Origin of the sequence: Streptomyces sp. NBC_01669, from assembly GCF_026339735.1 — a bacterium.
GTDB lineage: Bacteria > Actinomycetota > Actinomycetes > Streptomycetales > Streptomycetaceae > Streptomyces > Streptomyces yanii.
The window spans coordinates 8,023,668-8,079,012 of record NZ_JAPEQG010000001.1; the positions used below are offsets into that span (position 1 = coordinate 8,023,668).

The window sequence follows — 55,345 nt, forward strand, 5'->3', positions numbered from 1 at the left end:
CGCGCAACAACACGCTGGCGTCCGACGGCCTCACGTATGCCGTCTCCTTCGACGACGACGTGCCGCAGAGCGTGAACGTCACGGCGGTGACGGGATCGGACGACGGCACGATGAACGTCCAGTGGGCGCGCAACACCTCCGACAACGTCAACCGCACCCGTACGGTGCACCACATCGGCCGGGCCGGTGTGCATGTGCTGAAATTCTGGATGGTCGACCCGACGGTGGTGCTGCAGAACCTGGTGGTCGACACCGGCGGCCTCAAGCCCAGCTACCTGGGCCCGCCGGAGAGCCTCCGGCTGAAGTGAGCCGTGGGACGGGCAAGGGGAGAGCAGAGCGATGAAGAGTGAGATCGAGGACACCGACGGACAGGGTGCGATCCTGGGCGTGACCCCCGTTGGGGCGGGGGTCGAGGTCCGGGTAGCCGGTCCGTCGGGGGCGTTCTCACTGATCTGTACCCCTGCCCGGGCCCGGGAGCTGGCTGCGGCTCTCGCTCGTGCGGCGGACGAGACGGAGAGCGCGCAGTCGGCTGAGCCCGTGACGGTCAAGGCGGGGGAGCTGCGTCGCGGCGATGTGCGGGACGGCGACCGGGTCATGACCGTGGAGGCGGTCAGGGTCGACGGGGCCACGGCTCACATCACCTGGAAGTCCGGCGCCGGACGCAGTTGGACGCAGGGCTACGACGTCGATGCGGAGATCACGCTTCGACGCCGCGCCTGAATCCTGAAGGACTGACCCACGCGTGCATGAGGCCCCTCCCGAAGCCGGGAGGGGCCTCATGCACGCGTGTTTCGTTGTACGAGAGCCTTCGTAATTTGACGAATCTCGTACTACGAGATGTATCGTACTAGCGATCCTGCCGTTCCCGGCGAAACGGAGTCTGCCGTGAGTGTCCTTTTCCAGCCCCGCACCCTGCGATCGCTTGTCATACCCAACCGGGTATGGATGGCGCCCATGTGCCAGTACAGCGCGGAACCCGTGGGGCCGGAGACCGGCGTCGCGACCGACTGGCACTTCGCCCACCTCGCTGCGCGCGCGATCGGCGGTACCGGTCTCATCCTCACCGAGGCGACGGCCGTCAGCCCCGAAGGGCGGATCAGCCCCGCCGACCTCGGGATCTGGAACGACACCCAGGTGGCCGCCCTCCGGCGGATCACCGCGTTCATCAAGAGCCAGGGTTCCGTCGCCGGCATTCAGCTCGCCCACGCCGGCCGCAAGGCATCGACGGCTGCCCCCTGGCTGGGCGGAGGGCCCGTGGGCCCGGACGAGCACGGCTGGCAGCCCGTCGCCCCCAGCCCGCTCCCGTTCGACGAGGGCCACCCCGTACCGCACGAGCTGACCGTGGACGAGATCCACGGCGTCGTCGAGCAGTTCCGCGAGGCCGCCCGCCGCGCCCGCGAGGCCGGCTTCGACGTCGCCGAGGTGCACGGAGCCCACGGATATCTCATCGGGCAGTTCCTGTCCCCGCACAGCAACAGGCGCTCGGACGAGTACGGCGGCAGCTTCGAGAACCGCGTACGGTTCGCTCTCCAGGTCGTCGACGCCGTCCGCGACGTATGGCCCGAGGACCTGCCCGTCTTCTTCCGGATCTCGGCGACCGACTGGCTCACGGAGAACGACGAGGACGACCGTGAGGGCTGGACCGTCGACGAGACGGTACAGCTGGCCAAGGAGTTGCAGGCGCACGGCGTCGATCTGCTGGACGTCTCCAGCGGCGGCAACGCTGCGAATGCCCGTATCACGACGGGACCCGGATACCAGGTCCCCTTCGCCGCCCGGGTGCGCGAGGAGACCTCGCTGCCCGTCGCCGCCGTCGGTCTGATCACCGAGCCGCAGCAGGCGGAGAAGATCGTGGCCGACGGGCAGGCGGACGCCGTGCTCCTCGGACGGGAGCTGCTGCGGAACCCGTCATGGGCGCAGCATGCGGCGCGCGAACTGAGTGGTGAGGTCCACAGGCCCGCCCAGTACCTTCGCGCCGTCTGACACGACGAGCCCCTGCCGGACATCCGGCGGGGGCTCGTTGCGTTGCGGCCGGGTCGCCGCGCTGGGTTCCGCGTCAGCCCCGCCGCCGACGCACGCGGCACGCCCTTCGACCTCACCGCTCCGTGCACCGTCGAAAACAGGAGCGTCCTGGTGGCGAGCGGACGTGCGTCCCCAGGTCGGACACACCCTGTGCCACGGCGGTGGCGTGTGTGAGCCGGCACAGAGGTGACGGGCGTGCTGCGCGCCCGTCCGTCACCCCGCCCGGTGGCGTGGCTACTGCAGATAGGGCCCGTCGGAGCCGATCCTGCCCGGCGCGGCGTTCTTGCCGCCGAGGTCGAGTACGTACACCCGAAGGTTGCCCTTGCCCGGCGCCGGGACGGTGAGGGTGCCGCCCGTCACGACCTCGGTGTCCCCGGTGACGGCGTCCTTGTAGGTGCCGTTCGGGATTCCGGTGTACGTGGCCGCTCCCGTGACGGTCACCAGTGCGAAGCTGTCGACACCGCTCGACGCATCGGTGTAGCGACGCTTGTACGCCATCGAGCCGGAGATGCCGTCGGTGGAGTACTGGCCCATCTGCAGGGCAGGCACCGCCCGCCGGATCTCGTTGAGCCGCTGCAGATGCTTGACCAGTGGCTTTCCGAGCGTGGTGGCGACCTCGCCGGTGGCCGAGGAGACCTTGCTGAAGGCGGACGCCTCGACGGTGCCCGCGAGATGGTCGCCGTAGTACGCGCGGCCGGTGGTCGCCAGCGGGCAGGTGGGCCCGCAGTCGATCTTCTTGCCTGCCTGGAACTCGATCTCGGATCCGTAGTAGAGGGTGGGGATGCCGCGGAACGTCCACATCAGCGACATGTTCTCGGCCCAGGCGTCGGTGCCGCCCGCGTACCGTTCGCTGCTCTTGTTGGGGCCGTAGTCATGGCTGTCGACGTACACGACGTTGTACGTGGCGTCGTTGTAACTGTCGTCGGAGTCCTTGCCGTTGTTGTATGCGTTGTTGGCGTCACCGAAGTTCATGTGCATCCGCATGTCGATGACGTTCATGCCGGAGAACTGGCTGTGGTCCGGTGTGTGGTAGGCGTTTCCGTTCAGGAAGGCGTTGGTGGAGGTCGGCTGGGATCCGGTGCCCTGCTGCTGCTCGTAGTCGTACATCTCCAGGGCGGCCTTCGTATCGTCGGCGTCGTACTCCTTGCGCTCCTTCCAGGTGTAGAACTGCGCGGAGTGGTTGACCGAGCCGCGGTTCCACTTGTCGTTGACAAACGCGGCGACCTCACCGAAGACGAAGAAGTTCTTTGCGGCCTCCGCACCGAACTGCGAGGTGACGCGCTCCTGGATCGCGGGCAGGAAGCGACGATTCCAGGTGGTGCGGGGGATGTGGACGGCGGTGTCGACGCGGAAGCCGTCGACCCCCATGTCGATGTACTTGTCGTAGGCGCCGATCAGGTAGTTCTGGACGGGCGCGCTCTCGGTGTTGAAATCCGCGAGATCCTGGTGCAGCCAACAGCTGCGGGAGTCCTCGCCCTCCCAGTTCCCGATCCAGCAGTTGTGGTAGTACGCCTTCGGCAACATGCCGGAAGTCGGGCTCGGCCACTGGCAGTTGTATATCCTGTAGCCCTCTGCAGAGGTGCCCCCGGTGGGCTTGCCCCAGTTGACACAGGTGTTTCCGGACGGCTCCGCGGTGGACCAGAGATCGCCGTTGTAGTACGACTTCCCGGACTTGGACTCGACGCTCAGACCGTCGTACTCGAAGCCCTCGTTCTTCTCGTCGTAGTACCAACTCCACTGGTCGTCCCGGACCCCGTAGACCGTCGGCGTGAAGAGGCCCTTGGCGCCCCAGCGCGAGGAGTGGTTGTAGACGACGTCCTGGTAGATTTTCATGCCCTTGGCATGGGCGGCGTTGATCAGATCCTGATAGGAGGCGCCGGCGGACTCCAGGCGGGCGTCGACCTTGTAGAAGTCGTAGCCGTGGTAGCCGTGGTAGTCGTAGTCGGACCGGTTCAGGACCACCGGAGTGATCCAGACGGCGGAGAAGCCCATCCCCTTGATGTAGTCGAGCTTGTTGACCAGGCCCTTGAAGTCACCGCGGAACATGGGGTCGTTGTTGGCCGCGTTGCCGGATTTCACATGCTGGCTGCCGCCCCGGTTGTTGGAGCTGTCGCCGTCGTTGAACCGGGCCGTGAGGACGAAGTAGATCGGGTCCTTGCGCGGGTCCGTGCCGAGCGGTGTGCCGGCCGCCGGTGCGGCCGGCTTCTCCCCGGTCGTGGCGGTGGCGGCGGTCGACGCCGCCGATACGTTGCCCGCCGCGTCCACGGCCTTGACGGTATACCTGTACGCCGTCCTTTCCTCCAGGTTCGCATCGGAGAAGACGGTGGAGCCGACATCGGTCACCATCGTGCCCTTGGTGCCGCCGGTGCGTGTCACCTGGTACTTCGTGACTCCTCGGTCGTCGGTGGACGGGTCCCACGACAGCACGACCGAGACGCCGTCGGCGTCGGCGGTCACTTTCGTCGGCGGGGTCGGGGCCTCGGTGTCCGCGGGTTCGGCGGCGCACGGGTCCTGGGCGTCGGCGGTGACCTGCTTGTTCTCGACCGTGGAAACGCCTGCGGGGATCGTGTAGTTGCTGCCGTTGTTGTTGTCCCAGATGCCGTTGCCGTTGTTGAACGCGGCCTGCATCTTGCCGGCGCTGCCCAGATCGACGGACCGCTTCATCCACCCCGTACAGGCCGCTTCCATGCCCACGCCGGGTACGGCGGTCCACGACCCGCCCTCGGGCTGGTAGTGCAGATTGGTGGTGGTCCAGCCGACCGTCGCGGTGGAGTAGTAGACGGAGGCGGTGTGGGTGTCGCCCGGGGTGGGCGTGGGCGTCGGCTCGGTGCCGGTGTCTGCGCACGGGTCGCTGTGCGCCACGACCCCGTCCTTGACGGTGATGGTGCCGGTGCCCAGCGCGTAGTTGTTCCCGGCGTTGTTGTCCCAGACGCCGGAACCGTTGTTGAACGTGGCGGCCAGCCCGGACGCACTGCCCAGACTCACCGTCTTCTTCATCCAGTCCGTGCACGCGGCCTCCATCTGCACACCGGGCACGGTGGTCCAGGAGCCGCCGTCCGGGGCGTAATGAAGGTTGTACGTGGACCAGTTCCGGGTCTTTGTGTAGTAGAAGACCGTCGCTGTGTTCTCCGAGGCCGCGACAGGTACGGCGGTGGCAGGGGAAGCGGTGCGTGGTACGGCGGTGACGAGTCCCAGAAGCCCGACGGCTGCCACGGCTGCCGCCAGGGGGCGTCTCAGCAGCCGGTGGGGGGTGCGTTTCATGCGTATCTCCAGGGGGAGGGCGCAGGCCGTTCGGCCGCGCCGGCCAAGAGCGCCGCTGCTCATCGAGCAACTGCGGTCCCGCCGGAGAACCCTGACGCGCCTCGGGGTTCGGGCGAGCAGTACATCCGTCAGCAAGAGCTGTCAGAATTTTGCTGCAATGTTTTGCGGTGCGGAAGTTACCCGTGCATGACGGATACGTAAAGAGCTGTGGCGACGCCGCTCGTGTACATGCGGCGTGTGCGCGGGAGTTGGCGTGAAAGTGCGCCGGGTGGGGAATGGCGGATTGCGTGGCGATGTTGCGGCGACCATGACCTTCTTCGTTGACGTGACCGTGCGCGGCTATGAGCTCGACACACAGGGGCATCTGAACCAGGCCGTCTATCTGCAGTACGCCGAGCACGCCCGGTGGGAGCTGCTGCGAGCTGCCGGGCTGCCGCAGGAGAAGCTGCTGGCCGGCGGGGTGGGACCAGTCGCGCTGGAAGTCACGGTGAAGTTCCGGCGGGAGCTGCGCGGCGGCGAGCGCGTCCGGGTGACGTGCCGGTTCGTGTACGGCGCGGGGAAGACCTTCGAGGTCGTGCAGAGGATCCTCAAGGAGGACGGCACGGTCGCGGCGGAGGTGACGGGCGTGGCAGGCATGCTCGACCTGACGGCCCGCAAACTGATCGCCGATCCGGCCGGGCATCTCGCCTCGCTGGCCGAGAGGCCGGACCTGCTCAGCGGCTGACCGGCTTCCGGAACGGAACCGCGTTCGCGCCGTCGTGGATCTCGTGTCAGGGGGGACGGTCACACCGGGCGTCGTACAGGGTGGAAGCTGTCGTGGTGCGTCAGCCATACGGCAAAGTACGATGGGTCTCGTACCATAAGGTACCCGTCCGAAACGACGTAAGGGGAGTCACCGTGACCGCCACCAGCGCCGCCGCCGTTCGTGTCACCGCCGCCCCGGGCGTCGGGGCCCGATTGCTCGCCCACCCCGCACGCGAGGAGATCCGTATCGAGGCGGTGCTCCACGCGCTCTCCGATCCGATGCGGCTGCAGGTCGTCCGTGAGCTGGCCGCCGCCGAGGACGAGCTCACGTGCTCCCGTATCGAACTGCCGGTGTCCAAGTCCACGACCACGCACCACTTCCGGGTGCTGCGCGAGAGCGGCATCGTCAGTCAGACCTACCGGGGCACCGCCAAGATGAACGGGCTCCGCCGCGACGATCTGGACACGCTCTTCCCGGGGCTGCTCGACGCGATTCTCGCCGCCGCGAACCAGCAGGCGGACCGGCTCGGCGAAGACTGACGGCACCCGGAGCGGTTCAGCGGCGGTCGCCGTGTGCGGCCTGCAGGAGCCCCGTCCAGTCCGGGATCTTCACCGGCCCTCGGCCGAGCGACTGCCCGAGGGCTGCCTCGGCCCGCTCGATCGACAGCCAGCCGTCCCATTCCACCGGCCGCAGCCCCCACGCCCGCAGCGCGGCCACCGGATCGGGGGCCGACGGCCGCGCCTCGAGCAGCGGCGCATCGTCCAGCAGGGACGCGACCGTCTCCTTCGCGCACGGCCGGTTCGAGCCGATCACTCCGGTCGGCCCCCGCTTGATCCATCCCGCGACATACTCCCCGGGTGACGGCACGCCGTCCCGTAGCACCCGCCCCGCCAGGTGGGGCACGGTACCGCGGGCCGGATCGAAGGGCAGACCGGGCAGCGGCAGCCCGCGATAGCCGACGGCCCGCAGGACGAGCTGGGCGCCGATCTCCTCGTACGCACCGGTGTCCTGTATGCCTCCGCTGCCGTCCGGCGCGGTACGTGCGAACCGGACCCCGGCGACCCGCCCGTCCCGTTCGAGGAGCTCGACGGGCCGCAGAAAGAACCGCAGGTGGATGGTGCGCATCGGGTCGGGCCCGGTGGCAGGGGCATCGGCCCACCCGCGCAGCACCTCGATATTGCGCCGCACCACCGCCGGCAGCGGCACCGGTGAATCCGCCGGCGCCCCGACGGGGGCGTACGCCGGATCGCGGGCAAGCTCCGCCCCGTCCACCACGACCCGCGCCCCGGGCAGCCCACCCAGCTCGCGCAGCTCCTTGGTGGTGAACCTGGCCTGCGACGGTCCCCGCCTGCCCGCCATGTGCACCTCGCGCACCCGGCTGCCGGCCAGCGTGCCGAGCGCCGGATGGGGTACATCGGTGGGCCGCAGTTCCTCGGCGCCGCGCGAGAGGATCCGCGCCACGTCGACCGCCACATTGCCGACCCCGATCACCACGGCTGAACGGGCCTGCAACGCAAAGCTGTTGGCAGCCGCATCGGGGTGTGCGCTGTACCAGGAGACGAACTCGGTCGCCGAGTGGCTGCCGGGCAGATCCTCGCCGGGAATGCCGAGCCCGCGGTCGGTCGCCGCCCCGACGCAGTAGACCACCGCATGGTAGAGCTCGCTCAGCCGCTCGGGTGGCAGCCCGTCCCCGCCCACCTGGACATGGCCGAGGAAGGTGATCCGCTCGTGCTCCAGGACGGTCCGCAGACTGTTCTGCAGCGACTTGATCTTCTCGTGGTCGGGGGCGACGCCGTACCGCACGAGGCCGTACGGGCAGGGCAGCCGGTCCAGCACGTCCACCCGGACATCGGGCACCCGGGACTGCTCGACCAGAGACTGAGCGGTGTAGACCCCGCTGGGGCCGGAGCCGACGACGGCGACATGGAGCACGGTGCACCTCTTCCCGGAGGGTGACTCCAGCATCCCACCGGTCGGCGGGGCAGGGGAGAGGTGCGGCCGCGCGGCGCGTCAGGAGGACAGTGCGCGCATCCGGTCGATCTCGACCGTCTGCTGGGCGATCACATCGCCCGCCATCTCCTCGACCTGAACGTTGTTCCCCTCCGAGAGGGCCTCGGTCGCCATCGTGATCGCTCCCTGGTGGTGGGTGATCATCAGCTGCAGGAACAGCTTGTCGAAGGCCTTGCCCTCTGCCGCCCGCAGCTGCTTCAGCTGCGTCTCCGTCGCCATGCCGGGCATCCCGGCGTGGTCGTGGCCGCCCGCGTGCTTCTCGCCGCCGTTGTGCGTGAGCCATCCCTCCATGGCACCGATCTCCGGCTTCTGCGCCGCGGAGATGCGCTCGGCAATTCGCTTGACCGAGGCGGACGAGGAACGGGACGGCGCCAAGGCGGTCAACTCCAGTGCCTGGGCGTGGTGCTGGATCATCATCTGCACGTAGCGGAAATCGGCCGAGTTGGGGGTGTCGGTCCCGGCGGCCTTCGCGGCCTCCTCGACGGACAGGGTCTGCGCGGGCTCTCCCGGCTTCCCCGGTGCCACAACCGAAGGGCCCCCTCCTGCACGCGCGTTGGCGTCATGGCCGCCTCCGCCCGCATCGCACGCGGCGAGGGAGAGTACGGCGGTCGCCATGGCAGCGACGACTACGAATCTGTGCACATGCGCGACCTGACGGAATATCAACAAGGCTGCCTCCAATGCCACATGGGGTCGTATTGGATCATTTGGCGCACATCCGCGACCTCAGGGGTCGATAACTTTCATTACGTTCCTGTTGCCATCTGTTGGGATGCCCATGGGAAGGACGATACTGCCGGGGTCAGTCAACCGTTCAACCACGCTTTGGTACAGAGGAGGACGCAGTGACTTCGTTGCACACCACCCAAGTGCGGCGCAGACGTCTGGGTGTGGCGGCAGCCGCCGCCGGACTCTTCGCCACTCTGCTGACGGCCGGACCAGCGGCCGCAACGCCCGACCCCGGTGATTCACCCGCGGCCCGCACCGGTCTCTCCGCAAGCCAGGAGGCCGCCGCCACGGCCGCCATCGAGGACGGCGAGATACCCGGCGTGGACGAGATCGTCCACAGCGACAACATCACCCCGCTGGCCAACGTCCCGAAGGACGCACTCAAGGGTCTCAACACGGACCTGGCCTTCCAGGGGAAGTACGCATTCGCCGGTAATTACGACGGCTTCCGGATCTACGACATCAGCAACCCGAGTTCCCCGCAGACCGTCGCCCAGGTGCTCTGCCCCGGATCCCAGAACGACGTCTCGGTCTCCGGGAACCTGCTGTTCCTGTCCACCGACTCCTCGCGCAACGACAACTCGTGCGCCAGCACCACCCAGCCCGCCACGGAGAAGTCCTCCTGGGAGGGCATGAAGATCTTCGACATCAGCGACAAGCGCAACCCGAAGTACGTCGCCGCCGTCGAGACCGCCTGCGGCTCGCACACCCACACGCTGGTTCCGAAGGGCAGCAGCGTATACATATACGTCTCCTCGTACTCGCCGAACGAGGCGTTCCCGGACTGCCAGCCGCCGCACGACGGGATCTCCGTCATCAAGGTGCCACGCAAGGCGCCCGAGAAGGCCGCGGTCGTGAACTTCCCGGTGCTCTTCCCGGACGGCGGCAACCCGGGCGCGCCCACCAACCCCGGGGTCTCGAAGACGACCGGCTGCCACGACATCACGGTGCTGCCGTCGAAGGACCTGGCCGCCGGTGCCTGCATGGGGGACGGCCTGCTGTTCTCCATCGAGGACCCGGAGAACCCGAAGATCATCGACCGGGTTCAGGACAATGTGAACTTCGCGTTCTGGCACTCGGCGACGTTCAACCAGAAGGCGGACAAGGTCGTCTTCACCGATGAGCTCGGCGGCGGCGGCGCGGCCACCTGCAACAAGGAGATCGGGCCGAAGCGCGGCGCCGACGGCATCTACGACATCGTCGGCAAGGGCGACCACCGCAAGCTGGTCTTCCGCAGCTACTTCAAGATCGACCGCCCGCAGGCCGCCACCGAGGTCTGCGTCGCCCACAACGGTTCGATCATCCCGGTCAAGGGCCGCGACCTGATGGTCCAGGCCTGGTACCAGGGCGGAGTCTCGGTATGGGACTTCACCGACTCCTCGGCGCCCAAGGAGATCGCGTTCTTCGAGCGCGGTCCCGTGAACCTGAACGCCGTCACCACGGCCGGCCCCTGGTCGGCGTACTACTACAACGGATACATCTACTCCAACGACATCGCCAAGGGCTTCGACGTCCTGAAGCTCGACGACCGGCGGACCGACCCGGCGAAGCGCGTACGGATGCCGGAGCTCAATGTGCAGACGCAGCCGGATTACTTCGACAACTGATCCGGCTGTGCGGGTCTCGCCGGACCCGTGCGCTCACGGCGCGTTCCCGCCGGGCGGATCCTCGCCCGGCGGGGCGCGGCGAGCAGCGGGGCGTGGTGCAGGGCCTCATGGACCGCTGCGCCGCGCGGGCACATGCTGAACCGCTGCGTTGACCGGTTCATGCTGCCCGTCATCAGCGCAACCCCCGACCGATGTCCGACGGGCCAGGTCGTGCGGGGTGGCCGCCTGGTTCCGGCGACGCGGGGGATCGCCGGAATCGGCCGTTCCTACGCGGCTTCGTACCGGTGGGCCCGGCCACCCCGCCACTCGACCCAGTCGGGGCTGTCGAGAATCTGCTCGGGATCGTCGAGCCCGGCAGCCTCCAGGAACACGATCACGTCGTGATCCGAGTGGGCGAGCCCCAGTATCTGGACCCGCCCGTCACGCTGCACGGTGACACGTCGCCCGCCGGAGGGGGACGGCCGGAAAATCACGATCGGGGCAGAAGTCATGCCTCCAGGGTGCGACGCGCCGGAGGGCGCCGCACAGGGAATGGCCGATTCGGACGGGGAGCGGCATGCCGCCCCGTACCGCTTACGCCGCAGACCTCGCGCTCCCGCCGGTCACTGCGGCCCACTCCACCAGGAGTCGCTGGTACTCCTCCTCGTCGTCCGGGGACAGGCATCCGCCGGAACGCTGCCACAGGTCGCGAATCTCTTCATTCACCACTGCGGCGGAACGCACGGAATCGGCTGAGCGCGGATAACGGGACATGCCTCCAGGCTAAGGCCCTGGTGTGACAATCGGACCCATTGGGCGTCAGGGACATCTCTCACATGTCCCTCCGCGGAATCACGGAATGAGCCCGAGTGCCCGTAGCCCGCCCGGCCGTTCCTCCACCGGCAGATGCTCGACGAAGCGCACGTCACACCCCAGTGCGGCCGCTCCGCCATCCGCGTGTCGATCGTCACCCACCATCACCACATCTTTCGGATCCTGGCCGATAAGTGTGCAGGCGGTGTGAAAAAGATGTGGGTCCGGCTTCTGGATCCCGTGCTCGTACGACAGGACATAGGCGTCGACCAGGGCGTCGAGACCATGGGCGCGGAAGATCGGCCGCAGGTCCCAGCCGACGTTGCTGACCACGCCGACCCGGATCCCGCCCGCACGCAGCGCCCCCAGCACCTCCGCCGCGTCCGGGTACGGCCGCCACGCCGTCGGCGACATGTGCCGGTCGTAGAGCGCCTCGTACAGCTCCGGATCCGGCAGGGCGACCTGGCGGGCCAGCCCCGTGTACACCTCACGGTGCCGTTCCGCGCTCTCGTCGCGCGTGGCCCACGCCGCGGCAAGCCGGTCGGGAACGCGCTGCGGCACCGGGCCGCCCGGCAGCGCCCCGGCGGCCGTCAGGTCCGCCACGTACCGCTCGAAGTCGGCATCGGTCACGGTCATGTCCCGCTCGGCGAGGACCGCCGAAAGCCAGGACCGGACGGGTTCGATACAGAAGAGGGTCCCGGAGAAGTCGAAGAGCACACCCTTGATCACCATGGGTCCGATCCTCGCCGGTTCAGGAGCGTTGCGGCAAGGTCGCCCGTTGCCGTCCCTCGTACCGGGCGAACACGGCGATCGAGAACGCGACCACCGATGCACCCAGCAGCCAGCCCCCCAGCACATCGGTCATCCAGTGCACCCCCAGATAGAGCCGGGTCACGCCCACGCCGATCACCGAGACCCACGCCACCGCGAGTGCGACGTGCCACACCCGACGCCGCACGCCGTGCCGGTGCAGCAGCCACAGCAGCAGACCACAGCTCACCACCGCCGTCATGGCGTGACCGGACGGGAACGCCGCGTAGTGGGCGGAGTCCACCGGGTTCGGCCACTGGGGGCGCTCCCGGCCGATCGCGGACTTCAGCCCCTGCTGCAGCAGGGTGGCGAACAGACTCGTCGCCGCCACCCACCCCGCGAGCATCCGGGCCCCGCGCCACCACAGCATCACCACGGCGACCGCGATCAGGACGCGCATCGTCCAGGGGTCCCACACCCAGTCGGTCAGGATCCGGTTGATGTGCACGAGGCCAGGCTCCGCCACCGCCCGCCGGTGCAGCGCGTCGGCGACCGTACGGTCCAGCGACATCAGCGGGGACCAGCGCAGGGCGACCAGGACCAGCAGCACCAGGGCGAGGGATCCGCACACGATGCCGGCTCCGAGAGCAGGCGAGCGGCTCGGCGGGGAGAGGGGCGGGGGCGGGGCTGGAGAGTGCATGGGGTGATCCTTGCGGACGGACCACGACACCGGCTATCCCAGCGCGCTGAGTCCCGGCACGAAGGCCACCAGAAGCGGCACCACCGGCACCAGGGCAGCCGCCGCGGTCAGCCGCAGCCGACGCCCCGCGGTGAGCCGCTCGACGGGGGACAGCAGCCGGTTCACGCGCAACGGCAGCTCCGCGTCCGGCGTCGGACAGGGGCCGAACACGCCCCGGTCCTCGTTCAGTTCGACCAGGGCGAGAGCGATCGTCAGCCGCCCGAAGCGCCGTGACGCCACATCGTCCGCTGCCAGTTCGACGAGCCGGTGCATCTCGTCGCGGAAAGCGGCGAACACCGGCACCTGGGGGAACCCGTTCGCCAGCGCTGCGGAGCAGTGCAGCAGCCAGTCGTGCCGCGCCTGTGCGTGCCCCTGCTCATGGGCCAGCACCGCATCCAGCTGACGGCCCTTCAGCCGTCCAAGTGCCGCAGTGGTGATGACCAGTTGAGGTGCTGCTCCGGGCAGCCACCAGGCGTCGGGGCGCTCACCCTCCAGCACCACGAGCCGGCCGGCCCCGGGCTGCTCGCCGGGCATCAACGGGGAACGGACCAGCAGTTCGGCCCGACGCCGCCTGCGCCGCACCTGCGCCCGGCGGATCTCCCGCGTCAGCATCGCCGCGCTCCAGATACCACCCAGCGCCAGCAGAACGGCCATGACGGCGGACCACGGCCCGTACGCGGCCAGCGCGTATGACTCCACCACGGCGTGCGGTGCGGGCGCGAACACCTGCCCGCGCACCGCCTGCCAGGCGGCGGCCGCGCTGAACGTCATGGAGAGTCCGAAGGACAGCAGTACCCCGGCCACCACGCACTGCCACACCCACAGCGCCACCACGGGCTCGCGCTCGGGCCACTCGGCCCGCGCCATCAGCCGCGGGGTCACGACGGCGGCCAGTGCACCGAGCAGCAGCAGCACGAGGGAGACCAACATGACGTCAGCCTATGAGTGGCGCGGTACCCGCGGGTATGGCTGCGCTCGGCAAGTGATGTACGCCACGGTTGACCGCACTCCCTGTCTCACAGCGTGAGCAGCATCGCGAACATGGCGATCCCCATCGTCAGCCGGCAGGCCAGTGTCAGCTCCGGCCGTGCGCCCCAGCCGCTTCCGATCGGCCGCTCGGCCGGACCCGCGGCGGCGACCGGAATCAGCCGCGTCCCGGACCGCAGCACGTAGGCCGCGTAATAGACGAGCAGCATCCCCGTCAGCAGCGGCACGCCACCGGCGACCTGCGTCATCTGATGTCCACCGTGCGCACCCTGCGCACCGCCCGCACCGTGCGTTGCCGCGCCACTGCCCGGCGCCATCACCAACGCCATGTAGACCATGGCCAGTGAGCCGACCAGATGGTGCAGATGGTGCCCCCTGCGGCGGGCGAACCAGAGACCGCGCAACGCGGCCGCGCCGAAGAGCACCACGTACACAGCCCATCCCCACACGGGCGGCGGGAAGACCGCGGCGGGCGCCGCCATCGCGGCCATGCCGAAGCCCATGACCGCCTCGGCGCGCGCTGTTCTGCGCTCCTCCTCCGCCCCGCTGCGCATCCGCAGCAGGCAGTACGCGCCCGTGACCCCGCACAGCGCCATCAGCAGCCAGCCGGACATCGCCGGTCCGTGCACAGCGCACCTCCCCAGGACGTACGACGTCGGTGTCGACTAGTCGATGCCCCGGCCCGGCAGGTCGTACGCGGCGCACTGATGTACGAGGGGAGCGCGTGGAGGAAACCCGCAGAAGGGTGTGGCCACTTGCGCGCCGTCGCGGGTCGCTGCCCTCAGGGCCGGAATCGCAGCGGATGGTCCTCCGGCACTTCGACGACCGCGATCCGCACGCCGTCCGGATCGGAGATCCACATCTCCACGAGCCCCCACGGCTCGCGCACCGGTGGCCGTTCCACCTCGACGCCCCGGGCCGACAGTTCCTCGTACGCCGCCCGGACGTCCGCGACCTGCAGCCACAGCCGCAGCCCGGGCGAGGGCGGCGCGACGGAGCGCCCGGAGACCTCCAGGAAGCCACCGCCCAGGAAGTACACCGTCCCGCGCTCGGGGCCGGTACCGAACTCCCGGTACACCGGCAGCCCGAGGGATTCTCCGTAGAACATCCGTGACCGCTCGGGGTCGGTAGGGCTCAACAGGACCCGACTGCTCAGCACATGCACCATGGTCGAGACACTAGGCGCGGACCAGCGGGTTACTCTGCTGCGGCACGGCCCAGCAGAGAAACGGAGAGCCTCACCATGGACACTGCCCCGCCCCGCGACTCGGGACAGCTGACCTTCCGCGACGCGGCGGACGCCGATGTGCCCGCGCTCGTGACGCTGATCGAGTCGGCGTACCGGGGCGACTCCAGCCGCGCGGGGTGGACCACCGAGGCGGACATCCTGCAGGGGCAGCGGACCGACCCCGACGGGGTCCGCGCGGTGGTCGAGGCACCTGGCAGCCGACTGCTCGTGGTGGAGCGGGACAGCGAACTGATCGCTTGCTGTCAGCTCGAACACCGCGGAGAAGCCGCCTACTTCGGGATGTTCGCGGTCCGCCCCGAGTTGCAGGGCGGCGGCCTCGGCAAGCTGATCATCGCCGAGGCCGAACGCACTGTCCGGGAGAGCTGGGGCGCCACCGAGATGCACATGACCGTGATCTCGGTGCGTGAGGAACTGATCGCCTGGTACGAGCGCCGCGGCTACCGGCGTACGGGAGAACTGAGCCCGTTCCCGTACGGCGACGAGCGCTTCGGCGTCCCGCAGCGCGACGATCTCGCCTTCGAACTGCTGATCAAGGACCTGAAGGCGGGCTAGCTGGACCCTGTCTCTCAGAAGTGGCCGCAGGCAGGCGCGTGGAACCTGGTCGCACGCACTGGGCAACGAGTCGATTGACGCAGGACAATTCGCAGGTGATTGACCGAGTCGGCTTGGCTGTATCGGCGTTGGGTGTTCTGGTCTGCCTCATGCTCGTCACCGGTGCGTTGCAGGCGTATCCGGCCGGAGATGAGTCGGTATGGTTTGTCGTTTTTGCATGCCTGCTGCAGGTCGCCAATGTGTTGCGGCTGGTGCGTGACATCCGACGACGCCGCACGATGCGAAGCGAGGCGGGCTGACCTCTCACGACTGGTCACCGGCGAGCCCATATGAGGATGGCGGCGAGGTGGAGCGCGGCCTGGTAGGCGATGGCGAGCTTGTCCGTTCGCATAGCCAGGCCGCGCCCTTGCTTCAGGCGGTCGATGCACCGTTCGACAGTGTTCCGCTGCTTGTATGCCTCGGCGTCGACACCGGGCGGTCGACCTCCGGCGCGGCCTCGCCGCCTGCACCTATGCGGTGAAGCGGCCGGCGCGGCGGATCTCCGGGAAGTCGGTGGTCGCGCCGTCCAGCTCCAGAGCGCGCACCAGACGCAGATGATCCTGGGTGTTCACCACCCAGCCGATGACCTTCACTCCCTCGGCGTGGGCCTGCTCGACGACCTCCAGCGTGAGGCGGCGGATGTTCAGCGCGAGCGTCGCCGCGCCCACCGCCTTCGCCCGGTCCACCACATCGCTCTTCCACCGGCTGGCGATGAGCACGGTCCGTACTCCCGGCACCAGTTGAGCGATCTCGGCGACCGCCTCGTCGTGGAACGACGACACCTCGACCCGGTCGACGAGATCGCGCCGCCGCATCACCTCGGCCAGCGCCCGGGCTGCGGCCGCATCCTTGATCTCCGCCTGCAAGGGGGAGCGCACGGCATCGAGCACCTGCTCGAAGACGGGCACCCGTTCGCCCTGCCCGGCATCGAGTTCCCGCAGCTCGGCAAGGGTCTTCTCGGCGATCGGGCCCGTGCCGTCGGTCGTCCGGTCCACCTCGGCGTCGTGCATGACGGCGAGTGCGCCGTCCTTGCTCAGATGAAGGTCCAGTTCGATGACGTCCATGCCGGCCTGCTCGGCATGGACGAACGACCGCAGGGTGTTCTCCGGCTCGACACCCATCACCCCGCGATGACCGATGGTGAGAAAAGTCAAGGCACTCTCGCTTCCGTCGACGGCGTCTCCCCGCGTGCTGCTCCTGCCCACGCGGCACTTCGGCACTCGGCTTACGGCAACTCGGCAGCCTAGTGGTCCGGACCCGGGAGAGAGCCGGTAACGCGAGGGTGAATGGCGCCGTGTCCCGGGACGTCGGCCGCACCGAGCAGGAATCCGGTGACGACGGCTGCGACAAGGACGGCACGGATACTCACGCGGCGGTCTCCGGAGGGGTAGGAGGGAGGCGGATGGCACCCGTCCTACCGGTAGCGCCGGTGTCCGGCGAGCTGTGTCACCCGTACGTGGGCGCGCCCTGCACGGCCTGAACGCCCGGATGCGCGACCGTCGGCGGTCCGAGGTCCCCCGGAACCGACGGAAGGAGTCGCGCAAGCGGAATGTGACAGGAAGAATCGCGGTGACCATGGGGGGTCGGCAGGATAATTTTCTGAGGCTCACTTGTCTCGAAGAACCACACATGGATACGGTTGCTTGACGCGAGGTTCTCCCGTGGAGGAAGTGTGATGACGGAAATTCTTGTGCACGACGCCGAGGTCGGCGCGATAGCTACTGCCCAGCGGGTGGTCGAGCAGCCTGCCTGGCCCGCGCTCAGGGATGCCGTGGAGGAGATCCGGCTCTGGCAGGCGAAGGACGGTTCGATCGACTTCGACGCCGACGGCGCCCCCTCGCCTGCCACCGTCCTGGTGACGCTGGAACGCGTGATCGCCGCGATCGAAGAGCTTTCCCCGCTGCTCCCGCACGATGCCGCGTACCACCGCGCCCTCGTCGTGGACCTGCGCCGCTGGGCGGCGGACGGCTTCGGTGTGCCGGACTTCCTGGACTCGCTGCTCGCCTTCCAGCCCGCCAAGAACCGCGCCGACGGTCTGCAGCACCTGGTCGTCTTCGCGATGTACACGCAGAACGGCAACCCGGACCGCAATCTCGAAGCGGTCGTCCTGCGGATGGTCTGGCCCGAATGGCTCGCCGAGCTCGAAGCCACGCGCTACGACAACCCGCTCTTCTGCGGCATCACCTTCGAGGGCTTCACCTCCGGTTACGACACCAACTCCGCGGTGCTCTTCCCGGAGACGATCGCCGTGCGCGAGGCCCCCGAGCGCTTCAGCTGGGGCGGCATCTTCTGCGACCGTGAGGCCGCCCGCTTCCGCCGCGTCACCGAGGCCTCCGTCGAGCTCCTCGGCGTGGAGCTGCCCGAGGACATCCGCGAGATGGTCGGCGACCAGCAGCGCTGCGAGCAGGCATTCGTGCTCTGGGACATGGTCCACGACCGCACCCACAGCCACGGCGACCTGCCGTTCGACCCGTTCATGATCAAGCAGCGCCAGCCGTTCTGGATGTACGGACTTGAGGAGCTGCGCTGCGACCTCACCGCCTTCAAGGAGGCCGTGAAGCTGGAGGCCGACGGCTTCCCGCAGGGCCGTGACGTGCAGTACGCCGTGCTGTTCGACCGGATGTTCCGCTTCCCGGTCACCGGCGAGCGGGTCCGCAACTACGACGGTCTCGGCGGCCAGCTGCTCTTCGCGTACCTCCACAAGCACGATGTGATCCGCTGGACCGACAACACCCTGAAGATCGACTGGGACAGGGCTCCGCAGGTCACCAACCAGCTCTGCGGCGAGATCGAGAAGCTCTACCGCGACGGCATCGACCGCCCCAAGCTGGTCCACTGGTTCGCCGCGTACGACCTGGTCTCGGCCTACCTGGCCCCGCACCCCGGCTCCCGCTGGGCCAAGGGTCCGGATGCCCTGGACCTCTCGCAGCCGCCTCGCAAGCTCGTGGACGACGTGCTTCCGGACGAGTTTCCGCTGAGCATGTTCTATGAGGCGCTCTCCAAGAAGCTGAAGAATGTGATTGCCTCCACCAGGGGGATCACTGCGGCGGACGCCGGGCAGGCAGCCGCGTGAGCGCTCGTTCCAAGGAGGCGGTGACCATGAACGCAAACGGCACGGGCAATGGGAACGGCGCGCTGGAAGGCGCGGTGATCGCCGTTGCCGGAGCCGCCGGACCGGCCGGCCGGGCGACGCTACTCAGGCTCGCCGAGGCCGGTGCGATCGTCGTCGCCTCGGACGCGGACGCCACCCGCCTGGCGGAGGCCGTCGACGCCGCACGGTACGCCCACGGCGGTGCCACCGTCACCGGCGACACCGTCGATCTGCTCGACCTCGCCGCCGCCCGGGAATGGGCGTACAAGACCGAGAAGGAGTTCGGCCGGATCGACGGCCTGGTCCACCTCGTCGGCGGCTGGCGCGGCAGCGCCACCTTCGCCGAGACCGACCTTGCCGACTGGGATCTGCTGGAGAAGCTGCTGATCCGCACGGTTCAGCACACCTCGCTGGCTTTCCAGGCCGGGCTCGGGCGCAGTGACCGCGGCCGGTATCTGCTGATCAGCGCGGCCGGTGCGAGCAAGCCCACCGAGGGCAACGCCGCCTACGCCGCGTCGAAGGCGGCCGCCGAGGCCTGGACCCTCGCGCTCGCCGACGCCTTCCGCAAGGCGGGGGGCGACGAAGGGCCGAAGACAGCAGCTGCGATCCTGATCGTCAAGGCACTGGTGCACGACGCGATGCGCGCCGAGCGCCCGAATGCGAAGTTCGCGGGCTTCACCGACGTCAAGGAACTGGCCGAGGCCATCGCCGGCGTCTGGTCCAAGCCCGCCTCCGAAGTGAACGGAAAGCGTCTGTGGCTGACCCCGCAACCATAAGGACCGACGCGCAACGTCACCACGATCCGCAGATACGCGGATTCGCCAGTGACAACTACGCGGGCGCCCACCCGGAGATCCTCGCGGCCATCGCCCTCGCCAACGGCGGTCACCAGATCGCCTACGGTGAGGACGACTACACCGAGAACCTCCAGCAGATCGTCAAGGGGCACTTCGGCCCCACCGCCGAGGCGTTCCCGGTCTTCAACGGCACCGGGGCGAATGTCGTCTCGCTGCAGGCGATGACCGATCGCTGGGGCGCGGTCATCTGCGCCGAGTCCGCGCACATCAACGTGGACGAGGGCGGCGCCCCGGAGCGCGTGGGCGGCCTCAAGCTGCTCACCGTGCCGACCCCGGACGGCAAGCTCACCCCCGAGCTCATCGACCGGCAGGCGTACGGCTGGGACGACGAGCACCGCGCCATGCCCCAGGTTGTGTCGATCACTCAGAACACCGAGCTCGGCACCGTCTACACGCCCGATGAGATCCGTGCCATCTGTGAGCACTCCCACGAGCGCGGCATGAAGGTTCACCTCGACGGGGCGCGGATCGCCAACGCCGCGGCGTCGCTGGGCGTCCCTGTGCGTACCTTCACCAGCGAGGTCGGCGTCGACGTCCTCTCGTTCGGCGGCACCAAGAACGGGGCGCTCTTCGGCGAGGCCGTCGTCGTCCTGAACCCCGATGCCGTACGGGCCATGAAGCATCTGCGGAAGCTGTCGATGCAGCTGGCATCGAAGATGCGGTTCGTGTCGGTGCAGCTGGAGGCGCTGCTCGCCGGTGACCTGTGGCTGCGCAACGCCCGGCACGCCAACGCCATGGCTCAGCGGCTCGCGGAGGGTGTCCGGGCGGTGGACGGCGTGGAGATCCTCTACCCGGTCCAGGCCAACGCCGTCTTCGCGCGTCTGCCGCACGACGTGAGCGAGCGGCTCCAGAAGCGCTTCCGTTTCTACTTCTGGGACGAGACCGCCGGCGATGTGCGCTGGATGTGCTCCTTCGACACCACGGAGGACGACGTGGACGCGTTCGTCCTCGCGTTGAAGGAAGAGATCGCCAAGTAGCATCACACTGCGCATGAATATGCGGCCGACCGGAAAGTCATTGCTTTCCGGTCGGTCGCTTCCGTACGCTCTGCATGCATGGAGCTGACGCAGCAAACCCCAGACATGGCCGCCTATCTCGCCGCAGATGTGGCCATCGACCATGAGCATCCGCTCGTGCGGCAGACCGTCGATCGCCTTCGCGTCGATGGCGCCGACGCATATTCATACGCGCTCGCGGCCTATGAGTTCGTCCGCGACACCATTCCGCACTCCGTCGACTCGGGTGATCCCAGGGTCAGCTGGCGCGCCTCGGACGTCCTCGCCACCCGTAACGGCATCTGTCATTCCAAGTCCCACGCGCTGACGGCCCTGCTGCGGGCGGCAGGCATCCCGACGGCCCTCTGCTACCAAGGCTTCGACGACGAGAACGGGGATCCGGGCGTCCTGCACGGGCTGATCGCCGTGCGCCTGCCGGGCCGGGACCGCTGGGACCGCCAGGACCCGCGCGGCAACAAGCGCGGTGTCGACGCCCAGTTCTCGCTCGACGAGGAACGGCTGGCCTGGCCCATCGGGTCGGGGTCCAATGGAGTGGACTATCCAGTACTCTATGCGGCACCGCATCCGGCGGTTCTGCGCGCCCTGCAGACCGCCGAGGACCGCACGCACCTGTGGCGCACGCTTCCGACCGCGCTCTGACCCGTCCCGAGGCGACGAGGGCGTCACCTGCCGCCGCTGGAACTGGCGGCAGGGCGTACGCACCCGGCTCACCGAGGAGTCGGTCAACGCCGTGTTCCTCCTGGAGAGCCTCACCCCGACGACGATCCGCGAGCTCGAAGCCGCAGGCGCCGAACTCGCGGAGAAGCTGAGCCCCGGAGCGCGGATCACCGTGCGCACCCCGGAGTGACGTTTCAGCCGTGGTGGTGAACGGGCCCGGTCAGCTGGCCTCGCGCACCTCGGCGGGCGTCGGAGCCGTACCGCCGAGGTGCGCGGGCACCCACCAGGTGTCGCTCGCGTCCCTCGGTCGCACCGGGTAGGCGCGCTGCGCCGCTTCGAGGAGCTCCTGCACCCCTTCCCGCAGCCGTCGGGTGATCGCACCCGCGTACTGGTCGGTGGGGGCCTCCACCGGCGCACCCACCCGGATCGTCACCGGAGTGTGGCTGCGCTTGAAGTTGCGCGGCCGCCCCTTGGTCCAGATCCGCTGCGTGCCCCACAGGGCCATCGGGATCAGCGGTACGCCCGCCTCCTGGGCCAGCCGGGCCGCGCCGGACTTGAAGCTCTTCAGCGTGAACGACTGCGAAATGGTCGCCTCGGGGAAGACGCCGATGATCTCGCCGGAGCGCAGTGAGGCGAGCGCGTGGGCATACGCGTCCTCGCCCTGCTTCCGGTCGACCGGGATGTGCTTCATGCCGCGCATCAGCGGACCGGAGACCTTGTGCCGGAAGACCGATTCCTTCGCCATGAAGCGGACCAGCCGCTTCTGCGGCAGCGCCGCGAGCCCGGTGAAGATGAAGTCGAGGTAGCTGATGTGGTTGCTGACCAGTACCGCACCGCCGGTCTTCGGGATGTGCTCCGAACCCTGTGTGTCGATCTTCAGGTCCAGCGCCTTGAACATGGTGCGAGCGGCGCCGATGACCGGCCGATAGACGAGTTCTGCCATCTGGAGAAGACCCTTCTTCAGCGCCTGGGGAGGGTTCTCCCGGCGGAAGTTACGCAGCCGTAGGTTTTCGGCATTGCGCCGATCGTGCCCCATGTCCGTCGCGGTGGCCAGTCTCGGCGGGCGCGGGGCGCGAGATTCTCGTCACGTGGAGTCGGCGGGAATGACTCCGCGCCCGACGGTGCTGACCCCTTGCGAGGGGCTCTGACAGGAGGCGGACGGTGGACGGGCAGGCACGCGCGAACAGGCTGGATGCGGCCCAACTCGGCGCGGAATTGGGGGAACGGGCCACCCTCGTGCAGTTCTCCAGCGCCTTCTGTCAGCCCTGCCGGGCCACCCGCCGCACCCTCGGCGAGGTGGCCGGAATGGTCGACGGCGTCGCCCACGTCGAAATCGACGCCGAGGCGCATCTCACTCTCGTACGCGAGCTCGACATCAGCCGCACGCCGACGGTGCTGGTTCTCGACGCGACCGGCCGGATCGTCCGCCGAGCGGTCGGGCAGCCCCGCACCGTCGATGTTGTCGCCGCGCTGGGGCACGCGATGTGACGGACCGTGATGCATCTCCCACATTGCGGAACCCCCTTGACTGCACCCACCACGCATCGTCAGTCTGACGCTATGCCGCCGGAACTCCTTCTCTACGGCCGGGTCCACGTGGACCTCGCCCGCAACGCGAGTGCGCGCTGTCCGGGTGCCTGAGCACCCATGGCCCCGTACGCCTCCCTCGCAGAAGGACATCTCCATGCCGGCTTCGCCCGAGCTCTTCAGCGCCCGCACGGCTTCCCCCGATCTCCTGCGCTCCGTCTTCCGGCAGCATGCCGCCGGTGTCGCGGTGATCACCGCCGCCGGTGACCGGCCGGTCGGCTTCACCGCGACCTCCCTGAACTCCGTCGCCGCCGAGCCGCCGCTCATCTCCTTCGGCGTGGGGACCTCGTCCTCCAGCTGGCCGGTCGTGGCGGAGGCCGAGCACATCGGCGTTCACATACTGGGCGAGCACCAGCAGGAGCTGGCCGCCACATTCGCGCGCAGCGGCGCCGACCGGTTCGGTCCGTCCACCTATTGGCGCAGTGGGCCGGAAGGTGTCCCGGTGCTCGACGGGGTGCTTGCGTGGCTGGTCTGCCGCGTGGTGGCGCGCATCCCGGCGGGGGACCACCGGATCGTGATTGCGGAGGCCGTCGTCGGCGATCCGGCCGGGGGCGGCCGCCCGCTTCTCTACCACCAGGGTCGTTTCACGGCGTTGCGGGACTGAGAGTTCCCAGGTGGCGCATGGGCACCGGGCGTCGGCTAGGTCACAGTGCAAAGCGCTTGCTCATGGGTAACGTACTGGGTGTACTGACGAGTAATATTTCGCTCGGAGCATCGGTCGCCCCGACCGGAATCCGTCCCATCAGGCGCCTATGCTGCGTGCATCAAGGCAGCCCAGAAATGACGATGCAGTAGGAGAGCCGGCGTGAGCTTGAGGATCGTTGTCTGTGTGAAGTATGTGCCCGACGCCACGGGTGACCGGCACTTCGCCGATGACCTGACGCTGGACCGTGAGGATGTGGACGGTCTGTTGTCGGAGCTCGACGAGTACGCGGTGGAGCAGGCGCTGCAGATCGCCGATGAGGCGGACGACGCGGAGATCACTGTGGTGACGGTGGGTCCGGAGGATGCCAAGGACGCGTTGCGCAAGGCGCTGTCGATGGGTGCGGACAAGGCCGTTCATGTCGAGGACGACGGTCTGCACGGTACGGATGTGATCGGTACGTCGCTGGTGCTGGCGAAGGCGGTCGAGAAGACGGGTTACGACCTGGTGATCTGCGGTATGGCGTCGACGGACGCCGCGATGGGTGTGCTGCCGGCGGTGCTGGCGGAGCGTCTGGGTGTTCCGCAGGTCACGCTGCTGTCCGAGGTGAAGGTCGAGGGCGGCACGGTGACCGGGCGTCGGGACGGTGACAGTGCCAGTGAGCAGCTGCAGGCGTCGCTGCCGGCGGTGGTGTCGGTGACGGACCAGTCCGGTGAGGCCCGGTATCCGTCGTTCAAGGGGATCATGGCGGCGAAGAAGAAGCCGGTTCAGTCCCTGGATCTGGAGGACCTGGAGATCGACGCGGACGAGGTCGGTCTGGCGGGTGCGTGGACCGCGGTCGATTCCGCGGCGCAGCGTCCGGCCCGCACGGCGGGCACGATTGTCAAGGACGAGGGCGAGGGCGGCAAGCAGCTGGCCGAGTTCCTCGCGGGCCAGAAGTTCATCTGACCTGTCGGCCTGTTCGGCCCCGTACGTTCCTCTCACCCTCGTTTGCGCAGGAGATTGAAGTCCCATGGCTGAAGTTCTCGTCTATGTCGACCACGTGGACGGTGCCGTCCGCAAGCCCACCCTGGAGCTGTTGACGCTGGCCCGCCGGATCGGTGAGCCGGTCGCGGTCGCGCTGGGCAGTGGTGCGGCCGGTACCGCCGGGGTGCTCGCCGAGCACGGTGCGGTCAGGGTCCTGACCGCCGAGGCGCCGGAGTTCGCCGATTACCTGGTCGTGCCGAAGGTCGACGCGCTGCAGGCCGCGTTCGATGCGGTGTCCCCGGCCGCGGTGCTGGTGCCGTCGTCCGCGGAGGGCAAGGAGATCGCGGCCCGGCTCGCGGTCCGGATCGGGTCCGGGATCATCACGGACGCGGTGGACCTGGAGGCCGGTGAGCTGGGTCCGGTCGCCACCCAGTCCGCGTTCGCGGCGTCGTTCACCACCAAGTCGCGTGTCTCGCGCGGCATCCCGGTCATCACGGTCAAGCCGAACTCGGCGCCGGTCGAGCCGGCCCCGGCCGCGGGTGCGGTCGAGACCCTGGCGGTCTCGTTCTCCGCGCAGGCCACCGGCACGAAGGTCCTCTCCCGCACCCCGCGCGAGTCGACCGGGCGCCCGGAGCTGACCGAGGCCGCGATCGTGGTCTCCGGCGGCCGCGGGGTCAACGGTGCGGAGAACTTCGGACTCATCGAGGCGCTCGCCGACTCCCTCGGCGCGGCCGTGGGTGCCTCGCGCGCCGCGGTCGACGCGGGCTGGTACCCGCACTCCAACCAGGTCGGCCAGACCGGCAAGTCCGTCTCCCCGCAGCTCTACATCGCCTCCGGTATCTCCGGCGCGATCCAGCACCGGGCCGGCATGCAGACCTCCAAGACCATCGTCGCGATCAACAAGGACGCCGAGGCCCCGATCTTCGACCTCGTCGACTACGGCATCGTCGGCGACCTCTTCCAGGTCGTCCCCCAGCTCACCGAAGAGGTCAACTCCCGCAAGGGCTGACCTGTCGGGGGCTGTACCTCTTCTCGATGGTCCGGGGCCGCGTGGTGTTCTCACCGCGCGGCCCCGGGCCGTTTCTGATCACCATTGACGCAGGTCCGGCGGCCTTATAACTTCACTATACGGATTGTTGATTCCGGGAAGCGGAAACAGCGGCACTGTGGAGGGTGTGGACATGGGTCAGCAGGAGAAGGTGGCAACGAGCCTCGCCGGCGCGGTCAGCGCGGAGATCAGTGCCTCCCTCACCGCGGTGGACGCCGAACTCGCCCGCCGCTACCCGGGAGACCCCGGCACCCGCCAGCCCGTCCACACGGTCTACGTGCCCGGCGACACCTTTGCCGCAGAGACCATCCGCTCCTGGGGCGACCAGGCGCTCCGCGCCCTCGACGAGCATGCCCCCGATGCGGCCTCGTTCGCCGCCGTCCTCGGCATCCCGGAGGAGCTCGCCGCGCCCGTTCACGACCGCGTCCGCGCCAAGCTGGAGCGCGAGCCCGTCGAAGACCTGCGCATCGACTTCGAGGACGGATACGGCCCCCGCCCCGACGCCGAGGAGGACGAGGCTGCCGCCCGCGCCGCGCGGCTGGTCTCGGAGGCGTACGAGAACGGCACGGCGGCCCCGTACATGGGCATCCGGATGAAGTGCATGGAGGCCGCCGTACGCGACCGGGGCATCCGCACCACGGACATATTCCTCACCGGTCTGATGCAGGCGGGCGGGCTCCCCGAGGGCCTGGTGCTCACCCTTCCCAAGGTGACGTACCCCGAACAGGTCACCGCCTTCGTCCGGCTCCTCGACGCCTTCGAGCAGGCCCACGGTCTGCCGTCGGGCCGGCTCGGCTTCGAGATCCAGATCGAGACCAGCCAGTCCATCCTCGCCGCCGACGGCACCGCCGCCGTGGCCCGCATGATCGATGCCGCCGGGGGCCGCGCGACCGGCCTGCACTACGGCACCTTCGACTACAGCGCCTGCGTGGGCGTCAGCGCCGCTTACCAGGCCAGCGACCATCCGGCCGCCGACCACGCCAAGGCGGTCATGCAGGTGGCCGCCGCGGGTACCGGCGTACGTGTCTCCGACGGCTCGACCAACGTCCTCCCGGTCGGCCCCACCCACCAGGTCCACGAGGCGTGGCGGCTCCACTACGGGCTCACCCGCCGTGCGCTGGCCCGCGCCTACTACCAGGGCTGGGACATGCACCCCGGCCACCTGCCGACCCGTTACGCGGCCGTCTACACCTTCTATCGCGAGGGCCTGGAACAGGCCGCCGCCCGGCTCGCCGCGTATGTCGCCAAGGCCGGCGGCGACGTCATGGACGAGCCCGCCACCGCCAAGGCCCTCAGTGGATACCTGCTGCGCGGCATCGACTGCGGCGCACTCGACACCGCCGAGGTCGCCCGCCTGACGGGGCTGACGCGGGCGGACCTCGACGCGTTCGCCTCGCCCCGGCGCGGAGGACTGACGGTGACGGCGCCGTAGGCCCCGGCCCGTACCGTCAGCCCCGCAGGAAGGTCTCGACGGTCCCGCTGAAGCGGACGGGATCGTCGAGCCACGGGAAGTGACCTGCGCCCGGCTGGACGGCCAGTTCGGCCTTGGGGAACAACCCTGCGACGCTGGCCGCGACGCGAGGAAGCGGACCGCTGTCCAGCTCGCCCGCGAGGACCAGGACCCGGGCGTCCAGCGCGGCAACGGCCTCGCGGGCCGCGGCAGGGGCGAAGGCATCGAGGGACGCGTAGACGTCCGCGGCCTCGTGGTTGCTCTGCTCGACGTCGGCTGCGGCGTGCGCCTGAGCGGCGGTGTCCCAACGGCCGTAGAAGAACGGGGCAATGGCATCCCAGTCGGCGTCGGTGGCGGAGCCCGCCCAGACGGCCTCGTACGCGTCGTGCGCGGCCTCGAACCACGGCTCGGCCCTGCGCAGCGCGGCGGCCTCGCGGCGATGCTCCTCGGTGAAATCGACACCGAGGGCACGCGCACGGGCGGTGATCAGCGTGAGGGTCCGGATGCGCCGGGGGTGCCGGGCCGCGTGGAGGATCGCGAGATCGCCGCCCGCGGAGTGCGCCAGAACGTCCACGCGGTCCAGATCGAGGTGATCGCGGAACGCCTCCACATCGGCCACCTGCCGGTCGACGCGGTAGGTGGCCGGGTCGGCGAGGATGCCTGAGCCGCCGGTGCCCCGCAGATCGAGCATGACCAGTTGGCGCCGGTTCGCCAGGCCGCCCAGATCGCCGAGGTAGGCGGAGGCGCGCATGGGTCCACCGGGCAGGACGAGCACCGGTTCGCCCTCACCCACGAGGTGATAGGCGAGTTCGGTTCCGTCAGGAGCGGTGAAAGCAGGCATGGGGTCATCCTGGTGACCGTACGACAGACGCAACAAGCGGTTTACGCGGAACTCCTCGTCCGTACCCCGATTGCCGCCGGGAGGACCGGGGATGGCGCGGGAGCCGAAAACGGTGAGGATGGCGGGACCGACTCGCGAGGAGACGCCATGACCGATGCCGCTCGCCGCCACGCAGACCTCCGTGGATCCGCTGCCGCGCTCCTGCCCGAACTGGTCGGGCTGCGCCGCGCGCTGCACCAGGAGCCGGAAATCGGCCTGGAACTGCCGCTGAGCCGGGCGAAGGTGCTGGCAGCGCTGGAGGGGCTGCCCCTCGAGATCACCCTCGGCAAGCAGCTCACCTCGGTCACGGCCGTGCTCCGCGGCGCGCTGCCCGGACCGGTGGTGCTGCTGCGCGGCGACATGGACGCGCTGCCGGTGCAGGAGACCAGCGGACTGCCGTACGCCTCCGCCGTCCCCGGCGTGATGCACGCCTGCGGTCACGACCTCCACACCGCGGGACTGGTCGGCGCCACGCGACTGCTCTGCGAGCGGCGCGACACTCTGGCCGGAACCGTGGTGTTCATGTTCCAGCCCGGTGAGGAAGGCGACGCCGGGGCCCGGGTGATGATCGACGAAGGTGTGCTCGATGCCGCGGGGACCAGGCCGGTGGCCGCGTACGCCCTCCATGTTGCGTCCGCCCTGCTGCCGCACGGTTTCGTCAGCACCCGCCCCGGACCGATCCTGGCCGCCGCCGACAACCTCGACGTGACCGTGCGCGGGCGCGGCGGGCACGGGTCCAGTCCGCACAGCGCCCTGGACCCCATCCCGGCCGCCTGCGAAGCCGTCACGGGGCTGCAGACCATGGTGACGCGCCGCTTCGACGCCTTCGACCCGGTCGTCGTGACCGTCGGCAGCTTTCACGCGGGCACCGCCCACAACGTCATTCCGGACGAGGCCGTGTTCTCCGCGAGCATCCGGTCCTTCTCGGCCGGGGCGCGGGCCCGGGTGCTCCAGGAAGCGCCCCGGGTCGTACGCGGCATCGGGGAGGCCCACGGGCTGACCGTGGAAGCAGTCGTCGACGAGGGCTACCCCGTCACCGTCAACGACCCCGTCGAGGCGGCGTACGCAGCCGAGACGGCGGCCCAACTGTTCGGGGCGGACCGCTGCTTCGAGCTGCCGAACCCGATCGCCGGGGCCGAGGACTTCGCCTTCATCGGTGAACACGTCCCCTCCGCCTATCTGATGCTCGGTGCCTGCCCGGCCGATCTCGACCCCGCCACAGCTCCCTACAACCACTCCCCGGCAGCCGTCTTCGACGACTCCGTACTGGGTGACGCTGCGGCGCTGCTCGCCGGTCTTGCGCTCGGACGGCTCAACAGAGGCTGAGCCAGGGCTCTTTGGTGCCTCAGGCCACCAGCTCGTGGTTCATGCGACCTGTGATGCGGCCCGCGAGGGCGAGCGGCGCGACCGAGCAGAGGACACCGCCCAGCAGTGCCGACCACCAGAGGACCGCCGGACCGAGAGCCGTATAGACAGTGACTCCCAGGGTCAGGGCCGCGAACCGGGAGACCCCCCAGGTCCACTGGAACGCCCCCTGGTAGCGGCCCCGTGCGTGGGCCGGGGCGAGGTTGGCGACGATCGCGGAGGCGATCCCGGACACGCATGCCTCGCCCACGGACCAGACCACCACCGACAGCGTGTAACCCGCGACGCTGTCCGCGACACCTGTGAGCGCCACACCCACGGCGATGAGAACGCTGCCGGCGGCGTGCACCGGAATCTGCGGCAGCCGCGCGAGGCGAGCTGTGGCGAACGGCTGCAGGACCACCACCAGCACCGCGTTGACCGCCGCCATGGCTCCGTAGACCGCAGGGGAAAGCGCACTGTCGTGGACGGCCAGCGGCAGGGCGACCTCGGTCAGTGAATAGACGAAGAGCTGCACCCCGAACAGGGGGAGCAGCGCGAGCAGCAGCCGGTCGCGGAGGACGACGCCGTATCCGATGCCGTCGCGCGCCTCGGCCCGGTCCTTCGGCGTCCGTGTCTCGGCCACCCGGGTGGCGACGACGACGGCGTACAGCAGCATGGTCCCGGCGTCGACCGCGAAGAGCAGCCAGTAGCCGTGGGCGGCGAGGAAACCACCGAGGACGCCTGCCGCCGCCGTACCGATGTTGATGCCCCAGCCGAACAGTGCGTACGCCCGCCGCCGGCGCTCCGCGTCCACGGAGTCGGCCATCAGCGCGTACACCGCAGGGCTGATCATCGCGCCTGCCGCACTGAGCAGCAGCGCGGCGCCGGCCATCGTCAGCACGCCCGGTGCGAGGAAGAGCGCACCCTGCGCCCCGGAGGCGCCGAGGAGACCGATGAGCATCGTCGGGCGGCGGCCGATCCGGTCGGCGAGCAGTCCTCCGACGGCGGGGCCGAGCAGGTTGCCCGCGCCCAGGGCGCCGAGGACGTACGAGGTCTGGGTGCCGGTGACGCCACGTGCGGCAAGGAAGAACACGAGGAACGGAGTGACCAGGTAGCCGAGCCGGTTGATGATCGTGCCGGCGAAAAGGGTCCAGACCGTGGGCGGAAGGCCGCGAAAGGTGGAGAGCATGCGAGGAGCGTGCAGCCCGACCGCGATACCGGGCCATTGATTAAGGTGGGACCGAATGCAACGGGCGATCGGCCCGAGGGACCGGGACGGCGGGGGCACATGGAGTCGGAACTGAGCTTCTCCACCGCAGACTTGGCGCAGACCCGCTTCGCCATCTCCCCGATGTGGGAGGTCGTCACCAGCTTCCGGCTGCTGCGCGCCGAGAGCGAACCCCCGCTGCACCGGCGCTGGGCCGCGCAGGTACGGCCCCGGCTGGCGGAAGCGGGGCTCGACCGCGGGTGGCTCGCCGAGCTGATCCCGGCCGGCGGATATCTCGCGGACTTCCTCAACCCGACACCGCCCGCCCCGTTCCCGGAACTCGCGGCCGAACTGGAGGCGATCCGGCAGACCCCGCCCGAGCGGGTACGGACCGATCTCGACAGGCTCGGCGTCGAGCGGGACCTCGGGCGGTCCGCGCGGCTCGGACTGCTGCGCGAGGCTCCGGAAGCGGCGCTGGAGAAGGTCGCCGCCGAGATCGAGACCTACTGGGAGCTGGCGCTCGCGCCGTACTGGGCCCGGATCCACCAGCTGCTCGAAGCCGATGTGTTCCGTCGGGCGCGGCAGGTTGCCGAGCTCGGGGCCGCGCAGGTCCTCAATGAACTGCACGACTCGGTGCGGTGGGACGAGAGCAGCCTGCGCCTGGTACGCCGCCACTGCGCCCTGACCCGCGCCGACTCGGGCGCGGGGATGCTGCTGGTGCCCTCCGTGTTCGCCTGGCCGCGGGTGCTCACCCGCTCGGTGGCGCCGGACCCTCCTCAACTCGCCTATCCGGCACGGGGTATCGGCACCCTCTGGGAGCCGCGCAGCACCGCAGCCGCCGATGCGGTCGCCGCTGTCCTGGGCCGCTCCCGCACTCTGCTTCTGACCGAGCTCGACACCCCCGCGTCGACCACCGCGCTCGCCCGGCGTTCCGGACTGTCCGCGGCCGGCGTCTCCCAGCACCTCACGGCCCTGCGCGACGCGGGCCTGGTGACCGCCCACCGCGCCGGACGCTCGGTCCTCTACGCACGTACGTCAGTGGCGGACGCGCTGCTGACGCCCGCCGGAAGCTGACTGAGCCGGTCCGTCGACGCCCCGGCTCAGGAGGGCGGCAGTTCGCCCGAGCCGCGGGCGATGAGGGACGTCGGCAGTTCCACCCGCGCCGGGGCGTCGTCCGCGCCGTCCAGCCGGCGGAAGAGGTGCTCGGCCGCCGTCCGGCCCACGGCCGCGGCGTCCTGGGAGATGACCGTGATGCCCAGCAGGTCGGCCAGTTCGATGTCGTCGAAACCGACCAGGGCGACCGGACGCTCCCGCTCCGCCAGCACGCGCACCGCGGTGACCGTCACCCGGTTGTTGCCCGCGAAGAGCGCGGTGACCGGTTCGGGGCCCGAGAGCATCGCCTCGGCGGCCGCCCTGACCCGCGCCGGGTCGGTGGAGCCGAGGGAGACCCAGGAGTCCTCGACGGTGATCCCGGCGTCCGTCATCGCGGCGTGATACCCGCGCAGACGCTCGGTGGCCGTGTGGATACGCGGCTGGTCACCGATGAAGCCGATCCTGCGGTGTCCGTGCGCGATGAGATGGGCGACACCCTGCCGGGCGCCGCCGAAACTGTCGGAGAGGACGATGTCGGCGTCGATCCGGCCCGCCGGGCGGTCCACGAAGACGGTGGCGATCCCCGCCTTTATCTCCGGCTCCAGGTAGCGGTGGTCGTCACCGGCCGGAATCACGATCAGCCCGTCCACCCGGCGGGCGCACAGCGCGAGCACGAGCTCCTGCTCGCGCTCCGGGTCCTCGGCGCTCGATCCGTTGATGAGCAGGGCGCCGTGGGCGCGGGCGACCTCCTCGACGGCGCGGCTCAGCGGCCCGTAGAACGGGTCGGCGAGATCCTCCAGGACCAGGCCGATGGAGGCGGTGCGACCCTTGCGGAGCACGCGCGCGCTGTCGTTGCGGCGGAAGCCGAGCGCATCGATCGCCTCCTGGACCCGGCGCTCGGTGTCCGGTGTGACCCCCGGCTCGCTGTTGACCACGCGGGAGACCGTCTTGAGGCCTACTCCGGCCCTGGCGGCCACATCCTTCATGGTCGGCCGGTTGCCGTAGCGGGGCTCGGAGTGACGGGCGGTCTCTGCCACGATGCGCTGTCCTGTCGTCGGGTGCGGACTGTCCGGCCGGTCGCAGGCGGGTGCTGCGGAGGTGCCGGAGGCTGTGCCGTCGAGCATAGGCCCTGGACAACGTTGTCAACTGAATAGAGACTAGGCAGACTATTTACTGAAGCTGCAGGTCCCCGACCCCTCACTCATCCGGAGCCCACACCGATGCATACCGACCTCGTCGCCGCGCTCGACATCGGCGGCACCAAGATCGCCGGCGCTCTGGTGGACGGCAGCGGCACGCTCCTCGTGCGGGCGCAGCGGCCGACGCCCGCCCGGGAGAGCGGCGAGACGGTGATGGGCGCGGTGACGGACGTGCTGGCCGAGCTGACCGCCTCGCCGCTGTGGGGCCGGGCGACTGCCGTCGGCATCGGCAGCGCAGGTCCGGTGGATGCCTCGGCGGGGACGGTCAGCCCCGTCAACGTTCCAGGCTGGCGTGACTTCCCGCTGGTGGACCGGGTACGGAGGGCCGCCGGGGGGCTCCCCGTGGAACTGGTCGGTGACGGGGTCGCGATGACCGCGGCCGAGCACTGGCTCGGTGCGGCCCGCGGTTACGACAACGCGCTGTGCCTGGTCGTGTCGACAGGGGTCGGCGGCGGTCTGGTCCTCGGCGGCAAGCTGCACCCGGGGCCTACCGGCAACGCCGGTCACATCGGTCACATCAGTGTGGATCTGGACGGCGACCCGTGTCCGTGCGGTTCGCGTGGCTGTGTGGAACGGATCGCCAGCGGGCCGAACATTGCCCGCCGCGCCCTGCAGGGCGGTTGGCAGCCCGGCCCGGACGGTGACGCCACGGCCGCCGCCGTGGCCGCCGCCGCACGGGCCGGACACCCGGTGGCGGTCGCCTCCTTCGAGCGCGCCGCGCAGGCACTGGCCGCCGGAATCGCCGCCACCGCCACGCTGGTCGAGATCGACATCGCCGTCATCGGTGGGGGAGTGGCCGGTGCGGGCGACGTCCTCTTCGCTCCGCTGCGCCGCGCCCTGCGCAGCTACGCCACGCTCTCGTTCGTCCAACAGCTCACGGTGGCACCCGCGGTGATGGGTACGGACGCGGGGCTGGTGGGCGCCGCGGCCGCCGCCTCGGCGGTCAGGCCGGGTGGGGCGGCGGCCGCGGCCGTACTGAGCGGCTGATCACCGCTCGGCTGCCGGACGGGACGGGGCGCCGCGCCCCGTCCCGTCCGGCAGCCGAGCGGTGATCCGGAGGCCGAGCGTGTCCGGTGGCCGCGCGCCCCTGTCCGGGAGCCCCTTCCGGAAGGGGCTCCTGGCCCGTACTCAGTGCCTGCCCGGCCCCTACCGGGCGGGCACTACTCCTACGGGGCCCGGCACCCGTACCGGACTCAGCACCCGATCCGCAGGTCCGCCCAGTCGGCGTGGTCGGAGTCGATCCCGTCCCCGCCGTCGGTGACCACCAGACGTACCACCTGCGCACCGCTCACATCCGCGGTGATCGGCTGCGCGGCCATCGCGTTGGTCAGGACGCCGGTCGACGCCACCTTCGTGCCGTCGGCCCAGATCTCGAACGCCACCGTGCCCTTGGCACCCTTCTCGTCGTCGACTCCGACCTGGGCGGTCACGGCGCTGCACGCACCGCCCGCGTAGAACTCGACGGCGCTGTCCGCGTGTGCCCCGAGCCCCTTGGCGAAGACGGTGCCGCCGATGGTCAGCGGATTGCCGTCGCCCGCCTTGCTCTCACCGTTGCTGGTGTCCTTCTCGACCGGACCCCAGCCGTTGGACGCGGAGAGCTGCGGCAGATCGCTCAGATAACTGTTGCCCGCCGGGGGCGCCACCACCACATGCGCCTGGAACGGCACCGAGGACCGCACGCGCGTCCCGGTCGGTGACCAGTACTGGGCGCTGAGCTTCAGATCGTACGTACCGGTGGCTGTGCCCGCGGGCGGCGTCACCTGCCAGCGTGTGGTCAGCGCACGGCCGGTGGGCACGACGCCGGTGCCGGTCGGCGACAGCGCCTCGATCTGCCAGCCCGACGGGCCGGTGAGCGTCGCGGAGACGCTCTTGGCAGGCGTACGGCCCAGATCGGTGACCGTCGTCGTCAGCGGCGCGCTGCGGCCGGCCTCCACCAACGGGCTTCCGTTCAGGCCGAGTTCCACGGCCGGTGGGTAGGCGGCCCACGTGCTGTCGGCGGCGACGCGCAGCAGTACCGTGCCGTGCGCCGGGACGGTCGCAGAGATGCCGCCCGCCGTGTTGTACGTCGTGTGCTGCCACAGGTCGCGCGTCGTGTAGGCGTCGGCCTCCGGCAGACCCGCCTCCTTCGCGGTCGTCGAAATGCGCTGCGCGGACCCGGTCTCGTTGAAGAGCGCCACGACCCGGCTGCCGTCCTTCATCTCCTTGGCGACGACCCAGCGCCCGCCGGTGGAGGAGACCACGGCGCCCTGCTTTCCCAGCGGGTCCTGATCGACCGCGATGACCTCCTGGTTCGAGAGGATCTCGAAGGTCTCCGGAGTCGCCTTGCGCAGATCGGAGCCGATGAGCAGCGGCGCCGCCATCACGGACCACATGGAGAAGTGGGTGCGGTACTCGGTGTCCGTCATTCCGCCGTTGCCGACTTCGAGCATGTCGGGGTCGTTCCAGTGCCCCGGTCCCGCGGCGGCGGCGAGCGGCAGGTTCTGCTTCATGATCGACAGCATGCTGCCCCAGCTGTCGCTGATGTCGCCCGTCGTGCGCCAGAGATTGCCGACGTCGGCGGCCCACTCCCAGGGCTTGTTCTGGCCCCACTCGCAAATGCTGTAGACGATGGGACGGCCGGTGGCCTCCAGCGCGTCGCGCATCGTCGTATAGCGCTTCTTCGCGTCGACGCCCTGGTTGTTGCAGTTGTCGTACTTGAGGTAGTCGACGCCCCAGTCCGCGAACTGCTGCGCATCGCTGTACTCATGGCCGAGTGCCCCCGGCAGTCCGACGCTGTCGCACGTCTTCGTGCCCGCGCTGGTGTAGATGCCGAGCTTGAGCCCCTTGGAGTGGACGTAGTCCGCGACGGCCTTGATGCCGTTCGGGAAGCGCACCGGGTCGGCCTCCAGTTTGCCGTCCGCGTTGCGCTGCGGCTTCGCCCAGCAGTCGTCGAGGTTGACGTACTGGTAGCCGGCGTCCTTGAGGCCCTTCTCGACGAAGATGTCGGCGATTCCCTTGACCATCGCCTCGTTGAACTCGGCCCGGCAGTGGGTCGAGTTCCAGTTGTTGAATCCCATCGGCGGGGTGAGTGCGAGCCCGTTGTCGGACTGCGGGCTGACCGCTGCGGCAGGCGCCGTCGTCGGTGAGTCCGCGACGGCGGGAGCGGTTGCGCCCGCTGCGCAGAGCAGACCGGCGGCCAGCGCTCCGATGACTGTTCTGCCGCTTGTGCGGGTCGTACGGGTTGGAAGATGACGCATCGTTACGTTCCTCCACACTCGTGTCAGATCGGATGACATCATGTGCACGCCAAGGGCGCGCGATTACGTTAGAGCGTGTTGGAGTCTGTTGGAAGGGGTGCGGTAAAGGTTGTTCGGTATCTCGTCAAAACCCTTGACGGCACCCCTACTTGGAGGTGGGATCCAATCGCACGTTCGGTTGTGTTGGGTTGCATCCCGGAGGAGGGGGTCATGGCGCACTCGTCGTACGACAGGTCAAGCGTGCCCGGCAGTGTGGCAGGACATCGGATGTCTCGGCGAAATCTGCTACGTGGTGCGGCAGTTGGCGCGGGCGCGATCACGCTTCCCTCGCTGCTCACGGCATGCAGCAGTGGCCCCGGTGGTGACGGCAAGACGATCCATCTGGGGTCGAATTCGTCCGACCCCATTCCCAAGAAGGCTTTCGCCGACGCTTTCAAGGCATACGAAGCGCAGTCCGGAGGGCGGAAGATCGAGGTCAACACCGTTGACCACAACACCTTCCAGGAGAACATCAACAAATACCTGCAGGGCAATCCGGACGACGTGTTCATGTGGTTCGCCGGCTACCGGATGCAGTTCTTCGCCAAGAAGGGACTGCTGCACGACATCAGCGACAACTGGCAGCACTACGAAGGGTTTTCGTCCGCGCTGAAGGCCCAGTCCACCGGTGAGGACGGCAAGCAGTACCTCACGCCCTACTACTACTACCCGTGGGCCGTCTTCCACCGGAAGAGTCTCTTCGCCGACCGCGGCTACCAGGCGCCCAAGACCCTCGACGAGTACGTGGCGCTCGCCAAGCAGATGAAGAAGGACAAGCTCGACCCCATCGCGTTCTGCGACAAGGACGGCTGGCCCGCGATGGGCACCTTCGACTACATCAACATGCGGACCAACGGCTATGACTTCCACAAGAGCCTGATGGCCGGCGAGGAAGCCTGGACGGACAAGCGCGTCAAGGACGTCTTCGACACCTGGCGTCGCCTCCTTCCGTACTGCCAGCAGGGTGCCAACGGCCGCACCTGGCAGGAGGCCGCGACCAGCCTGCAGAAGAAGGAAGCCGGTATGGCGGTCTTCGGGCTGCCGCACCCCGGCGCCCAGTTCCCCAAGGGCGAACAGGAGGACATCGACTTCTTCCCGTTCCCGGTCATCAACCCGGAGCACGGCCAGGACGCCGTCGAGGCACCGATCGACGGGTTCCTGCTGGCGAAGAAGTCGAAGAACCTCAAGAACAAGAAGACGCTGGAGAGCGCCAAGGACCTCGTGAAGTGGCTGGCCACCGGCAAGGCCGAGGACATCTACCTCAAGAGCGACCCCAACAACATCGCGGTCAACGACCAGGCGGACATCTCCCAGTACTCGGCGCTGCAGAAGAAGGCCGTGGAACTCGTCTCCGGTGCCAAGCAGATCTCCCAGTTCCTGGACCGCGACACCCGGCCGGACTTCGCCTCGACCGTCATGATTCCCGCCATCCAGAAGTTCATCAGCAACCCGAACGACGTGGACGGCCTGGTCAACGACATCGAGCGGCAGAAGAAGACCATCTTCGCCTCCGACTGAATCTGGAGTACCGACCGTGTCGTTCCTCTCGGAGCGGCGCACCGAACGGCGGGGCCCGCGGCGATTCTCCGGCCGCGACCTCGCCGTCATCGGTCTGCTGCTCGGCATACCCGTCCTGCTCGACATCGCCATCGTGTGGGGCCCGACCCTCGCCTCGATCGTGCTCTCCTTCACCAGTTGGGACGGCATCGGCGACATCAACTGGGTCGGTACGCAGAATTACGTGAACCTCTTCACCAATTACCCGCAGTTCTGGCCCGCCGCCCGGCACAACCTGCTCTGGCTGGCCTTCCTCGGGCTCGTCGCCGCGCCGTTCGGGCTGTTCCTCGCCGTACTCATCGACCGGGGCGTGCGGTTCAGCCGCTTCTACCAGTCGACGCTGTACATGCCGGTCGTGCTCTCGCTCGCCGTGGTCGGCTTCATCGCGCAGCTGATCTTCTCCCGCGATCAGGGGGCCCTCAACGCGATCATCGGGGACACCCGGTCGCCGACCGACTGGCTCGGCGACCCGGACCTCAACATCTGGATGGTCCTGCTCGCCGCGGCGTGGCGGCACACCGGCTATGTGATGATCCTCTACCTGGCCGGGCTCAAGGCTGTTGATCCCTCGCTGAAGGAAGCGGCCGCCATCGACGGGGCGAACGAGGCCCAGACCTTCTTCCGTATCGTCTTCCCCACGCTGCGGCCGGTCAACGTCATCGTCGGCGTCATCACCGTCATCGAGTCCCTGCGCGCCTTCGACATCGTGTACGCCGTCAACCACGGCCGCAACGGACTCGAACTGCTCTCGGTGCTCGTCACCGACAACATCATCGGTGAGGCGAGCCGCGTCGGCTTCGGATCGGCCATCGCCGTGGTCCTGCTCACGGTTTCCCTCGGATTCGTCGTGACGTACCTGGTCCAGGAGCTCCGAGGGGAGAAGAACCGATGACCGTCGACACCGCCCCCGCCCGCCCCGCCGCACAGCCCGCGCCCCCGCCACCCCCTGCGGTGCGCCGCGGTGTCCGCCCGGGCCGGCTCGGCGTGCACGCCTTCCTGATGGCGGTCTCGCTCGCCTTCCTCGCGCCGCTGCTGCTGGCGGTGTACGCCTCCCTGCGACCGTACGACGAGACCTCCCAGTACGGCTACTTCTCGCTGCCGAGGCATCTGTCGTTCGACTACTACCGGCAGGCGTTCGCCGACTCCGGGATGACGAAGTACTTCGTCAACACCATGATCATCGCCGTCCCGGGGGTGCTCGTCACCCTCTTCCTCGCCTCGTTCGTGGCCTTCGCCCTGGCCCGGCTGAAGATGCGCGGCGGGATCGTGCTGCTGATGCTCTTCACGGCCGGGAACCTGCTGCCTCAGCAGGTGATCGTGACTCCGCTGTACGTGGTGTTCAACCGCATCCCGTTGCCGTACTGGATGTCCGACTCGATGACGATGTACGACTCGTACTGGGCCGTCGTCGTCGTCCAGATCGGCTTCCAGCTCGGCTTCTGCGTCTTCGTCCTCGCCAACTTCATGCGCACCCTGCCGCAGGAGATCCTGGAAGCCGCCATCGTCGACGGCGCGGGCGTCTGGACGCAGTACTGGCGGATCACACTGCCGCTGTGCCGCCCGGCCCTCGCCGCGCTCGGCACACTGCAGTTCACCTGGATGTACAACGACTTCCTCTGGGCCCTGGTCTTCGTCTCCGACGGCGACAAGCTGCCCATCACCTCCGCCCTCAACAACCTGCGCGGGCAATTCTTCACGGACTACAACCTCCTCGCCGCGGGCTCGGTGATCGTCGCCCTGCCGACGCTTGTCGTCTTCCTGCTGCTGCAGCGGCACTTCATTGCGGGGCTCACCCTGGGATCGAGCAAGGGATAGGTCCGACCTGGGCACACCGCACCTGAGCGCCACAGAAGTGCCCTGCCGCGCAATCTCCCGACACGGCGGGGTCGCCCGGTAGGTGCTGGTGATTCTCGGCCGCACCTTGGGAAGGATGGGTTCATGCCACCCACATGGATATCCCAAGAGCCCGCCAGGAACGGACAGGACCTGACCCTCGGGGAGCTCGGCGACTTCGTACAGAAAGCCATCGAGAGCGGAACTCCGCTGACGCAGCCGCTCTCGATCGAGGCGAACAACCGCGGCAGGCGACTCAAGTGGATCGGTGTCGAAAGCCCCGCGAAGAAGAGCTGATCAGTTGCCGTCGCCCGCGGCCTGCCGCTGAACCGGGGGGATCACACTCAGGTTTGAGGGCGGGCCGCGGGCGGCGGCGATGAGATCAGCGTCGACACCCACCACACCTGTCACCCGGCACAGCCCGCCCTGCCCGGCGGCGACGGCCTGTACGCCCATGCCATGGTCGTGCGGCTCGTCGGTCGGGCCCCGTTTTGCGGGTCCCGGCCACATGCTGGTGACGAAACGCCCCACGCTCCGCGATCTGCCGGGCTGCTGTCAGCCACGCTCAGTCTGCGATGTCCCGGAGCGCCGCAGCTCGCCCCCGTTCCCTGGACGAGGTGAATCCCCGTGCGGAGACCACGACGTTGCTGATGGCGATCATCCCGATGCCGATCCATTCGTTGAGGTCGAGGGCTTGGCGGAGCAGGCCCCAGCCGGCCAGGGCCGCCCAGACGGGGTTGATGCTGGCGAAGGTGCCGAACATCCGGGCGGGTACTCGGCGCAGGGCGAGCAGGTCGGCGACGTAGGGCACGATCGAGGACATCAGTCCACAGGCGACAGAGAGGGCGATTGCTGCGGCGGTGGGGGCGTGGAAGGCGAACCAGGTCACGGCGATCGGGGTCCAGGCGGCAGCGGTGACGAGGCCGGCCACGGCGGTTCCTTGCAGGCCGGGAAGACGCTGGCCGAGGGTGCGATTGAGCAGGATGTAGGAGCCCCACGCCGTCGCGGCGAGCAGTGCCAGGGTGATGCCGATGATGTCGGCAGTGGGGCCGGGGTTGGTCAGCACCACCACGCCGACACCGGCCAGGACGGCACAGGCGATGTCGAGCACACGTCGTGAGCTTGCGATAGCGACGGTGAGCGGGCCGAGGAACTCGAGGGTGACGGCCAGGCCGAGCCCGATTCGGTCGATCGCGGCATACAGGCTGAGGTTCATCACACTGAATACGACCACCAGACCGAGGATCGGCCACCACTGGTCCTTGCGCAGGCCACGGAGCCTCGGGCGCACGATCGGTGTCAGGACGATTGCGGTGACGAATTGACGGACCGCGACCACGCCGACCGGACCGATCGCCGGGAACGCCAACGCACCCAGGGCGGCGCCGGTCTGGTTCGACGCCGAGCTGGTGAGCATCATCACGATGCCGGCACCACGCTGACGCGAGGTCGCCGTCGCAGCAGAGAGCTGCTCGCCGCCGGCCGGTGCGTTGCGCGTGCGATCCGTGGTCTCAAGGGTGTCCATACGCCCATGGTGGGATCACGGCGCTGCATAACCTATTGCATATTGCGGCCTTGCCATACGCTTGGGTTATGGATTGGAGTCTTCGAGAGCTGCGGTTCTTCGTCACCGCCGCTGAAGCGGGGTCGTTCACCGATGCCGCCGCGCAGTTGTACGTCTCGCAGGCGGCGGTCTCGCGCACGATCGCGGGCCTGGAGAGGACCGTCGGGGACAGGCTCTTGCGGCGGGTGCCGCGAGGGTGCGAGCTCACCATGACCGGACAACAGGTCCTGCCTCATGCGCGGAGGGTGCTGTCCGAGGCTGAGAGGTTCACCGAGTTCCTGACCTCGCGCCACGGCGTCCTGCGGCTGGGGTATGCGTGGGCGGCTCTCGGGCGGCACACCGCGCGCCTGCAAAGGGACTGGGCTCAGCGCCACGATGCCATCGAGCTGGAGCTGGTCCGGCACAACTCGCCCACCGCAGGCCTGGCCGAGGGCCTGTGCGATGTGGCGATCGTACGAAGACCAGTCGATGAGAAGCGATTCGACTCCCTCGTGGTAGGGCTGGAACGTCGGCTGGTCGCCTTCGCCTCCGACGACCCACAATGGTCGCGTCGGCGCCGGCTGAGCATGGCCGAGATCGCCGACCGCACCGTGATCATCGATCCCCGGGTCGGGACCACCAGCAGCCAGTTGTGGAACGGCGCCGACCATTCACCCCGGTTCATCGAATCCACCGATGTCGACAGCTGGCTCGACGCCATCGCCGCCGGGCGCGGCGTGGGAACCACAGCCGAGGCCACCGCGCACCATCACCTGCGCCCCGGAGTGACCTACCGGCCCATCAAGGACGGCCCCCGCATCCCCGTCAGACTCGCATGGTGGCACGACCACCTCCCCAACGGCCTGGGCGACCTGGTCGATGCCATCACCCAGCTCTACGCGACCACCTAGCTGCGCTCCCCACCACGGTTCGAGCGCTGAGGAGCGAACCTGAACGGTGCCCCACGAGCGGATGTGCCCTAGCAGTACCGATCCTCGGCCCGGCTGAAGCCAGTGGTGTATCCACTGTCGTAGCCATCCGCGTAGCCCTGGGTGCGGAGGTTGGGGAACAGCCGTAGTTGCTGTTGGTGGAGCTGTAGGCCTGTCTCAACCCGGCAGCTGTCCCTTCCGTCTGCATACCCGGCTCTGAAGCCATCTCGGTAACCATCTCGGTAACCTTGCTGGTAGCCATCCTGGTTTGGATAGCGTGCGACCTCCAGCGCTGCAGAACTCGGCACGGCTGAGGCTTGGGCGGCGACAGCCGCTGGCGAGAACGCGAGAGTGGCGACAATGAGCGCTGGGCTGAGCCGAGCAAGCAGGCGTCTGGGAGTCATGATTCTCTCCTCGGATCGGCACTGGTTCAGAGTGGCAAAGCCCCTGGCAAGGAGCCCAATGCCCAGTTCTCTGCGCCTGATTGGCCGCCAAGGTGCCACCCGGTCTGCCTCTCCTAGCTTGCGCTCCCTCTCAGGTGATGTCATGTCGAGAAGGACCTTGGATCCGCATGCCCGGAGACCCGGGACCTGACCGCACAGGACCGCGCCACTGCGCGGGGCCTCTTGACCGGAGCGAAAAGATCAGGAACACCCCATGCTTCACCTCTGCGACGTCGCGGCGGCCTGGACCAGAATTGTCCGCCGGCTTGAGACCAACGCCCCGGCCGGCTTCGAGGCCCTGAACCCGCCCGCCACCGATGCCGACATCCAGGCCCTCGCTGACGCTCTCGGTCATCGCGTGCCGGGCGGTCTGGAAGCCCTGCTACGTCTGAACAGCGGCTCCACCGTCGTGCTGCTTCCAGCGTTCCCGGCCATCCGTGCCCCGGCAGCCGCGGGCGTCAGGAGCCCCGGCAGCCGCGGGCGCCAGGAGCCCCGGCGAGGCGCCGCCGATCGCGGTTTCGTGTCACAGCGGGGATGCGTGGCACTGCGGAAGCCGGCCACGGCACCATCAGGAAGGCGATCCGTCCACGTGGGTCCGGAGCGGCGCTGTGCCGTGAGGCGTGGGCCCTGTCAGTGGCAGCTGCGATGCTGCCCGCATGGACGAAATCATGCGACGGCGGGTGTACGGCGCCGACCACGACGATCCTGATCCGGGTCCACAGCCCGGGCGTGCATACCGTGAGCTGGTCGGCGGCCCGCTCGACGGGCTGCTCCTCGACGTGACGGGCTGGTCGGAGGTGGCACTCGCCGACGGAGCCGCACTGATCACCGAGATCGGCATGCACGGCCCGGGTGGCAGGTCGGAGTACGGGCCGCGGGCGGACGATTCACTGAAGTGGGACTGGCGGGGAGACACGCCCTGAATCAGGTGGCCTCGTACTGGTGCGCTGCGGCGCCCTGCCATTCCACCAGGGCGGGGGTGTCGAGGGCCCGCTCAGGGTCCGCCATGCCGGCGTCGGCGAGAAACACAATGATGTCGCGGTCGCTGTGCGCCAGCCCGAGCTGTTCGTCGCGACCGTTGATATGGACGGTCACGAGCCTGGCGCCGGACGGTGTGGGGGCGTGAACGATGATCGGTGGAGTCGACATGGTTCCAGGGTGGCGCGTGATGCCGGTGTGCGCGCATCTGGCTGGTCCGGATGTGTGGTCCCCGAGGATCATGGGTAAGGGGCGTGGTCCGGTTGCCCGTCCTTCGGCCGATGGCCCTTGGCCGGCGGCGGGGGTCCTCGAGGTACCTGCCGGTGCCTGCCTGACCAGATGTTTGTGATCGCCAGTGCGGGGACGAATGGTGCTGTCAGGTTTCCCTCATGGCCGAAAAGAGCGGTGCTGTGCAGGGGGAGTACGTCCACGAGGGGACGTACGCACGCATCGAACGTGAGAGGCGGTCCCTGCTCGGACTCCCCTCGGTGTCGGCGTGTTCGATCCTCCGCTGGACGGCTTGGTCCTGGCAGAGCTCCACGGATGCGCGCTGCCCCTGCGGCCCGGGCGACGCGTGAGAAGGAAGAAAAGGGTTCGCCGCCGGGGCACGACGGATGACAGCGTGACACGCATGTCGCCGCTGTACGGGAAGCGTGCGTGCCAGGGCGTGGCCGCCCGATCAGAGGTCACCCGACAGGCTCTCAGGGCCAAACGGTTTGTGGCGCCGTTCTCGTTCAACCGTATGACGTGGATCAAGCCGTCGTTCCTGTGGCTCATGCATCGCAGCAACTGGGCTCGGAAGTCCGGGCAGGAACGTATCCTCGCGGTTCGGATCACCCGGGAGGGATGGGAGGACGCCCTCTCCCGGGCCGTGCTGGCCACCGCTGCCCCGGCGGCTCTCGCCCACTTGTGCAAGGAGGGCAGGCCGCGAAAGCCCAGCGGCTGCTCCCGCCGGAGCGTGTATACCAGCCGCCCGAGGTCGTCGCGAGACACCTGCACATCGACACGTGAACAAGTCGCCGGAATTTCTGCTGCGGTGAAGGGAGTTGACCCCGATGAACTCCCGGGGTGCCGAACCACCCACGACCCCGCCCTCGACCTCGAACGAAGGATTCCGACTGTGGCAGCCGAGCTCTCCGATGATTTGAAGAAGTACCTCGACGACTCGAAGGCCTTCGCCACCGTAGCCACCGTTCTGCCGGACGGGCGGCCGCATCTGACCGTTGTCTGGATCACGCGCGATGGGGACGACCTGCTGTTCTCCACGACCGTGGACCGGCTGCAGGGCAAGAACGCTGCCCGCGACCCGCGCATCACCCTGCTGATCAGCCCGCCCGAGAACCCGTACACCTATGCAGAGATCCGCGGTACCGCCACCGTCACGTCCGACAGCACCCACGAGCTGTTGAACGAGCTGGCGCACAAGTACACCGGTCAGGACTACGCAACGTTCAATCCGGCCTCGAAGAACGACGGTCAGCGGGTTGTCGTGCGGGTCTCACCTGTGAAGGTCACCGGCAGGCTCTGACGCGACGACCGGATTCCGGCCGCAGGCCGTGGCGGCGGGCGCGGGGCGGAGTCACTGGCCCCGGTCCGCCGCCTGCTGCGGTACGACCACCAAGAAGGCGTCCTCCTCCAGGTCCATCACGACCTCGGCCGCCACACCCTCGCCCCGGCGCGCAGCCGCGAACTCCTCCGCAGGCCAGCTGCCTCGCGGACCTCCCGCGGGAAACCGCTCCAGTACTGTGCGCTGCACCGTGCACCCCCTTGCTTCGTCGGCTCCAACGACGCCCCGCCGTCCCCGTTACGGCCGCTCGGGCGCCCGACTCGTACGGTGGGACGCCTGCCGACGGGCGTCCGGCACGTGCTTTCGTGCAACAACATCGCCACAGCCGGGTTTTCGCGGCAGAGTGTTGCGGGCAAGCCACAGAGGGCTACGGAAGAGGGGGAACCGTGATCGTCTGGATCAACGGTGCGTTCGGCGCGGGCAAGACGAGCGCCGCGCGCGAACTGATCGATCTGATCCCGAACAGCACCTTCTACGACCCCGAACTGATCGGCGGGGGACTGCAGTACCTGCTGCCCCAGAAGAGGCTTGCCGAGGTGACCGACTACCAGGACCTGCCGATCTGGCGGCGGCTGGTGGTGGACACGGCTGCCGCTCTGCTCGCCGAGGTGCCCGGGGTGCTCGTGGTGCCGATGACGCTGCTGCGACAGGAGTACCGCGACGAGATATTCGGAGGGCTCGCCTCCAGACGCATTCCCGTGCGTCATGTACTGCTCTCACCTGAGGAAACGATCCTGCGGCAGCGGATCGCCGGCCGTGAGGACGTACCGGACGACCCGGAAGCCGGCGAGCGGGTACGGCAGTGGGCGTACGCACATATCGAGCCCTACCGGACAGCGCTCGGCTGGATCTCCGCGGACGCGCACACCATCGACACCAGCGCGCTGACCCCGTACGAGACGGCCGAGCGCATCGCCGACGCCGTACGCACCGGGGCCGCCGGCGTCTGCGAGATCGTGCAGACGCCCGCGCCGACCTCGGAGACCCTCGCCGCCGGGGTGCTGCTCTTCGACGAACACGACCGGGTCCTGCTCGTCGACCCCACCTACAAGCCCGGCTGGGAGTTTCCCGGCGGGGTGGTGGAGCCCGGCGAGGCACCGGCACAGGCCGGGATACGGGAAGTGGCCGAGGAGATAGGGATTCAGCTCGACCGGATCCCGAGCCTGCTCGTCGTCGACTGGGAGCCGCCGCACCCGCCCGGGTACGGAGGGCTGAGGCTGCTCTTCGACGGCGGGCTGCTGCACTGCCAGGATGCCGAACGGCTGCTGCTGCCGGGCTCCGAACTGCGCGGCTGGCGGTTCGTCACCGAGGCGGATGCCGCAACGATGCTGCCGCCGCACCGGTACGAGCGGCTCCGCTGGGCGCTGCGGGCCCGCGAGCGGTCAACCGTGCTCAACCTGGAGGCCGGAGTCCCGGTCGGCTGACGACCGCAGCACGGCGGCGGCGTCGACAGTGAGGGGATCACCGTGCCCGAAGCAGACCGTGGACGGGGCCAGCGCCGCCATCCGCCGGAACGAGGCCAGTGCCTCGGCCCGGTCCGTGTTGAAGACACCCAGCATCGCCGTGGCCGGGCCCGCACCGGAGGTTGCGCCGCGGCAGAGGGCGCGGGCACGCCCGGGGACGCACCGATGGACGACCGTGCCCGATCCGGCACGGACCCCGCGCGGGGGAATCCTGCGGACCGGGTGCAGACAGGCGAATTCCGGGACGGCCGTGCCCCCCGCGTACGAGAGGTGCGTCCGCCCCGGAACAGGCGATGCGACGTCAGGAGCGCTTGGACTCCGCGTAGTTCTGCAGGAACAGTGCCTCGGCGACCGACAGCCGCTCCAGCTCCTCGGGCGACACGCTCTCGTTCACCGCGTGGATCTGCGCTTCCGGCTCGCTCAGGCCGATCAGCAGGATCTCCGCCTCCGGGTAGAGCGCGGCGAGGGTGTTGCAGAGCGGGATCGAGCCGCCCATCCCGGACGTCTGCATCTTCTCGCCGGGGTACGCGGCTTCCATGGCCTGCGCCATCGACGTGTACGCCGGGCTGGAGGTGTCCGCGCGGAACGCCTGGCCCTGGCCGACCTGCTCCACCGAGACCCTCGCCCCCCACGGGGCGTGCGCCTTCAGATGGGCGGTCAGCAGCTTCGTCGCCTCGGCCGCGTCCTGGCCCGGCGGCACCCGCAGGCTGATCTGCGCCCGCGCGCTCGCCTGCAGCGACGGCGTCGCGCCGACCACCGGCGGGCAGTCGATCCCGATGACGGTGACGGCGGGCCGGGCCCAGATGCGGTCGGCGACGGTACCCGTGCCGATCAGCTCCACACCGTCGAGGACCTTCGCGTCCTTGCGGAAGTCGGACTGCGGGTACTGCAGCCCGTCCCACTCGGCGTCCGTGGTGAGCCCGTCGACGGTCGTGGTGCCGTCCTCGGCGCGCAGCGACGCCAGCAGCTGGATCATTGCGGCCAGCGCGTCGGGGGCTGCGCCGCCGAACTGCCCGGAGTGCAGGTTCCCTTCGAGGGTGTCGAGGGTGACCCGCAGCATCGTCATGCCGCGCAGTGTCGCGGTGACCGTCGGCAGACCGACCCGGAAGTTGCCGGTGTCGCCGATGACGATGGTGTCGGCGGCCAGCAGCTCGGGGTGCGCCTCGGCGTACCGCTCCAGACCGCCGGTGCCCTGCTCCTCGGAACCCTCGGCAATCACCTTGACGGAGACTGGGACGCCGCCGTTCGCCTTGAGAGCGCGCAGGGCGAGGAGATGCATGATGAAGCCGCCCTTGCAGTCGGCCGCGCCGCGGCCGAACCAGCGGCCCTCGCGCTCCGTCAGCTCGAACGGCGGGGAGATCCAGGCCGACTCGTCGAGCGGCGGCTGCACGTCGTAATGCGCGTAGAGCAGTACGGTCGGGGCGCCGGCCGGGCCGGGCAGGAAGCCGTAGACCGACTGGGTGCCGTCGGGGGTGTCGAGCAGGGCGACGTCCTGGAAGTCCTCGGCGCGCAGTGCGTCGGCGACCCAGGCTGCGGCCGCCTCGCACTCGCTCTTCGGGAACTGCGCGGGATCCGCCACCGACTGGAAGGCCACCAGCTCGGTCAGCTCCGCTTTGGCACGGGGCATCAGCGAGGCCATGGTCTCGGAAATCGGATGGGCGGTCATGGGCACGCTCCTCGTGGGTGCGACGTTATGTGTACGAATCCGTCTGCATGAACGCCGTGTGTGCGGCGCTGCATGTATGGCGAACGCACGGTCGATCCTCCCACAGCGGGGACCGGTCGCAAGGCGCCGTAGGATGCCGTGAGCAGCTTGGGCCACTGGTCGGGATCGGGAGCAGAAGCACATCGTGAGCAGCGAGAACGCAGACGCCGGACGTGAGCTTGAAGAGTCGTCCGTGTGGGATGTCGTCGTAGTCGGCGCCGGACCGGCCGGGGCCTCCGCGGCATATGCGGCGGCGGTCGCCGGGCGGCGGGTGTTGCTGCTGGAGAAGGCGGAACTGCCCCGCTACAAGACCTGTGGCGGCGGCATCATCGGCTACTCCCGTGATGCGCTGCCACCCGGATTCGAACTGCCCTTGCAGGACAGGATCCATGCGGTGACGTTCTCGCTCAACGGCAGGCTGGCGTGGACCCGCCGCTCCAGGCGGATGCTCTTCGGGCTCATCAACCGGCCCGAGTTCGACGCGGGTCTGGTCGAGGAGGCGCAGAAAGCGGGCGCCGAACTCCGCACCGGGGCATCGGTGACCCGGGTCGAGCAGCACGGCGCCTCGGTCCCGGACCGGCGCACGGTCGCCGTGGTGCTCGCCGGCGGCGAGACCGTCCTGGCCCGCGCGGTCGTCGGCGCCGACGGCAGCGCGGGACGCATAGGAGCCCATGTCGGCGTCAAGCTCGACCAGGTGGACCTGGGCCTGGAGTCGGAGATCCCCGTCCCGGCCACCGTCGCGGAGGACTGGGCCGGGAGGGTGCTCATCGACTGGGGTCCGATGCCCGGCAGTTACGGGTGGGTGTTCCCGAAGGGCGACACCCTGACCGTCGGTGTGATCTCGGCGCGCGGTGACGGCGCAGGGACCAAGCGGTATCTGGAAGACTTCATCGCCCGGCTCGGTCTCGCCGGGTTCGAGCCGAAGATCTCCTCCGGTCATCTCACCCGCTGCCGCAGCGACGACTCGCCGCTGTCGCGCGGGCGGGTGCTCGTCTGCGGCGACGCGGCGGGGCTGCTGGAGCCGTGGACCCGCGAAGGCATCTCGTTCGCACTGCGTTCCGGTCGGCTCGCCGGTGAGTGGGCGGTCCGGATCGCGGAATCGCACGACGCGGTGGACGCCCGCCGCCAGGCGCTCAACTACGCCTTCGCCATCAAGGCCGGGCTGGGCGTCGAGATGGGTGTCGGTCGGCGCATGCTGAAGCTGTTCGAGCGCCGCCCGGGCATTCTGCATGCGGTGCTGACCGGGTTCCGCCCGGCCTGGAAGGCGTTCGCCGGGATCACCCGCGGGACGACCTCGCTGGCCGAGCTGGTCCGTACCCACCCGCTGGCGCAGCGGGCCCTGTCGGCGATGGATCGTTAGCCCGTTTCTCGGCGCTCACCCTGCCGACCGGACCAAGACGCCGGTGGGCCGGAGTTCGGGCCGATGGACGGTGACGGTCCCGTCCCGGCGGGTGGCCCGGGCCTCGCCGTCCAACGCGTCGGTTGATACGTCGACAGACAGTGCTGCGCCCGTCGGAGGCGAACCCGTCGATCCCCGGTGGTTGCCGCAGGCCCGGCCGCGACGCCTGCGGCGGGCGATCTGTCGGGGCCGTCGGCCCTTGCCCGGCAAGGGCACAGGCAGTTCCGTGCCGGTCTGCGTCAGGATGTGATCGTGATCCGGAAGACGGGGTGGTCGGGGGCGATGCGGCGCAGCTCCTCGACGGACGAATCCGGGCCGACGCCACCGAAGAACACCCCTACCTCCGCCTTCCAGCGCTTGAGGTAGGCCCGCAGCAGTTCCGGCTTTTCGTCGTCGGCGATCTCGACGGCGGTGAAGACGTCGGTCTTCTTGCCGAGGTGGAGCTCACCGCCGCTGGCAGCCCGCATGTTGTGCGTCCACTGCACATGGCCACGCGGCGCGACGAGATACTGTTGCCCGTCCACGGTCAGGAGGTTGACCGGGGTGCGGCGCCACTCGCCGCTCTTGCGGCCGCGGACGGCCAGGACCCTCGATCCCCAGACGCTGATGCCGCGCCGGGTGATCCAGGCGACGGTGCGGTTGAAGACGTTGACCGTGAACCAGCCGGGCTTCTGAACATGTACGGACATGAGATTCCCCTCGTGGAAAGTGTGAGCACTGCTCTCGCTCGAGCTCAGTGTGCACAAGGTTGGCGCTCAAAAGCAAGAGCAGTGCTCTCTTTGTTGGTCGGTGCTCCAATTCGTGGCAGACTGAGTTCCATGAGCACCATCCGAGGAGCCAGGGAACGGGCCCGTATCGAAGTCACCGCAGCCATCAAGGACGAGGCGAGGAAGCAGCTCGCAGCCGACGGGGCCGCGAAACTCTCGCTGCGCGCTGTCGCACGTGAGCTGGGCATGGTCTCGTCCGCGCTGTACCGCTACTTCCCCAGCCGCGACGAGCTGCTCACGGCTCTGATCGTCGATGCGTACGACGCCGTGGGCGAGGCCGCCGAGACCGCTCACCGGGCCTCGTGCGACGTCCCGCCCGTACCCGCCGCCCATCTCGCCCGCTGGATCGCGGTCGCCTGCGCCGTACGCGAGTGGGCCCTGGCCCACCCCCATGAGTACGCCCTGATCTACGGCTCGCCCGTGCCCGGCTACACGGCACCCCAGGCGACCGTCGGCCCCGCCTCCCGCATCGGCTTCGTTTTCATCGGGATCGTCGAAGACGCCCACCGCACGGACGGCCTCGCCGTGCCGCCTCTCGCCGCCGAGCTGCGGCCCGAGGCCGAGAGGATGGCCGCCGACTTCGCACCCGATCTCCCTCCGGCGGTTGTCCCCGCTCTCGTGGCCGCGTGGTCGCAGCTCATCGGGCTGATCTCCTTCGAGATCTTCGGCCAGTTCAACCGGGTCGTCGAAGCTCGGGAGGCCTTCTTCCGGCAGGCGGTCGCCGACCTGGCCCGTAACGTCGGACTGCTCGACGACCGGGCCGACCGCACGGCCACGAGAAGCGCCGGTGCCTGAGCCTGCCCGCCCGTATGTCCGCCCATCGGCCCGGCCGGATATCTCGCCTGCGCCGGCCGGGGTACTCCACAGGGAGTACGTGTGATCACCACGCCCGGCTGACGCCGCCGTCGAGGCCCGCGGTCTAGCGTTGCCGGTATGGAAGAGCAGCGCTCACACGGAAGCGGCGCTCCCCCCTGGGAGCAGGGCGGACCGCCGCAGCGGCGGCCCTGGGCGCACGCGCCCCCAGGGGGCCCCAGGGGGCCTTGGGGCCCCTGGGGACACGACGGGCCGCCGCGCTGGCTGACGGGGATGCGCGAGCGGTCCGCCGCCCGGCTGCCCTGGCCATCCACCATCCTCCTCGGCGTAATTGTCATGGTCGGCTCTTCCGTCGCGGCCCACGGTCAGCTCGGTGAGCGCGCCCCGTTGGACCTCTTCGCCCGGGTGCTGCTCTTCATCGCCGTCGCCGTGCTGCTGCTGCGCCACCGCCACCCCGTCCTGGCGGTCTTCGGCAGTGCGGCCGCGGCCACGGTCTATCTGGGCGCCGGGTATCCGTACGGCCCGGTTTTCCTCGCGGTCGCCGTCGGCTGCTTCAGCGCGGTTGTCGCGGGGCACCGGCGGGCGGCCTGGGCGGCCGTGGGAATGGTGTGGCTGGGTCACCTGCTGATGGCGCACTGGCTCTACCGCTGGCTGCCGCCGAGCGGCGACTCGGCTGCGCCCTGGGGGCAGGAACTGGGCGTCGCCGCCTGGGTGGTGGCGATCGTCGCGGCGGCGGAGTTCGTACGCGTACGCCGCGAGCAGTGGGCCACCCAGCGTGCCCAACGGGCGGCCGCCGAGAAGCGACGGGCCGACGAGGAGCGGCTCCGGATGGCCCGGGAGCTCCATGACGTGCTCGCCCACAGCATCTCCGTCATCAATGTCCAGGCAGGCGTCGGACTCGCGCTGCTCGACTCCGACCCGGAGCAGGCGCGGAATGCCCTCACCACGATCAAGACGGCCAGCAAGGAGGCCCTCGGCGAGGTCCGTCAGGTCCTCGACACACTCCGTACCCCGGGGGACGCCCCCAGGGCCCCGGCCCCCGGGCTCGACCGGCTGCCCGAGCTCGTCGACCAGGCGGCGAGCGCCGGACTGGCCGTGACGGTGGAGACGGAAGGCGTACGCGGCGCCGTCCCGCCCGGTACGGATCTGGCCGCCTTCCGGATAGTGCAGGAGGCGCTGACGAACGTGGTGCGGCATTCGGGCTCGCGCACCGCACGGGTCCGGATCGGCTACGGGACCGGCCGCGTACGGCTCCGTATCGACGACGACGGCCCCGCCACCGGCAGCGAGGCGGGCGGCAGCGGCAACGGGCTGGCCGGCATGCGGGAGCGGGCCGCCGCACTGGGCGGCACGATCGAGGCGGGCCCCCGGGCCGACGGCGGTTTCCGGGTGCGGGCCGAGCTTCCCCTGCACTCGGCGTTCGACGGGGACCCGGCGTCGAGCGTGGACACCGCGTCGACCATGGACACTGTGCAGGACCCGACGGAGGAGAGACCGTGATCCGCGTACTGCTCGCCGATGACCAGCTGCTGGTCCGCGCAGGATTTCGCGCCCTGTTGGACGCCCAGCCGGACATCGAGGTGGCGGGGGAGGCCGCCGACGGGGCGGAAGCCGTGCGGCTGGTGCGTGAGCTGCGCCCGGATACCGTGCTGATGGACATCCGCATGCCGCATCTCGACGGTCTCGCCGCGACCCGCACCATCACCGGCGACCCGGAGCTGAACGGGGTCAAGGTGGTCATGCTCACCACCTTCGAGCTCGACGAGTACGTCTTCGAAGCGATCCGGTCCGGCGCCTCCGGTTTTCTGGTCAAGGACACCGAACCGGAGGAGCTCCTGCGGGCGGTACGGGCCGTGGTGGCCGGTGACGCCCTGCTCTCGCCGGGGGTGACGCGCCGCCTGATCGCCGAGTTCGCGGCCCGTTCCAAGGAGCCCGCGGCCGCAGCCGGCCTGGGTGAACTGACCGAGCGGGAAAGAGAAGTGATGGCGCTGGTCGGCATCGGTCTGTCCAACGAGGAGATCGCCCGCCGGCTGGTTGTCAGCCCGCTCACCGCCAAGACCCATGTCAGCCGCGCCATGGTGAAGCTGGGCGCACGCGACCGGGCCCAACTGGTGGTGCTCGCCTATGAGTCGGGCCTCGTGCGTCCCGGCTGGCTCGGCTGAGACGGAGCCCGCGCGCGGAGCGTGGCCATCGGGCGACCGCGCCCCCGGCGGGGAAATCCCCACAACACATCGACGAGGCGGGCGACGAAGACGACGGCCGAGACGACGGCCCCGCTCAGGAGCACCACTCGCTCCGCCGTGCGCGACAGGTCGAGGCAGACGGTGGTCGCGGCGACGGCGATGAACGCGGCCGCGGCCAGAACAGCCGCGCTGACCAGGGCGAAGACGATCTCGACGGTCATCGCGTCCCGGTCTTCCTGACTTCGTCGCCCCATGTCCGAAGTGTCACAGGGGCGGTGGGCCGCGGGCAAGGATGCCGCGCCGCCCACCGCCCCGTCCCCCCGCGCCGGTTGGTCATCGGGGCAGCGGACCGGCCGGTCAGTCCCGGACCGCCACCTTCTCGGCGGCTGCCGCCCGGTCGCCGGCGGACGAGGCGACCAGCACCGTGTGCTGAGCGGGCCGGCTGCGGCGCAGGCCGGTCAGGGTGATCAGCAGTCCGATGAACGCGATCACCGTCACCACCAGCAGGCCGGGACGGTAGCTGTCGAGGACCGCCTGGGGAGAGCCGTCGCCGCTGCCGTGCGCCGTGATCACCGCGGTGACGACGGCCAGGAAGATCGCCCCGCCGACCTGGATCGAGGTGTTCAGCAGACCGGAGACCATGCCCTGCTCCTCGTCGTCCACTCCGTTGGTGGCCTGGATGTTGAGCGACGGGAAGGTCAGCGCGCATGCCGCCCCGAGCAGCAGCATGGACGGCAGGATGACCGCCGCGTACGACGGGGCGAGGGTGATCCGCAGGAAGAGTGCGTAGCCCACGACGAGGAAGGTGAAACCGGCGGCGATCACGCGCGGCGTCCCGAACCGGTCCACCACATCGCCGATCTTCGTGGACGACAGTGCGACCAGCACACCGGCGGGCAGGAAGGCCAGCGCGGTCTCCAGGGCGGACCAGCCGAGGAGCGACTGCATGTACTGGGTGACCAGGAACTGGAAGCCGACATAGCTGCCGAAGAACGCTGCGGCGCCGAGCTGGGCCCTGACCTGGCTGCCGGAGCGGAGCACGCCGAGCCGGATCAGCGGATTCGCGGTACGCCGTTCGATGGTGATGAAGACGGAGAGCAGGACGGCGACGGCGAGGAACGAAAGCAGCGTGCGGGCGGACGCCCAGCCGGCCTCAGGGGCCTGCACGACGGTGAATACCAGCAGGAGCATGGAGGCCGTGCCGGTGACGGCGCCCGGGAGGTCGTACCCGCGGTGGGTGTTCTCGCGGTCGCTGTGCGGGATCAGCTTCAGACCCGCGACCAGGGCGAGCAGTGCGATGGGGACGGGCAGCAGCATGGTCCAGCGCCAGGACAGCTGGGTGAGGAGCCCCGACAGCACCAGCCCCATGGAGAAGCCGGTGGCCGCGCAGGTGGTGTAGATGGACAGGGCGCGGTTGCGCTGCGGTCCCTCCTTGAACGTCGTTGTGATGATGGAGAGTCCGGCCGGTGCGGTGAATGCGGCGCTCAGACCCTTGATGAAGCGGCTGGCGATCAGGAGCGGTCCGGAGTCGACGAATCCACCGAGCAGTGAGGCGAGGGCGAAGACACCGAGGGCGATCAGGAAGACCTGGCGTCTGCCGAGGAGGTCGGCCGCACGTCCTCCGAGGAGCAGCAGTCCGCCGTAACCGAGGATGTAGCCGCTGACGATCCACTGCAGGGTCGAGGTGGTCAGACCGAGATCGTCGGCGATGGACGGCAGAGCGACGCCGACCATGGAGACGTCGAGCGCGTCCAGGAACATCGCGGCGCAGAGCACGAGCAGGGTGCCCCACAGCCGCGGGCTCCAACGCGCATGGGAATCGGGGACGTTGAGCGGAGAGGTCATGGCGAGGACAGTACATGCATATGCATTGAATGCAAGTGCATTTAATTCCGATGCAACAAACGCCCTCTTCTCTGCTAACGTGCGGACATGGCCGCGAACAAGCCCGAGCACGTGCTCGTCGACGAATGGCGGGACATCCTCGCGCTGCACGCCAGGACGTTGTGCGAACTCGATCGCGAGCTGCATCGGCACGGCCTCGGCGCCAGTGACTTCGAGGTGCTCGACGTCCTCGCGGAGGGGGCGTCGGAGGACGGCGGCGCCGCCTATCGCGTGCAGGAGCTGGCGTCCCGGGTCCACCTCAGCCAGAGTGCGCTGTCGCGCCTGGTCGCGCGGCTGGAGAAGGACGATCTCGTCTGCCGCGGGATGTGCAGCGAGGACCGCCGAGGCGTCCGGGTCGAGCTGACGGCGAAGGGCCGGGCGCGCCATGCCGAGGTGAAGCCGTTGCAGCGCTCGGTGCTCGCCCGGATGCTGAACGGCGCGACCGGCTGAGCGTGGTGCGGGCCACGGCGGGGCGGTCCGCGCC

57 protein-coding genes and 4 pseudogenes (1 of these 61 running past the window's edge) are annotated in these 55,345 nt (G+C 69.3%); 35 read left to right on the forward strand and 26 right to left on the reverse strand.

Features of this window, described 5'->3' with window-relative positions:
• From OG972_RS36000 to OG972_RS36010, 3 genes are all read left to right on the forward strand, one after another.
• Positions 1–308, forward strand: partial view of a glycosyl hydrolase 115 family protein gene (locus OG972_RS36000; protein ID WP_266988703.1) — the 3' portion only. 2,875 nt of this gene lie to the left of the window's left edge; 308 of the gene's 3,183 nt are visible here — the last part of the coding sequence; the start codon falls outside the window, past its left edge; its stop codon occupies positions 306–308.
• Between the two features lie 31 nt (positions 309–339).
• A complete protein-coding gene (locus OG972_RS36005; RefSeq protein ID WP_266988704.1) occupies positions 340–720 on the forward strand; it encodes a hypothetical protein in 381 nt (126 codons plus the stop codon).
• A gap of 165 nt (positions 721–885) precedes the next feature.
• Positions 886–1,983 (forward strand): NADH:flavin oxidoreductase/NADH oxidase, encoded by a 1,098-nt coding sequence (locus tag OG972_RS36010; RefSeq protein ID WP_266988705.1) that lies wholly within the window; start codon positions 886–888, stop codon positions 1,981–1,983.
• A 273-nt stretch (positions 1,984–2,256) separates the two neighbouring features.
• On the opposite strand, the gene OG972_RS36015 is transcribed toward OG972_RS36010, so the two are convergent.
• On the reverse strand, positions 2,257–5,283 hold the full coding sequence (locus OG972_RS36015; protein WP_266988706.1) for a carbohydrate binding domain-containing protein: 3,027 nt from the start codon (positions 5,281–5,283) through the stop codon (positions 2,257–2,259).
• Between the two features lie 307 nt (positions 5,284–5,590).
• Here OG972_RS36015 and OG972_RS36020 point away from each other — a divergent pair, with 307 nt between their 5' ends.
• Complete coding sequence (locus OG972_RS36020; protein WP_266988707.1) at positions 5,591–6,007, forward strand: thioesterase family protein; 417 nt, start codon at positions 5,591–5,593, stop codon at positions 6,005–6,007.
• A gap of 173 nt (positions 6,008–6,180) precedes the next feature.
• On the forward strand, positions 6,181–6,567 hold the full coding sequence (locus tag OG972_RS36025) for a helix-turn-helix transcriptional regulator (RefSeq protein WP_266988708.1): 387 nt from the start codon (positions 6,181–6,183) through the stop codon (positions 6,565–6,567).
• A 16-nt stretch (positions 6,568–6,583) separates the two neighbouring features.
• Here the strand turns inward: OG972_RS36025 and OG972_RS36030 are convergent, their stop codons facing one another.
• Both OG972_RS36030 and OG972_RS36035 read right to left on the reverse strand, forming a co-directional pair.
• Positions 6,584–7,960 carry an FAD-dependent oxidoreductase gene (locus tag OG972_RS36030; RefSeq protein ID WP_266988709.1) on the reverse strand — a complete coding sequence of 459 codons (1,377 nt, stop codon included), beginning with the start codon at positions 7,958–7,960 and terminating at the stop codon, positions 6,584–6,586.
• 78 nt (positions 7,961–8,038) lie between these two features.
• Complete coding sequence (locus OG972_RS36035; protein ID WP_266990930.1) at positions 8,039–8,653, reverse strand: DUF305 domain-containing protein; 615 nt, start codon at positions 8,651–8,653, stop codon at positions 8,039–8,041.
• Positions 8,654–8,883: 230 nt separating this feature from the next.
• Here OG972_RS36035 and OG972_RS36040 point away from each other — a divergent pair, with 230 nt between their 5' ends.
• A complete protein-coding gene (locus OG972_RS36040) occupies positions 8,884–10,374 on the forward strand; it encodes an LVIVD repeat-containing protein (RefSeq protein WP_266988710.1) in 1,491 nt (496 codons plus the stop codon).
• Positions 10,375–10,640: 266 nt separating this feature from the next.
• Here the strand turns inward: OG972_RS36040 and OG972_RS36045 are convergent, their stop codons facing one another.
• From OG972_RS36045 to OG972_RS36075, 7 genes are all read right to left on the reverse strand, one after another.
• Complete coding sequence (locus OG972_RS36045) at positions 10,641–10,865, reverse strand: hypothetical protein (RefSeq protein ID WP_266988711.1); 225 nt, start codon at positions 10,863–10,865, stop codon at positions 10,641–10,643.
• An 82-nt stretch (positions 10,866–10,947) separates the two neighbouring features.
• Positions 10,948–11,127, reverse strand: coding sequence for a hypothetical protein (locus tag OG972_RS36050; protein WP_266988712.1), 180 nt, complete (start codon positions 11,125–11,127; stop codon positions 10,948–10,950).
• Positions 11,128–11,205: 78 nt separating this feature from the next.
• Positions 11,206–11,898: an HAD family hydrolase gene (locus OG972_RS36055; RefSeq protein WP_266988713.1), complete on the reverse strand. Its 693-nt coding sequence runs from the start codon at positions 11,896–11,898 to the stop codon at positions 11,206–11,208.
• 19 nt (positions 11,899–11,917) lie between these two features.
• Positions 11,918–12,616, reverse strand: coding sequence for a phosphatase PAP2 family protein (locus OG972_RS36060; protein WP_266988714.1), 699 nt, complete (start codon positions 12,614–12,616; stop codon positions 11,918–11,920).
• Between the two features lie 33 nt (positions 12,617–12,649).
• On the reverse strand, positions 12,650–13,585 hold the full coding sequence (locus tag OG972_RS36065; protein WP_266988715.1) for a M56 family metallopeptidase: 936 nt from the start codon (positions 13,583–13,585) through the stop codon (positions 12,650–12,652).
• Between the two features lie 86 nt (positions 13,586–13,671).
• Positions 13,672–14,271 (reverse strand): DUF5134 domain-containing protein, encoded by a 600-nt coding sequence (locus OG972_RS36070; RefSeq protein WP_266988716.1) that lies wholly within the window; start codon positions 14,269–14,271, stop codon positions 13,672–13,674.
• Between the two features lie 152 nt (positions 14,272–14,423).
• Positions 14,424–14,810 (reverse strand): VOC family protein, encoded by a 387-nt coding sequence (locus OG972_RS36075; protein ID WP_266988717.1) that lies wholly within the window; start codon positions 14,808–14,810, stop codon positions 14,424–14,426.
• A 75-nt stretch (positions 14,811–14,885) separates the two neighbouring features.
• Between OG972_RS36075 and OG972_RS36080 the strand changes: the two genes are divergently transcribed.
• Entirely contained in the window at positions 14,886–15,443 is a 558-nt protein-coding gene (locus tag OG972_RS36080; RefSeq protein ID WP_266988718.1) for a GNAT family N-acetyltransferase, read from the forward strand.
• 95 nt (positions 15,444–15,538) lie between these two features.
• The gene (locus tag OG972_RS36085; RefSeq protein ID WP_266988719.1) at positions 15,539–15,742 is read left to right on the forward strand and encodes a hypothetical protein; all 204 of its coding nucleotides are present in this window, start codon (positions 15,539–15,541) and stop codon (positions 15,740–15,742) included.
• Positions 15,743–15,756: 14 nt separating this feature from the next.
• Here OG972_RS36085 and OG972_RS36090 read toward each other — a convergent pair.
• Positions 15,757–15,945, reverse strand: a pseudogene (locus OG972_RS36090) (transposase); the annotation flags it as partial.
• A gap of 7 nt (positions 15,946–15,952) precedes the next feature.
• Entirely contained in the window at positions 15,953–16,603 is a 651-nt protein-coding gene (locus tag OG972_RS36095) for a glycerophosphodiester phosphodiesterase family protein (RefSeq protein ID WP_266990932.1), read from the reverse strand.
• A 554-nt stretch (positions 16,604–17,157) separates the two neighbouring features.
• On the opposite strand from OG972_RS36095, the gene OG972_RS36100 reads away from it, so the two are divergent.
• The 5 genes and pseudogenes from OG972_RS36100 to OG972_RS36120 all read left to right on the forward strand — a co-directional run.
• A complete protein-coding gene (locus tag OG972_RS36100) occupies positions 17,158–18,555 on the forward strand; it encodes a DUF6421 family protein (protein ID WP_266988720.1) in 1,398 nt (465 codons plus the stop codon).
• 26 nt (positions 18,556–18,581) lie between these two features.
• Complete coding sequence (locus OG972_RS36105) at positions 18,582–19,349, forward strand: SDR family NAD(P)-dependent oxidoreductase (RefSeq protein WP_266988721.1); 768 nt, start codon at positions 18,582–18,584, stop codon at positions 19,347–19,349.
• On the forward strand, positions 19,346–20,407 hold the full coding sequence (locus OG972_RS36110; protein WP_266990934.1) for a low specificity L-threonine aldolase: 1,062 nt from the start codon (positions 19,346–19,348) through the stop codon (positions 20,405–20,407). The genes OG972_RS36105 and OG972_RS36110 overlap by 4 nt, the downstream gene beginning before the upstream one ends.
• Positions 20,408–20,485: 78 nt before the next feature.
• Positions 20,486–21,085 carry a transglutaminase family protein gene (locus OG972_RS36115; protein ID WP_266988722.1) on the forward strand — a complete coding sequence of 200 codons (600 nt, stop codon included), beginning with the start codon at positions 20,486–20,488 and terminating at the stop codon, positions 21,083–21,085.
• Positions 21,086–21,098: 13 nt separating this feature from the next.
• A pseudogene (locus OG972_RS36120) lies at positions 21,099–21,293 on the forward strand (cytoplasmic protein); the annotation flags it as partial.
• 30 nt (positions 21,294–21,323) lie between these two features.
• Here OG972_RS36120 and OG972_RS36125 read toward each other — a convergent pair.
• On the reverse strand, positions 21,324–22,046 hold the full coding sequence (locus tag OG972_RS36125) for a 1-acyl-sn-glycerol-3-phosphate acyltransferase (RefSeq protein ID WP_266990936.1): 723 nt from the start codon (positions 22,044–22,046) through the stop codon (positions 21,324–21,326).
• Between the two features lie 218 nt (positions 22,047–22,264).
• On the opposite strand from OG972_RS36125, the gene OG972_RS36130 reads away from it, so the two are divergent.
• The 5 genes from OG972_RS36130 to OG972_RS36150 all read left to right on the forward strand — a co-directional run bounded on the left by OG972_RS36130 (position 22,265) and on the right by OG972_RS36150 (position 26,779).
• On the forward strand, positions 22,265–22,591 hold the full coding sequence (locus OG972_RS36130; protein WP_266988723.1) for a thioredoxin family protein: 327 nt from the start codon (positions 22,265–22,267) through the stop codon (positions 22,589–22,591).
• 196 nt (positions 22,592–22,787) lie between these two features.
• Positions 22,788–23,294, forward strand: coding sequence for a flavin reductase family protein (locus OG972_RS36135; protein WP_266988724.1), 507 nt, complete (start codon positions 22,788–22,790; stop codon positions 23,292–23,294).
• Positions 23,295–23,495: 201 nt separating this feature from the next.
• Positions 23,496–24,281: an electron transfer flavoprotein subunit beta/FixA family protein gene (locus OG972_RS36140; protein WP_266988725.1), complete on the forward strand. Its 786-nt coding sequence runs from the start codon at positions 23,496–23,498 to the stop codon at positions 24,279–24,281.
• A 64-nt stretch (positions 24,282–24,345) separates the two neighbouring features.
• A complete protein-coding gene (locus OG972_RS36145; protein WP_266988726.1) occupies positions 24,346–25,308 on the forward strand; it encodes an electron transfer flavoprotein subunit alpha/FixB family protein in 963 nt (320 codons plus the stop codon).
• A 172-nt stretch (positions 25,309–25,480) separates the two neighbouring features.
• Positions 25,481–26,779, forward strand: coding sequence for an aldolase/citrate lyase family protein (locus tag OG972_RS36150; protein WP_266988727.1), 1,299 nt, complete (start codon positions 25,481–25,483; stop codon positions 26,777–26,779).
• 16 nt (positions 26,780–26,795) lie between these two features.
• On the opposite strand, the gene OG972_RS36155 is transcribed toward OG972_RS36150, so the two are convergent.
• The gene (locus OG972_RS36155; RefSeq protein WP_266988728.1) at positions 26,796–27,638 is read right to left on the reverse strand and encodes an alpha/beta fold hydrolase; all 843 of its coding nucleotides are present in this window, start codon (positions 27,636–27,638) and stop codon (positions 26,796–26,798) included.
• Positions 27,639–27,785: 147 nt separating this feature from the next.
• On the opposite strand from OG972_RS36155, the gene OG972_RS36160 reads away from it, so the two are divergent.
• On the forward strand, positions 27,786–29,003 hold the full coding sequence (locus OG972_RS36160) for a M20 family metallopeptidase (RefSeq protein ID WP_266988729.1): 1,218 nt from the start codon (positions 27,786–27,788) through the stop codon (positions 29,001–29,003).
• A gap of 19 nt (positions 29,004–29,022) precedes the next feature.
• On the opposite strand, the gene OG972_RS36165 is transcribed toward OG972_RS36160, so the two are convergent.
• Entirely contained in the window at positions 29,023–30,213 is a 1,191-nt protein-coding gene (locus OG972_RS36165) for an MFS transporter (RefSeq protein WP_266988730.1), read from the reverse strand.
• 99 nt (positions 30,214–30,312) lie between these two features.
• Between OG972_RS36165 and OG972_RS36170 the strand changes: the two genes are divergently transcribed.
• Positions 30,313–31,305: a DUF5937 family protein gene (locus OG972_RS36170; RefSeq protein WP_266988731.1), complete on the forward strand. Its 993-nt coding sequence runs from the start codon at positions 30,313–30,315 to the stop codon at positions 31,303–31,305.
• A 26-nt stretch (positions 31,306–31,331) separates the two neighbouring features.
• Here OG972_RS36170 and OG972_RS36175 read toward each other — a convergent pair whose 3' ends face one another.
• Positions 31,332–32,360: a LacI family DNA-binding transcriptional regulator gene (locus OG972_RS36175; RefSeq protein ID WP_266988732.1), complete on the reverse strand. Its 1,029-nt coding sequence runs from the start codon at positions 32,358–32,360 to the stop codon at positions 31,332–31,334.
• Between the two features lie 183 nt (positions 32,361–32,543).
• On the opposite strand from OG972_RS36175, the gene OG972_RS36180 reads away from it, so the two are divergent.
• Positions 32,544–33,509, forward strand: a complete 966-nt coding sequence (locus OG972_RS36180; protein ID WP_266988733.1) for an ROK family protein — start codon at positions 32,544–32,546, stop codon at positions 33,507–33,509.
• Between the two features lie 206 nt (positions 33,510–33,715).
• On the opposite strand, the gene OG972_RS36185 is transcribed toward OG972_RS36180, so the two are convergent.
• Positions 33,716–35,758 carry an NPCBM/NEW2 domain-containing protein gene (locus tag OG972_RS36185; RefSeq protein WP_266988734.1) on the reverse strand — a complete coding sequence of 681 codons (2,043 nt, stop codon included), beginning with the start codon at positions 35,756–35,758 and terminating at the stop codon, positions 33,716–33,718.
• A gap of 267 nt (positions 35,759–36,025) precedes the next feature.
• Between OG972_RS36185 and OG972_RS36190 the strand changes: the two genes are divergently transcribed.
• From OG972_RS36190 to OG972_RS36205, 4 genes are all read left to right on the forward strand, one after another.
• The gene (locus tag OG972_RS36190; RefSeq protein ID WP_266988735.1) at positions 36,026–37,315 is read left to right on the forward strand and encodes an ABC transporter substrate-binding protein; all 1,290 of its coding nucleotides are present in this window, start codon (positions 36,026–36,028) and stop codon (positions 37,313–37,315) included.
• A gap of 16 nt (positions 37,316–37,331) precedes the next feature.
• Positions 37,332–38,246 carry a carbohydrate ABC transporter permease gene (locus OG972_RS36195; RefSeq protein WP_266988736.1) on the forward strand — a complete coding sequence of 305 codons (915 nt, stop codon included), beginning with the start codon at positions 37,332–37,334 and terminating at the stop codon, positions 38,244–38,246.
• Positions 38,243–39,169 (forward strand): carbohydrate ABC transporter permease, encoded by a 927-nt coding sequence (locus OG972_RS36200; protein WP_266988737.1) that lies wholly within the window; start codon positions 38,243–38,245, stop codon positions 39,167–39,169. The genes OG972_RS36195 and OG972_RS36200 overlap by 4 nt, the downstream gene beginning before the upstream one ends.
• A 123-nt stretch (positions 39,170–39,292) precedes the next feature.
• On the forward strand, positions 39,293–39,484 hold the full coding sequence (locus tag OG972_RS36205; RefSeq protein WP_266988738.1) for a hypothetical protein: 192 nt from the start codon (positions 39,293–39,295) through the stop codon (positions 39,482–39,484).
• Here OG972_RS36205 and OG972_RS36210 read toward each other — a convergent pair whose 3' ends face one another.
• The gene (locus OG972_RS36210) at positions 39,485–39,643 is read right to left on the reverse strand and encodes a hypothetical protein (protein ID WP_266988739.1); all 159 of its coding nucleotides are present in this window, start codon (positions 39,641–39,643) and stop codon (positions 39,485–39,487) included.
• A 109-nt stretch (positions 39,644–39,752) separates the two neighbouring features.
• On the reverse strand, positions 39,753–40,712 hold the full coding sequence (locus OG972_RS36215) for a DMT family transporter (RefSeq protein WP_266988740.1): 960 nt from the start codon (positions 40,710–40,712) through the stop codon (positions 39,753–39,755).
• Between the two features lie 68 nt (positions 40,713–40,780).
• Here OG972_RS36215 and OG972_RS36220 point away from each other — a divergent pair, with 68 nt between their 5' ends.
• Entirely contained in the window at positions 40,781–41,641 is an 861-nt protein-coding gene (locus OG972_RS36220; RefSeq protein ID WP_266988741.1) for a LysR family transcriptional regulator, read from the forward strand.
• A 1,117-nt stretch (positions 41,642–42,758) separates the two neighbouring features.
• Entirely contained in the window at positions 42,759–43,025 is a 267-nt protein-coding gene (locus OG972_RS36225) for a hypothetical protein (protein WP_266988742.1), read from the forward strand.
• Between the two features lies 1 nt (position 43,026).
• On the opposite strand, the gene OG972_RS36230 is transcribed toward OG972_RS36225, so the two are convergent.
• Positions 43,027–43,251: a hypothetical protein gene (locus OG972_RS36230; RefSeq protein WP_266988743.1), complete on the reverse strand. Its 225-nt coding sequence runs from the start codon at positions 43,249–43,251 to the stop codon at positions 43,027–43,029.
• Between the two features lie 460 nt (positions 43,252–43,711).
• Here OG972_RS36230 and OG972_RS36235 point away from each other — a divergent pair.
• Both OG972_RS36235 and OG972_RS36240 read left to right on the forward strand, forming a co-directional pair.
• Positions 43,712–43,915: pseudogene (locus OG972_RS36235) on the forward strand (DUF4291 family protein); the annotation flags it as partial.
• 285 nt (positions 43,916–44,200) lie between these two features.
• Complete coding sequence (locus OG972_RS36240) at positions 44,201–44,608, forward strand: PPOX class F420-dependent oxidoreductase (RefSeq protein ID WP_266990938.1); 408 nt, start codon at positions 44,201–44,203, stop codon at positions 44,606–44,608.
• A 51-nt stretch (positions 44,609–44,659) separates the two neighbouring features.
• Here the strand turns inward: OG972_RS36240 and OG972_RS36245 are convergent, their stop codons facing one another.
• Positions 44,660–44,836, reverse strand: coding sequence for a hypothetical protein (locus OG972_RS36245; protein ID WP_266988744.1), 177 nt, complete (start codon positions 44,834–44,836; stop codon positions 44,660–44,662).
• Positions 44,837–45,033: 197 nt separating this feature from the next.
• Here OG972_RS36245 and OG972_RS36250 point away from each other — a divergent pair, with 197 nt between their 5' ends.
• Positions 45,034–46,071, forward strand: coding sequence for an NUDIX hydrolase (locus OG972_RS36250; protein ID WP_266988745.1), 1,038 nt, complete (start codon positions 45,034–45,036; stop codon positions 46,069–46,071).
• Here the strand turns inward: OG972_RS36250 and OG972_RS36255 are convergent.
• Positions 46,030–46,206, reverse strand: a pseudogene (locus OG972_RS36255) (MBL fold metallo-hydrolase); the annotation flags it as partial. The gene OG972_RS36250 and the pseudogene OG972_RS36255 overlap by 42 nt on opposite strands.
• A gap of 205 nt (positions 46,207–46,411) precedes the next feature.
• Complete coding sequence (locus OG972_RS36260) at positions 46,412–47,776, reverse strand: dipeptidase (RefSeq protein WP_266988746.1); 1,365 nt, start codon at positions 47,774–47,776, stop codon at positions 46,412–46,414.
• 184 nt (positions 47,777–47,960) lie between these two features.
• Between OG972_RS36260 and OG972_RS36265 the strand changes: the two genes are divergently transcribed.
• Positions 47,961–49,175, forward strand: coding sequence for a geranylgeranyl reductase family protein (locus tag OG972_RS36265; RefSeq protein ID WP_266988747.1), 1,215 nt, complete (start codon positions 47,961–47,963; stop codon positions 49,173–49,175).
• 278 nt (positions 49,176–49,453) lie between these two features.
• Here OG972_RS36265 and OG972_RS36270 read toward each other — a convergent pair whose 3' ends face one another.
• On the reverse strand, positions 49,454–49,903 hold the full coding sequence (locus tag OG972_RS36270) for a nitroreductase family deazaflavin-dependent oxidoreductase (protein ID WP_266988748.1): 450 nt from the start codon (positions 49,901–49,903) through the stop codon (positions 49,454–49,456).
• Between the two features lie 129 nt (positions 49,904–50,032).
• On the opposite strand from OG972_RS36270, the gene OG972_RS36275 reads away from it, so the two are divergent.
• The 3 genes from OG972_RS36275 (at position 50,033) to OG972_RS36285 (ending at position 52,956) form a co-directional block, all read left to right on the forward strand.
• Positions 50,033–50,776: a TetR/AcrR family transcriptional regulator gene (locus OG972_RS36275; RefSeq protein WP_266988749.1), complete on the forward strand. Its 744-nt coding sequence runs from the start codon at positions 50,033–50,035 to the stop codon at positions 50,774–50,776.
• 291 nt (positions 50,777–51,067) lie between these two features.
• Positions 51,068–52,294: a sensor histidine kinase gene (locus OG972_RS36280; RefSeq protein ID WP_266988750.1), complete on the forward strand. Its 1,227-nt coding sequence runs from the start codon at positions 51,068–51,070 to the stop codon at positions 52,292–52,294.
• On the forward strand, positions 52,291–52,956 hold the full coding sequence (locus tag OG972_RS36285; RefSeq protein ID WP_266988751.1) for a response regulator transcription factor: 666 nt from the start codon (positions 52,291–52,293) through the stop codon (positions 52,954–52,956). The genes OG972_RS36280 and OG972_RS36285 overlap by 4 nt, the downstream gene beginning before the upstream one ends.
• On the opposite strand, the gene OG972_RS36290 is transcribed toward OG972_RS36285, so the two are convergent.
• Entirely contained in the window at positions 52,917–53,231 is a 315-nt protein-coding gene (locus tag OG972_RS36290; protein WP_266988752.1) for a DUF6332 family protein, read from the reverse strand. The two genes, OG972_RS36285 and OG972_RS36290, sit on opposite strands and share 40 nt — an antisense overlap.
• 103 nt (positions 53,232–53,334) lie before the next feature.
• Positions 53,335–54,822: an MFS transporter gene (locus OG972_RS36295; RefSeq protein ID WP_266988753.1), complete on the reverse strand. Its 1,488-nt coding sequence runs from the start codon at positions 54,820–54,822 to the stop codon at positions 53,335–53,337.
• A gap of 87 nt (positions 54,823–54,909) precedes the next feature.
• Here OG972_RS36295 and OG972_RS36300 point away from each other — a divergent pair, with 87 nt between their 5' ends.
• Positions 54,910–55,311, forward strand: coding sequence for a MarR family winged helix-turn-helix transcriptional regulator (locus tag OG972_RS36300; RefSeq protein WP_266988754.1), 402 nt, complete (start codon positions 54,910–54,912; stop codon positions 55,309–55,311).
• Positions 55,312–55,345: the final 34 nt, after the last annotated feature.

Bases quoted from the DNA above. Each gene is read 5' to 3' on its own strand.
- OG972_RS36270 (WP_266988748.1), bottom strand. From the start codon at position 49,903: ATGTCCGTACATGTTCAGAAGCCCGGCTGGTTCACGGTCAACGTCTTC.
- OG972_RS36145 (WP_266988726.1), top strand. From the start codon at position 24,346: ATGGCTGAAGTTCTCGTCTATGTCGACCACGTGGACGGTGCCGTCCGC.
- OG972_RS36275 (WP_266988749.1), top strand. From the start codon at position 50,033: ATGAGCACCATCCGAGGAGCCAGGGAACGGGCCCGTATCGAAGTCACC.
- OG972_RS36210 (WP_266988739.1), bottom strand. From the start codon at position 39,643: ATGGGCGTACAGGCCGTCGCCGCCGGGCAGGGCGGGCTGTGCCGGGTG.
- OG972_RS36300 (WP_266988754.1), top strand. From the start codon at position 54,910: ATGGCCGCGAACAAGCCCGAGCACGTGCTCGTCGACGAATGGCGGGAC.
- OG972_RS36190 (WP_266988735.1), top strand. From the start codon at position 36,026: ATGTCTCGGCGAAATCTGCTACGTGGTGCGGCAGTTGGCGCGGGCGCG.
- OG972_RS36135 (WP_266988724.1), top strand. From the start codon at position 22,788: ATGCCGGCTTCGCCCGAGCTCTTCAGCGCCCGCACGGCTTCCCCCGAT.
- OG972_RS36165 (WP_266988730.1), bottom strand. From the start codon at position 30,213: ATGCTCTCCACCTTTCGCGGCCTTCCGCCCACGGTCTGGACCCTTTTC.
- OG972_RS36230 (WP_266988743.1), bottom strand. From the start codon at position 43,251: ATGTCGACTCCACCGATCATCGTTCACGCCCCCACACCGTCCGGCGCC.
- OG972_RS36220 (WP_266988741.1), top strand. From the start codon at position 40,781: ATGGATTGGAGTCTTCGAGAGCTGCGGTTCTTCGTCACCGCCGCTGAA.
- OG972_RS36020 (WP_266988707.1), top strand. From the start codon at position 5,591: ATGACCTTCTTCGTTGACGTGACCGTGCGCGGCTATGAGCTCGACACA.
- OG972_RS36075 (WP_266988717.1), bottom strand. From the start codon at position 14,810: ATGGTGCATGTGCTGAGCAGTCGGGTCCTGTTGAGCCCTACCGACCCC.
- OG972_RS36035 (WP_266990930.1), bottom strand. From the start codon at position 8,653: ATGGCGACCGCCGTACTCTCCCTCGCCGCGTGCGATGCGGGCGGAGGC.
- OG972_RS36115 (WP_266988722.1), top strand. From the start codon at position 20,486: ATGGAGCTGACGCAGCAAACCCCAGACATGGCCGCCTATCTCGCCGCA.
- OG972_RS36050 (WP_266988712.1), bottom strand. From the start codon at position 11,127: ATGTCCCGTTATCCGCGCTCAGCCGATTCCGTGCGTTCCGCCGCAGTG.
- OG972_RS36100 (WP_266988720.1), top strand. From the start codon at position 17,158: ATGACGGAAATTCTTGTGCACGACGCCGAGGTCGGCGCGATAGCTACT.
- OG972_RS36295 (WP_266988753.1), bottom strand. From the start codon at position 54,822: ATGACCTCTCCGCTCAACGTCCCCGATTCCCATGCGCGTTGGAGCCCG.
- OG972_RS36155 (WP_266988728.1), bottom strand. From the start codon at position 27,638: ATGCCTGCTTTCACCGCTCCTGACGGAACCGAACTCGCCTATCACCTC.
- OG972_RS36215 (WP_266988740.1), bottom strand. From the start codon at position 40,712: ATGGACACCCTTGAGACCACGGATCGCACGCGCAACGCACCGGCCGGC.
- OG972_RS36055 (WP_266988713.1), bottom strand. From the start codon at position 11,898: ATGGTGATCAAGGGTGTGCTCTTCGACTTCTCCGGGACCCTCTTCTGT.
- OG972_RS36260 (WP_266988746.1), bottom strand. From the start codon at position 47,776: ATGACCGCCCATCCGATTTCCGAGACCATGGCCTCGCTGATGCCCCGT.
- OG972_RS36200 (WP_266988737.1), top strand. From the start codon at position 38,243: ATGACCGTCGACACCGCCCCCGCCCGCCCCGCCGCACAGCCCGCGCCC.
- OG972_RS36125 (WP_266990936.1), bottom strand. From the start codon at position 22,046: ATGGCAGAACTCGTCTATCGGCCGGTCATCGGCGCCGCTCGCACCATG.
- OG972_RS36150 (WP_266988727.1), top strand. From the start codon at position 25,481: ATGGGTCAGCAGGAGAAGGTGGCAACGAGCCTCGCCGGCGCGGTCAGC.
- OG972_RS36160 (WP_266988729.1), top strand. From the start codon at position 27,786: ATGACCGATGCCGCTCGCCGCCACGCAGACCTCCGTGGATCCGCTGCC.
- OG972_RS36180 (WP_266988733.1), top strand. From the start codon at position 32,544: ATGCATACCGACCTCGTCGCCGCGCTCGACATCGGCGGCACCAAGATC.
- OG972_RS36225 (WP_266988742.1), top strand. From the start codon at position 42,759: ATGGACGAAATCATGCGACGGCGGGTGTACGGCGCCGACCACGACGAT.
- OG972_RS36280 (WP_266988750.1), top strand. From the start codon at position 51,068: ATGCGCGAGCGGTCCGCCGCCCGGCTGCCCTGGCCATCCACCATCCTC.
- OG972_RS36290 (WP_266988752.1), bottom strand. From the start codon at position 53,231: ATGGGGCGACGAAGTCAGGAAGACCGGGACGCGATGACCGTCGAGATC.
- OG972_RS36015 (WP_266988706.1), bottom strand. From the start codon at position 5,283: ATGAAACGCACCCCCCACCGGCTGCTGAGACGCCCCCTGGCGGCAGCC.
- OG972_RS36060 (WP_266988714.1), bottom strand. From the start codon at position 12,616: ATGCACTCTCCAGCCCCGCCCCCGCCCCTCTCCCCGCCGAGCCGCTCG.
- OG972_RS36170 (WP_266988731.1), top strand. From the start codon at position 30,313: ATGGAGTCGGAACTGAGCTTCTCCACCGCAGACTTGGCGCAGACCCGC.
- OG972_RS36205 (WP_266988738.1), top strand. From the start codon at position 39,293: ATGCCACCCACATGGATATCCCAAGAGCCCGCCAGGAACGGACAGGAC.
- OG972_RS36045 (WP_266988711.1), bottom strand. From the start codon at position 10,865: ATGACTTCTGCCCCGATCGTGATTTTCCGGCCGTCCCCCTCCGGCGGG.
- OG972_RS36105 (WP_266988721.1), top strand. From the start codon at position 18,582: ATGAACGCAAACGGCACGGGCAATGGGAACGGCGCGCTGGAAGGCGCG.
- OG972_RS36005 (WP_266988704.1), top strand. From the start codon at position 340: ATGAAGAGTGAGATCGAGGACACCGACGGACAGGGTGCGATCCTGGGC.
- OG972_RS36080 (WP_266988718.1), top strand. From the start codon at position 14,886: ATGGACACTGCCCCGCCCCGCGACTCGGGACAGCTGACCTTCCGCGAC.
- OG972_RS36065 (WP_266988715.1), bottom strand. From the start codon at position 13,585: ATGTTGGTCTCCCTCGTGCTGCTGCTGCTCGGTGCACTGGCCGCCGTC.
- OG972_RS36095 (WP_266990932.1), bottom strand. From the start codon at position 16,603: ATGGGTGTCGAGCCGGAGAACACCCTGCGGTCGTTCGTCCATGCCGAG.
- OG972_RS36185 (WP_266988734.1), bottom strand. From the start codon at position 35,758: ATGCGTCATCTTCCAACCCGTACGACCCGCACAAGCGGCAGAACAGTC.